At 69.4% G+C, this 57,671-nt stretch carries 46 protein-coding genes, 2 tRNA genes, 3 pseudogenes and 1 riboswitch (2 of these 52 running past the window's edge); of the genes and pseudogenes, 24 read left to right on the forward strand and 27 right to left on the reverse strand.

Annotation, left to right across the window (positions count from 1 at the left end; all coding sequences use genetic code 11):
- The 3 genes from ACIOMQ_RS08970 to ACIOMQ_RS08980 all read left to right on the forward strand — a co-directional run.
- Window positions 1-632, forward strand: partial view of a DEAD/DEAH box helicase gene (locus ACIOMQ_RS08970; protein WP_402188341.1) — the final stretch only. The gene continues 1,621 nt to the left of window position 1, outside the view; the window shows 632 of its 2,253 coding nt (coding positions 1,622-2,253); its start codon lies beyond the left edge, outside the window; it ends in the stop codon at window positions 630-632.
- A gap of 221 nt (window positions 633-853) precedes the next feature.
- Window positions 854-2,383, forward strand: coding sequence for an amino acid permease (locus ACIOMQ_RS08975; protein WP_401758612.1), 1,530 nt, complete (start codon window positions 854-856; stop codon window positions 2,381-2,383).
- Window positions 2,384-2,476: 93 nt separating this feature from the next.
- A tRNA-Lys gene (locus tag ACIOMQ_RS08980) sits at window positions 2,477-2,549 on the forward strand.
- Between the two features lie 34 nt (window positions 2,550-2,583).
- Here the strand turns inward: ACIOMQ_RS08980 and xerC are convergent.
- On the reverse strand, window positions 2,584-4,197 hold the full coding sequence (gene xerC, locus ACIOMQ_RS08985; protein WP_402188343.1) for a tyrosine recombinase XerC: 1,614 nt from the start codon (window positions 4,195-4,197) through the stop codon (window positions 2,584-2,586).
- The gene (locus ACIOMQ_RS08990) at window positions 4,194-4,859 is read right to left on the reverse strand and encodes a transcriptional regulator (RefSeq protein WP_362201132.1); all 666 of its coding nucleotides are present in this window, start codon (window positions 4,857-4,859) and stop codon (window positions 4,194-4,196) included. Before ACIOMQ_RS08990 ends, xerC begins: the two co-directional genes overlap by 4 nt.
- Before the next feature lie 109 nt (window positions 4,860-4,968).
- Between ACIOMQ_RS08990 and ACIOMQ_RS08995 the strand changes: the two genes are divergently transcribed.
- The 5 genes from ACIOMQ_RS08995 (at window position 4,969) to ACIOMQ_RS09015 (ending at window position 10,064) form a co-directional block, all read left to right on the forward strand.
- Complete coding sequence (locus tag ACIOMQ_RS08995) at window positions 4,969-5,208, forward strand: hypothetical protein (protein ID WP_402188345.1); 240 nt, start codon at window positions 4,969-4,971, stop codon at window positions 5,206-5,208.
- Between the two features lie 234 nt (window positions 5,209-5,442).
- Window positions 5,443-6,663, forward strand: a complete 1,221-nt coding sequence (locus ACIOMQ_RS09000) for a DUF3631 domain-containing protein (protein ID WP_402188347.1) — start codon at window positions 5,443-5,445, stop codon at window positions 6,661-6,663.
- A 194-nt stretch (window positions 6,664-6,857) separates the two neighbouring features.
- On the forward strand, window positions 6,858-7,679 hold the full coding sequence (locus ACIOMQ_RS09005) for a DUF2637 domain-containing protein (protein WP_402188349.1): 822 nt from the start codon (window positions 6,858-6,860) through the stop codon (window positions 7,677-7,679).
- A gap of 215 nt (window positions 7,680-7,894) precedes the next feature.
- Window positions 7,895-8,341, forward strand: a complete 447-nt coding sequence (locus ACIOMQ_RS09010) for a plasmid mobilization protein (RefSeq protein ID WP_362201123.1) — start codon at window positions 7,895-7,897, stop codon at window positions 8,339-8,341.
- A gap of 4 nt (window positions 8,342-8,345) precedes the next feature.
- Window positions 8,346-10,064 carry a relaxase/mobilization nuclease domain-containing protein gene (locus ACIOMQ_RS09015; protein WP_402188351.1) on the forward strand — a complete coding sequence of 573 codons (1,719 nt, stop codon included), beginning with the start codon at window positions 8,346-8,348 and terminating at the stop codon, window positions 10,062-10,064.
- A gap of 75 nt (window positions 10,065-10,139) precedes the next feature.
- On the opposite strand, the gene ACIOMQ_RS09020 is transcribed toward ACIOMQ_RS09015, so the two are convergent.
- The 5 genes from ACIOMQ_RS09020 to ACIOMQ_RS09040 all read right to left on the reverse strand — a co-directional run bounded on the left by ACIOMQ_RS09020 (window position 10,140) and on the right by ACIOMQ_RS09040 (window position 13,917).
- Window positions 10,140-10,925 (reverse strand): hypothetical protein, encoded by a 786-nt coding sequence (locus tag ACIOMQ_RS09020; RefSeq protein ID WP_402188353.1) that lies wholly within the window; start codon window positions 10,923-10,925, stop codon window positions 10,140-10,142.
- A 19-nt stretch (window positions 10,926-10,944) separates the two neighbouring features.
- Window positions 10,945-11,856, reverse strand: coding sequence for an aldo/keto reductase (locus ACIOMQ_RS09025; RefSeq protein WP_402188355.1), 912 nt, complete (start codon window positions 11,854-11,856; stop codon window positions 10,945-10,947).
- A complete protein-coding gene (locus ACIOMQ_RS09030; RefSeq protein WP_401261726.1) occupies window positions 11,853-13,037 on the reverse strand; it encodes a JmjC domain-containing protein in 1,185 nt (394 codons plus the stop codon). Before ACIOMQ_RS09030 ends, ACIOMQ_RS09025 begins: the two co-directional genes overlap by 4 nt.
- 13 nt (window positions 13,038-13,050) lie before the next feature.
- A complete protein-coding gene (locus ACIOMQ_RS09035; RefSeq protein ID WP_402188358.1) occupies window positions 13,051-13,218 on the reverse strand; it encodes a hypothetical protein in 168 nt (55 codons plus the stop codon).
- A gap of 306 nt (window positions 13,219-13,524) precedes the next feature.
- A complete protein-coding gene (locus ACIOMQ_RS09040; protein ID WP_362201105.1) occupies window positions 13,525-13,917 on the reverse strand; it encodes a hypothetical protein in 393 nt (130 codons plus the stop codon).
- 125 nt (window positions 13,918-14,042) lie between these two features.
- Here ACIOMQ_RS09040 and ACIOMQ_RS09045 point away from each other — a divergent pair, with 125 nt between their 5' ends.
- Window positions 14,043-15,392: a hypothetical protein gene (locus tag ACIOMQ_RS09045; protein ID WP_402188360.1), complete on the forward strand. Its 1,350-nt coding sequence runs from the start codon at window positions 14,043-14,045 to the stop codon at window positions 15,390-15,392.
- A 391-nt stretch (window positions 15,393-15,783) separates the two neighbouring features.
- Here ACIOMQ_RS09045 and ACIOMQ_RS09050 read toward each other — a convergent pair whose 3' ends face one another.
- The 10 genes and pseudogenes from ACIOMQ_RS09050 to ACIOMQ_RS09095 form a co-directional block, all read right to left on the reverse strand.
- Window positions 15,784-15,936: a hypothetical protein gene (locus ACIOMQ_RS09050; protein WP_327278472.1), complete on the reverse strand. Its 153-nt coding sequence runs from the start codon at window positions 15,934-15,936 to the stop codon at window positions 15,784-15,786.
- A gap of 92 nt (window positions 15,937-16,028) precedes the next feature.
- Window positions 16,029-16,334, reverse strand: coding sequence for an SCO5918 family protein (locus ACIOMQ_RS09055; protein WP_362201099.1), 306 nt, complete (start codon window positions 16,332-16,334; stop codon window positions 16,029-16,031).
- A gap of 54 nt (window positions 16,335-16,388) precedes the next feature.
- Window positions 16,389-16,793 (reverse strand): CBS domain-containing protein, encoded by a 405-nt coding sequence (locus ACIOMQ_RS09060; protein ID WP_367432121.1) that lies wholly within the window; start codon window positions 16,791-16,793, stop codon window positions 16,389-16,391.
- Window positions 16,794-16,837: 44 nt separating this feature from the next.
- A complete protein-coding gene (locus ACIOMQ_RS09065; protein WP_402188363.1) occupies window positions 16,838-18,352 on the reverse strand; it encodes a DEAD/DEAH box helicase in 1,515 nt (504 codons plus the stop codon).
- Window positions 18,353-18,672: 320 nt separating this feature from the next.
- Window positions 18,673-18,876, reverse strand: coding sequence for a cold-shock protein (locus ACIOMQ_RS09070; protein WP_030304224.1), 204 nt, complete (start codon window positions 18,874-18,876; stop codon window positions 18,673-18,675).
- A gap of 765 nt (window positions 18,877-19,641) precedes the next feature.
- The gene (locus ACIOMQ_RS09075) at window positions 19,642-19,980 is read right to left on the reverse strand and encodes a MerR family transcriptional regulator (RefSeq protein ID WP_266359503.1); all 339 of its coding nucleotides are present in this window, start codon (window positions 19,978-19,980) and stop codon (window positions 19,642-19,644) included.
- A 1,648-nt stretch (window positions 19,981-21,628) separates the two neighbouring features.
- On the reverse strand, window positions 21,629-22,129 hold the full coding sequence (locus ACIOMQ_RS09080) for a hypothetical protein (RefSeq protein WP_402188421.1): 501 nt from the start codon (window positions 22,127-22,129) through the stop codon (window positions 21,629-21,631).
- A 168-nt stretch (window positions 22,130-22,297) separates the two neighbouring features.
- A pseudogene (locus ACIOMQ_RS09085) lies at window positions 22,298-22,587 on the reverse strand (site-specific integrase); the annotation flags it as partial.
- Window positions 22,588-22,720: 133 nt separating this feature from the next.
- The gene (locus ACIOMQ_RS09090; RefSeq protein ID WP_402188365.1) at window positions 22,721-23,278 is read right to left on the reverse strand and encodes a flavoprotein; all 558 of its coding nucleotides are present in this window, start codon (window positions 23,276-23,278) and stop codon (window positions 22,721-22,723) included.
- Window positions 23,275-24,546 carry a helix-turn-helix domain-containing protein gene (locus tag ACIOMQ_RS09095; protein ID WP_402188416.1) on the reverse strand — a complete coding sequence of 424 codons (1,272 nt, stop codon included), beginning with the start codon at window positions 24,544-24,546 and terminating at the stop codon, window positions 23,275-23,277. Before ACIOMQ_RS09095 ends, ACIOMQ_RS09090 begins: the two co-directional genes overlap by 4 nt.
- A gap of 175 nt (window positions 24,547-24,721) precedes the next feature.
- Here ACIOMQ_RS09095 and ACIOMQ_RS09100 point away from each other — a divergent pair, with 175 nt between their 5' ends.
- From ACIOMQ_RS09100 to ACIOMQ_RS09125, 6 genes and pseudogenes are all read left to right on the forward strand, one after another.
- Window positions 24,722-25,156: an ATP-binding protein gene (locus ACIOMQ_RS09100; RefSeq protein ID WP_401987048.1), complete on the forward strand. Its 435-nt coding sequence runs from the start codon at window positions 24,722-24,724 to the stop codon at window positions 25,154-25,156.
- A gap of 39 nt (window positions 25,157-25,195) precedes the next feature.
- The gene (locus ACIOMQ_RS09105) at window positions 25,196-26,479 is read left to right on the forward strand and encodes a UDP-N-acetylglucosamine 1-carboxyvinyltransferase (RefSeq protein ID WP_402188418.1); all 1,284 of its coding nucleotides are present in this window, start codon (window positions 25,196-25,198) and stop codon (window positions 26,477-26,479) included.
- Window positions 26,476-27,708 carry a metallophosphoesterase gene (locus ACIOMQ_RS09110; protein ID WP_402188368.1) on the forward strand — a complete coding sequence of 411 codons (1,233 nt, stop codon included), beginning with the start codon at window positions 26,476-26,478 and terminating at the stop codon, window positions 27,706-27,708. Before ACIOMQ_RS09105 ends, ACIOMQ_RS09110 begins: the two co-directional genes overlap by 4 nt.
- The gene (gene dcd, locus ACIOMQ_RS09115) at window positions 27,708-28,247 is read left to right on the forward strand and encodes a dCTP deaminase (RefSeq protein WP_402188370.1); all 540 of its coding nucleotides are present in this window, start codon (window positions 27,708-27,710) and stop codon (window positions 28,245-28,247) included. The genes ACIOMQ_RS09110 and dcd overlap by 1 nt, the downstream gene beginning before the upstream one ends.
- The gene (locus ACIOMQ_RS09120) at window positions 28,244-28,780 is read left to right on the forward strand and encodes a dCTP deaminase domain-containing protein (protein ID WP_402188372.1); all 537 of its coding nucleotides are present in this window, start codon (window positions 28,244-28,246) and stop codon (window positions 28,778-28,780) included. Before dcd ends, ACIOMQ_RS09120 begins: the two co-directional genes overlap by 4 nt.
- Window positions 28,781-28,809: 29 nt before the next feature.
- Window positions 28,810-29,343: pseudogene (locus tag ACIOMQ_RS09125) on the forward strand (glycosyltransferase); the annotation flags it as partial.
- Between the two features lie 27 nt (window positions 29,344-29,370).
- Here the strand turns inward: ACIOMQ_RS09125 and ACIOMQ_RS09130 are convergent.
- On the reverse strand, window positions 29,371-29,868 hold the full coding sequence (locus ACIOMQ_RS09130; protein ID WP_401945037.1) for an HAD domain-containing protein: 498 nt from the start codon (window positions 29,866-29,868) through the stop codon (window positions 29,371-29,373).
- Complete coding sequence (locus ACIOMQ_RS09135; RefSeq protein ID WP_401945035.1) at window positions 29,865-31,118, reverse strand: IS256 family transposase; 1,254 nt, start codon at window positions 31,116-31,118, stop codon at window positions 29,865-29,867. The genes ACIOMQ_RS09130 and ACIOMQ_RS09135 overlap by 4 nt, the downstream gene beginning before the upstream one ends.
- Window positions 31,119-31,254: 136 nt before the next feature.
- On the opposite strand from ACIOMQ_RS09135, the pseudogene ACIOMQ_RS09140 reads away from it, so the two are divergent.
- Together ACIOMQ_RS09140 and ACIOMQ_RS09145 are read left to right on the forward strand one after the other, a co-directional pair.
- Window positions 31,255-31,827 (forward strand): annotated as a pseudogene (locus tag ACIOMQ_RS09140) (glycosyltransferase family 4 protein); the annotation flags it as partial.
- Between the two features lie 99 nt (window positions 31,828-31,926).
- Entirely contained in the window at window positions 31,927-32,988 is a 1,062-nt protein-coding gene (locus ACIOMQ_RS09145) for a serine hydrolase domain-containing protein (RefSeq protein ID WP_402188374.1), read from the forward strand.
- A gap of 608 nt (window positions 32,989-33,596) precedes the next feature.
- On the opposite strand, the gene ACIOMQ_RS09150 is transcribed toward ACIOMQ_RS09145, so the two are convergent.
- The 4 genes from ACIOMQ_RS09150 to ACIOMQ_RS09165 all read right to left on the reverse strand — a co-directional run bounded on the left by ACIOMQ_RS09150 (window position 33,597) and on the right by ACIOMQ_RS09165 (window position 39,100).
- Window positions 33,597-34,418 carry a hypothetical protein gene (locus ACIOMQ_RS09150; protein WP_402188376.1) on the reverse strand — a complete coding sequence of 274 codons (822 nt, stop codon included), beginning with the start codon at window positions 34,416-34,418 and terminating at the stop codon, window positions 33,597-33,599.
- Window positions 34,419-34,426: 8 nt separating this feature from the next.
- The gene (locus ACIOMQ_RS09155; RefSeq protein WP_402188378.1) at window positions 34,427-36,202 is read right to left on the reverse strand and encodes an Hsp70 family protein; all 1,776 of its coding nucleotides are present in this window, start codon (window positions 36,200-36,202) and stop codon (window positions 34,427-34,429) included.
- Window positions 36,203-36,911: 709 nt separating this feature from the next.
- Window positions 36,912-38,306 carry an FAD-binding oxidoreductase gene (locus ACIOMQ_RS09160; protein ID WP_401261716.1) on the reverse strand — a complete coding sequence of 465 codons (1,395 nt, stop codon included), beginning with the start codon at window positions 38,304-38,306 and terminating at the stop codon, window positions 36,912-36,914.
- Between the two features lie 383 nt (window positions 38,307-38,689).
- Window positions 38,690-39,100, reverse strand: coding sequence for an SHOCT domain-containing protein (locus ACIOMQ_RS09165; protein ID WP_362201059.1), 411 nt, complete (start codon window positions 39,098-39,100; stop codon window positions 38,690-38,692).
- A gap of 736 nt (window positions 39,101-39,836) precedes the next feature.
- Here ACIOMQ_RS09165 and ACIOMQ_RS09170 point away from each other — a divergent pair.
- The 5 genes from ACIOMQ_RS09170 to ACIOMQ_RS09190 all read left to right on the forward strand — a co-directional run bounded on the left by ACIOMQ_RS09170 (window position 39,837) and on the right by ACIOMQ_RS09190 (window position 45,700).
- The gene (locus ACIOMQ_RS09170; protein WP_362201056.1) at window positions 39,837-41,036 is read left to right on the forward strand and encodes an SPFH domain-containing protein; all 1,200 of its coding nucleotides are present in this window, start codon (window positions 39,837-39,839) and stop codon (window positions 41,034-41,036) included.
- A gap of 285 nt (window positions 41,037-41,321) precedes the next feature.
- Window positions 41,322-41,395: transfer RNA gene (locus tag ACIOMQ_RS09175), tRNA-Met, on the forward strand.
- A gap of 219 nt (window positions 41,396-41,614) precedes the next feature.
- A complete protein-coding gene (locus tag ACIOMQ_RS09180) occupies window positions 41,615-42,778 on the forward strand; it encodes a PP2C family protein-serine/threonine phosphatase (protein ID WP_362201052.1) in 1,164 nt (387 codons plus the stop codon).
- Window positions 42,779-43,059: 281 nt separating this feature from the next.
- A riboswitch (cyclic di-AMP (ydaO/yuaA leader) is annotated at window positions 43,060-43,212 on the forward strand.
- A gap of 11 nt (window positions 43,213-43,223) precedes the next feature.
- A complete protein-coding gene (locus tag ACIOMQ_RS09185; RefSeq protein WP_402188380.1) occupies window positions 43,224-44,501 on the forward strand; it encodes a M23 family metallopeptidase in 1,278 nt (425 codons plus the stop codon).
- A gap of 254 nt (window positions 44,502-44,755) precedes the next feature.
- Complete coding sequence (locus ACIOMQ_RS09190; protein WP_362201046.1) at window positions 44,756-45,700, forward strand: aldo/keto reductase; 945 nt, start codon at window positions 44,756-44,758, stop codon at window positions 45,698-45,700.
- A gap of 98 nt (window positions 45,701-45,798) precedes the next feature.
- Here the strand turns inward: ACIOMQ_RS09190 and ACIOMQ_RS09195 are convergent, their stop codons facing one another.
- The 4 genes from ACIOMQ_RS09195 to ACIOMQ_RS09210 all read right to left on the reverse strand — a co-directional run bounded on the left by ACIOMQ_RS09195 (window position 45,799) and on the right by ACIOMQ_RS09210 (window position 52,232).
- Window positions 45,799-47,514, reverse strand: coding sequence for a PrsW family intramembrane metalloprotease (locus ACIOMQ_RS09195; RefSeq protein WP_401944687.1), 1,716 nt, complete (start codon window positions 47,512-47,514; stop codon window positions 45,799-45,801).
- A 422-nt stretch (window positions 47,515-47,936) separates the two neighbouring features.
- Window positions 47,937-48,743 (reverse strand): tRNA (guanosine(46)-N7)-methyltransferase TrmB, encoded by an 807-nt coding sequence (gene trmB, locus ACIOMQ_RS09200; RefSeq protein WP_401944702.1) that lies wholly within the window; start codon window positions 48,741-48,743, stop codon window positions 47,937-47,939.
- Between the two features lie 133 nt (window positions 48,744-48,876).
- Window positions 48,877-50,133: an L-2-hydroxyglutarate oxidase gene (lhgO, locus tag ACIOMQ_RS09205; RefSeq protein ID WP_401262591.1), complete on the reverse strand. Its 1,257-nt coding sequence runs from the start codon at window positions 50,131-50,133 to the stop codon at window positions 48,877-48,879.
- Between the two features lie 218 nt (window positions 50,134-50,351).
- Entirely contained in the window at window positions 50,352-52,232 is a 1,881-nt protein-coding gene (locus ACIOMQ_RS09210; protein ID WP_362201043.1) for a sporulation protein, read from the reverse strand.
- 1,205 nt (window positions 52,233-53,437) lie between these two features.
- On the opposite strand from ACIOMQ_RS09210, the gene ACIOMQ_RS09215 reads away from it, so the two are divergent.
- Both ACIOMQ_RS09215 and ACIOMQ_RS09220 read left to right on the forward strand, forming a co-directional pair.
- A complete protein-coding gene (locus ACIOMQ_RS09215; protein ID WP_402188382.1) occupies window positions 53,438-55,585 on the forward strand; it encodes an asparagine synthase-related protein in 2,148 nt (715 codons plus the stop codon).
- A 214-nt stretch (window positions 55,586-55,799) separates the two neighbouring features.
- On the forward strand, window positions 55,800-57,671 hold the 5' portion of the coding sequence (locus ACIOMQ_RS09220) for an AfsR/SARP family transcriptional regulator (RefSeq protein ID WP_402188385.1). It continues 1,641 nt past the right edge of the window; 1,872 of the gene's 3,513 nt are visible here — the first part of the coding sequence; it begins with the start codon at window positions 55,800-55,802; its stop codon lies beyond the right edge, outside the window.

Below are 57,671 nucleotides of genomic sequence, written 5' to 3' on the forward strand. Positions count from 1 at the left end.
ACCGTCGCGACGACCGCGGCAACTTCGACCGCCGGGACAGCCGCGGTGGCGACCGCGGCGGCTACCGCGGTGGCAACGACCGTCGTGACGACCGCGGTGGTGACCGTGGTGGCGACCGTGGTTTCCAGCGGCGTGACGACCGCTCGTCGGGTGGCTTCCGCCGCGACAACGACCGTCCGTCGTTCAACCGCGACCGTCGTGACGACCGTGGTGGCGACCGTGGTTTCCAGCGGCGTGACGACCGTCCGTCGGGTGGCTTCCGCCGCGACAACGACCGTCCGTCGTTCAACCGCGACCGTCGTGACGACCGCCCCTCGGGCGGCTTCCGCTCCAACGACCGCCGTGACGACCGCGGGGGCGACCGTGGTGGCCGTTCCTTCGACCGCCGCGACAACGACCGTCCGTCGTTCAACCGCGACCGTCGGGACGACCGCCCCTCGGGCGGCTTCCGCTCCGGCGGCAGCGACCGTCCGTTCAACCGCGACCGTCGTGACGACCGTCCGTCCGGTGGCTTCCGCTCCGGCGGCAGCGACCGTCCGACCGGCCGCCGCGACGACCACCGCAGCACCGGCACCAACACCGGCTCCTTCGGCCGCCGCGACGACAAGCCGCGCTGGAAGCGCAACGGCTGAGTGCGGTGACCAGGGCCTGCTGAGGGTCTGTTGAGAGCGGGCCCGTCCTTCACGGACGGGCCCGCTCTTTTTTTGCGGACGGGTCCGCCCTTCGTTGCGGACGGTCCCGCTCTTCTTTGCGGCTGTGCGGGGCCCCCTGCGGGCCGTGTCAGGGCAAGGAGCCGTCATTTGGGACGGGATCCGGCACATGCCCGGCCCCCGGTGGGGGAATCGCTGGGGGCATGACAACCAACTCCCCCGCACCGCCTCCGAGTTCGCCCGGATCCGACGAGGCGAGGCTCGCCGAGCTCGGATACACCCAGGTACTCGCCCGCCGGATGTCGGCATTCTCCAACTACGCCGTCTCGTTCACGATCATCTCGGTGCTCTCGGGCTGCCTGACGCTGTACCTCTTCGGCATGAACACCGGCGGTCCCGCCGTCATGACGTGGGGCTGGGTCGGCGTCGGCCTGATGACGCTGTTCGTCGGCCTGGCGATGGCCGAGATCTGTTCGGCGTACCCGACCTCCGCCGGCCTCTACTTCTGGGCCCACCGGCTGGCCCCGCCGCGCTCGGCGGCGGCCTGGGCCTGGTTCACGGGCTGGTTCAACGTCCTCGGCCAGGTCGCCGTGACGGCCGGAATCGACTTCGGGGCGGCGTCGTTCCTCGGCGCGTACCTGAACCTCCAGTTCGACTTCGAGGTCACCCCCACCCGTACGATCCTGCTCTTCGCCGCGATCCTGCTGCTGCACGGCCTGCTCAACACCTTCGGTGTCCGGATCGTCGCGATCCTGAACAGCGTGAGCGTGTGGTGGCACGTGATCGGTGTCGCCGTCATCGTCGGCGCCCTGACCTTCGTACCGGACTCGCACCAGTCCGCGTCGTTCGTCTTCACCGAGTTCGTGAACAACACGGGCTGGGGAAGCGGCTTCTACGTCGTGATGATCGGCCTGCTGATGGCCCAGTACACCTTCACCGGCTACGACGCCTCCGCCCACATGACGGAGGAGACCCACGACGCGGCCACGGCGGGCCCGCGCGGCATCGTCCAGTCCATCTGGACCTCCTGGATCGCCGGCTTCGTCCTGCTCCTCGGCTTCACGTTCGCCATCCAGTCGTACGACGGCGCGCTGAACTCCCCGACCGACGCCCCGCCCGCCCAGATCCTTCTGGACGCCCTCGGCGCCACCACCGGCAAGCTCCTGCTGCTGGTCGTGATCGGCGCCCAGCTCTTCTGCGGCATGGCGTCCGTCACAGCCAACAGCCGCATGATCTACGCCTTCTCCCGCGACGGGGCCCTGCCCTGGTCCCGCGTCTGGCACACGGTCAGCCCCCGGACCCGCACCCCCGTCGCCGCGGTCTGGCTCGCCGCCATCGGCGCCCTGGCCCTGGGCCTGCCGTATCTGATCAACGTCACGGCCTACGCGGCGGTGACCTCGATCGCGGTGATCGGCCTGTACATCGCCTACGTCATCCCCACCCTGCTCCGGCTGCTCCGGGGCGACGACTTCGCCCCGGGCCCCTGGCACCTGGGCCGCTGGTCCCGCCCGATCGGCATCGTCGCGGTGACCTGGGTCCTGATCATCACGGTGCTCTTCATGCTGCCGCAGCTCTCGCCGGTCACCTGGGAGACGTTCAACTACGCCCCGGTCGCGGTCCTGGTGGTCCTGGGGTTCGCGACGACGTGGTGGCTGGTATCGGCGAGGCACTGGTTCCTCACACCGGATCACCAGCGCACGACCACCGCGGAGGACCCCGCCCGTACCCCGTGATTCCACCGCGGATCCCCCCACGACAGGGCCCGGTAACCGATACCCGATCGGCGGCCGGGCCCCGGCGGGCTATGCTCAGGGGTGATTCGCCGAGGGCCGTTAGCTCAATTGGCAGAGCAGCGGACTTTTAATCCGTTGGTTGTGGGTTCGAGTCCCACACGGCCTACGCGACGCAGGGAGGGGAAACCCCATCTGACCTGCTACTTAGCGCCTCGATCGGCTTCGTCCGGTCGGGGCGCTTCGTCGTTCCCGGCCTCTTGCGTGAGCGATGCGTGAGCGGACGGTCCGACAGCAGGGGCTACGGCGGGTGCCTTACGGGCACGTGGCACCAGCGCGGCGGCGGCTTCTGCCGCGGCTTTGTCGACCTCGGGCAGCAGGCTCGTGTACGTGTCCGACGTGAGCGTGATGGTGGAGTGGCGCAGCGTCTCCTTGATCGTGTGGAGATCGCCACCCCCGCCGTGGGTAAGAGTGGCCGCGACGTGACGCAGATCTCGCAGGGTGATCGGCGGCAGGTCGGTGGCGGCGAGGATGCGGCGGAACGTCTCGGAAACCGTCTCCGGGTGCAACCAGGAGCCGTCCTCACGGGTGAATACCTTGCCGGTCTCGTTCCAGGCGTCGCCCCACTTCTCCCGGGCGCTCAGCATCGCTTTGTGGTGCTCGCGCAGAAGAGCGACGTTGACGCTGTCCAACGCGATCGTGCTGGCGCTGCCGTCGGTCTTGGGGGCGGACTCGTAGGTGTCCCAGCCGTCGACGACGATCTCCTTGGCCGGGGTGATGAGGCCGGCGTTCAGGTCGACGTCGGTCCAGCTCTGGCCAACGGCCTCGCCCCTGCGAAGGCCACGGGTGCCGACGAGGTGGAAGAGAGCGTAGAGCCGATCGGATTCGGCCGCGTCCAGGAACGTGCCGAACTGCGCCGGCGTCCAGACCATCACCGGTGACGGCAGCTCACCGGTGGCACGCCAGCGTTCCACCCGCTGGGTCGTCCAGAGCAGGGGCTTAGGACGCTTGCCGGACTCCAGCTCGACGTGGGAGGCCGGGTTGAAGGTGATGTACTGCTGGGCGATCGCCGCGTTCAGAGCCGCTCGCAGCGTGCGCCGGATGCTCTGCTGCGTCGCTGGGCCGGTGATCTTCCGGAAAGGCTTCATTGCGGCGAGTTTTTCCCGCTCGACGGCGAGCCGCGCCCGCTCGGCTGCGATGGGGCGGCCGGGCTTGCTGGGCTTGCACCTGGCGATCTGCTCGCGGCGTTCGAGGTTCTCCGCCTGGATCACCTCGTTGGCGTCGGCTATGCCGTCGTACATCTCCACCAGGTGGCCGACATTGAGACGGTCGAGGCGGACATGGCCGATGCGCGGCTTCAGGTGCACGCGTATGTGCGAGGCGTACCCGTTGAGCGTCGTCTTGCGTGACTTCTTCGAAAGAAGCCACTGGTCGAGCCATTCGCCTACGGTACGTCGGCCGATCAGGTCCAGTCCCGCCCTGAAGCGCCTGCGGGTGTCCTCGATGTCGGGCAGCGGAGCCTTCTCGTCCGCGACCTGTTCGAGCAGGGCCGCGATGCGGGCCAGGTCGTGCTCGTCGTCGGAATCGGCGATGGAGATGAGAGCCCGTACGTGGTCCAGGTCGGACTGTGCCGCCTTCAGCGTCTCGTAGCCGGCGCGGTTGAAGGAGCGGCGGGTGCCGTCCTCACGGGGTGGGAGTTCCTGGCGTATGGCGTAGGAGCCGTGCTTGCGGCTGGTGAGCTTGGGGCACTTCTTGCCGAGCGGCTTGCCGGTCTTGGGGTCGCGGCAGTAGCAGCGGCGGTGTGTGGAGCCCTTCAAAGGCGTTCCTCCGTGGTGGTGTCAGGGGCCGAGTCGGGTGGGTCGACGTCGTGGAGTGCGGATGGGAGGTCGGGTGGGGTGGCTCCGTCCTCGCGGAGGTCCCGGCGGAGGTGGCGGAGTTTGTACTTGGCGGAGATGGCCCGGTCGGCGTACGTGGTGCGCTTGCGTTCGGCTTCTTCCTGCTGGGCGCGGCCGGTTGCTGTCTTGGCCGCGAACCGTGCCTGTTCTTCTTCTTCAAGTGCGGCCAGGGCGGTGCGTACGAGGCTGGCGTGGGCTTCGAAGTCGGGGACCAGGCCCGGGTCGTATCCGGGCACTTCCTGTTCGCCGGTGAAGCGCCGCAGGGCGTCCCAGGTGGGGACGAGGCTCTGGAAGGGGAGTTCCTGGGTCTGGTCGACGTAGCCGACCGGGAAGATCAGGCAGGCCGGGTACGTCTCCAGGGCGGCGGCCAGGACCATGACGTCCACCAGCGGAAGGCTGGCCCGGCGGCCGGACTCCATGTTGGCGATCACGTTGCGCGGGATGGGGTGCCCGAGCTGCTCGCACTGGTCGGCCAGGTCCTGTGCGCTCCACCCCATCTCCTTCCGTCTCCGGCGGACTTCGCCGGCCACGTTTGCCTTGACCCGGTCCACCCACTCGGGGAAGTCGTCCTCTTCATCATCCATACCGTGTTGTGTCATGCAGACACATTAGCTTGAGGATGCTGGTTGGTGGGTGCCTGGAGCCGGACGTGATGGCCACGTTCGCCGAGGGCTGTACCGAAAGGGATGCCGCATGCGTGAAAACGCCACATCAGGACGCTCGAAGGGGATGAGCCGGGAGGATCTGCTGGCCCTTCCGGTGGCTGTTGACCTGGAGACAAGCAACCGCGCCCTGGGGCTCGGCCGGAGCAAGGGTTATGAGCTGGCGAAGCGGGGTGCGTACCCGTGCAAGGTTCTGAGGCTCGGCAGCGCCTACCGCGTCGTGACTGCGGATCTGCTGGATCTGCTGGATCTGCTGGGGCTGGCGGCGTGAAAGGGCGGCAGCGTAGCAGGCCAGTCTGCGTTGAGATGACACAGAATCGCTGGACTGTTGGCGGGCGTCGACGTACCGTCCGTGTTCCCTCGCGATGGCCTTGCGCCCGCGAGACGGGAACGGGCCCCCGGCGGTGCAACGCCGGAGGCCCCAGCAACCCCCAACGGCCCGCGAAGAACCAACCCGGCGGCAAGGGCGCGCAAGCCCGCCACCGCCAGACGAGGAGCTGCCCCCGTGGAACACGAAGCAACCGAGCCCTATTCCACCTCCGACAAGCCATCCTGGCCGCCGGTCGCCATACCCGGACAGCCGTCTGAGCCTGGGCCGTCCGCGGACGGACCCGACAGTTCATCTGCCTCCGAAGGTGAGCGGGTGCTGACGGAGCTACGGGAGCAGCTCCGCCGGTACGTCGTGCTGCCCAGCGAGGAAGCCTTCACGGCGGTAACCCTGTGGGTGGCGGCCACCCACCTGCAGACCGCATGGCAGCACGCTCCGCGGCTGGCCGTCGTCGGACCGGCGAAGCGGTGCGGCAAGTCGCGGCTGCTGGATGTGATCACCGAGAGCGTCCACGATCCGCTGATCACGGTCAACGCGTCGGCGGCAGCGGTGTTTCGGTCGATCACCGACACCCCGCCGACCTTGCTGGTCGACGAGGCCGACACCCTCTTCGGGTCCGCGAAGGTCGCGGAGAAGAACGAAGAGATGCGCGGCCTGCTCAACGCGGGGCACCAGCGCAACCGCCCCACCCTGCGGGTGTCGGGCCCCAACTACGAGGTGGCGAAGTTCCCGACCTTCGCCATGGCGGCCCTCGCGGGCATCGGTGACCTGCCGGACACGATCATGGATCGGTCGATCGTTATCCGGATGCGCCGCCGCAGGCCGGGCGAGAAGGTGGCCGAGTTCCGCACCTTCCGCGACACCCCGCCTCTCCACGCCCTGCGCGACCGGTTCGCCGCCTGGCTGGCCCCGCTGCACGCCGATGCGATGGAGCTGACACCGGCCATGCCGGTCGAGGACCGCGCGGCCGACACCTGGCAGCCGCTGGTGTCCGTCGCCGACCTCGCCGGCGGGCCATGGCCCCACCTCGCGCGTGCCGCCTGTCGGGTCATGGCCAAGCACGAGGCCGAGCAGGATCAGGACCGCAGCAGTCTGGGCATCCGCCTCCTGGCTGACATCCGGGTCGCCTTCGCCACCGAAGGCGACCCGCCGATGCTCCGCACCAGTCGGCTCCTCGACATCCTCAACCAGGACGACGAGACCCCCTGGCCGGAGTACACCGCCAACGGCCTGACCGCCCGGGGCCTGCAGATCCTGCTCCAGGAATACGGCATCGGTTCGGCGAATCACCGCTTCCACGGCAACGTCCAGGCCAAGGGCTTCACCCGCCAGCAGTTCGCCGACTCCTGGGCACGCTACTGCCCCGAACCCGCGCCGGAAACCACGACCGGGGCCTGACCCGGCACGACCCGTCGCGACTCGTCCCCGCGCAGGTCAGCGCGGTGACGAGTCGCAGTGCGGTGACGAGTCCACTCGACATCACCGCCCCACCCGTACTTGCTCTGACCAGGCATGCAACGAGTCGCGACGGGTCTCTCTCCCCCTCACCGGGCCACGTCAGCCGCACCTCCGTACCCCTGGAGCACTCTCCATTGCCTTCCCCTGTCCTCCCCGCAGCGCCGTCCGCAGCCCCGGTGCCCCTGGCCGCCGCGATCCGCACGGGCGTGGCGCTGCTGGCCGTGGCGGCCTTCGCCCTCTCCTACGACGCCCTGCGCCAGATGGCCGCCGCCAGCCACATCCACCGGGCGCTCACCTACGCCTTCCCGCTCGTCATCGACGGGTTCATCGCCATCGGGATCGGCGCCCTGCTCGTCCTGCGAACCGCACCCCTCTCCGCCCGCCTCTACGTCTCGGCGCTGGTCGGCACCGCCACCGCCACAAGCATCTGGGCCAACGTCCTGCACGCCATCCGCCTCAACCAGCAAACCCGCCACAACGGACTCTCCCTCGACGACATCACCGTCGGAGCCATCTCCGCCATCGCCCCACTCGCCCTGGCCGGAGCCGTCCACTTCTACCTCCTCGTCGCCCGACGCCCCATCACCGCCGGCCGCCACAACCCAATCGGTCACAGCGCCAATGACGGCCACAAACCCGCCGTGGGAGACATGGGTCGCGAGACGTCACCGCCAACCGCCACGAGCGCCAACGACGTGGCGCAGCCCGTCGCGAAGCACCTGGCAAAGGCTCCGTACCAGGCAGGTATGCCGGGAGGTACTCCGCCAAGCATTTCGCTGGAGCAGGCCATCGACATCGGTCGTACATCTCCCCTCGGACGGGCCGACCGTGTCTCGCGCCGCAACGTCGAGAAGGCGATCCGGGACAAGGGGTTCGGCATCTCCCGAAGCCGCCTGGACAAGGTCAAGAACCTGCTGCAGGCCGAACTCGACGAGGCCACCGCAGGCACCGGCTGACCCCACGACCCGTCGCTCTCGCCCGCCCTTCCCCGAATCAGCACGGGAAGGGCGGGTCCTCACCACCACCCCTTGCAGGAGTCCACATGCACGACCTCAACCACGAACTCCCTCCATCTCAGAAGCAGATGACCTACACCCCAGCTCCAGGCGGAGCAAGCTGTAGCGCTGGACCGTCCAAGGGCCGGTCCAGCGCGCTTGCCTCCGCCCCGGGGGTGGCGGAGGAGGTCCGGCGCCAGGGGGCACCGAACCCGGAGCTGGTGGCCGAGGGCGGCCACCAGCAAGACAAGCCCGCTGCCAAGCGGGGCCGCCGACGCTCCCGCCAGCCGCGGCAGCGCGTGAAGCGCCTGACCTTCCGCGCCAGCGAGGCCGAAGACGCAGAGATCCAGGCCGCAGCCGACGCCAAGGGTGTCTCCAAAGCCCGGTTCATCGCTCAGGCGGTCCACGCACAACTCCACGGCCGGAACGGACTCGACCAGGACGAGGCTTTCGACAGGCTCGAAGCGGCCCGCGTCGACCTGGCCCGTGTCGGCACCAACATCAATCAGATGGCGCGGATCCTGAACTCCGGCGGCGACGTCGTCCACCTCGCTCGCGCCACTAACGAGGTCTGCGAGTCCGCAGCCATGGTGAAAGCTGCCGCCCGGAAGCTGGTGAGCTGAGTCCTTGGTCCCCGACATCAACCCGCCGGGCGGCCGGACGATCGGCCTGCTCAAGTACCTCTACCGAACCAGCGACATCGAAGCTCACGTCGACCCGCACATCGTCGCCGCCTACGACCCCTTCGTCGCCGATCCCGGCCGCGATCCGAGCGCTACGTTCTCCGAGCTCGCCGCCGATCTCGACCAGTGGGTCGACGCCCTGAAGGACAAGGCCCCGTCCAAGCACGTCTGGCACTGCTCGGTGCGCACCGCGGACACCGACCGCATCCTCAGCGACAAGGACTGGGCCACCGTCGCCCGCCGCATCGTCAACGCCACCGGCATTGCTCCCGAGGGCGATGAGCAAGCTTGCCGCTGGATCGCGGTCCGGCACGCCCCCGACCACATCCATCTCGTCGCCACCCTCGTACGCGCCGACCGCACCCAGCCACGCCGCCACAAGGACGCCACCCGAGCCCAGGCGGAATGCCGCAAGATCGAGAAGGAATTCGGCCTGCGCCAGTTGAAGAAGGGCGACGGCACCGCCGCCAAACGCCCCACCAGCGCCGAACGGCGCAAAGCCGAACGTCTCGGCCAGGAGGCCACGTCGCGTGAGCTGCTGCGAGAACACGTCCACCGCGCCCTCGCCGGCGCTCCCGACGAGACCGAGTTCTTTGACCGCCTTGCCGCCGAAGGCGTACGGATCAAGAAGCGCGTCGCCCCGTCCGGCGACCTTCTTGGCTACTCCGTAGCCCTCGTCGGTGACCGCAATGCCAAGCAGGAACCCATCTGGTATTCGGGCTCGAAACTTGCACCTGACCTGTCCCTGACCAAAATCCGTGAGCGCTTCGCTACCGAACGAAATGTCCCCGAGCCCCCGGCCCTCGTGGAACGGGCCGGCGAATCCGCACCGGGCCGCGCCCGCCGCTTCTCCACCGAAGCCCTCGATACGGCACTTACCATGATCGCCTCCACCGACGACGAGGTCGCGGCTGCCCACATCGTCGGGGTGGGCGAGGTCCTCGACGCCCTCGCTCAAACCACCCTGGGCCGTCCGCATGAGGAACTCCGAGATGCCGCAAGGACCTTCGAGCGCGCAGCCCGCTCCCATATTCGCGGCGAACAGGACCAGATGTACGCACTCCGGCGGGCCGCTCGCCAGGTCGTCCACTCCGGGCATGCCCTCGGACGTGGAGCAGACGGTGCCGCCACCGCTCTGGTCCTGGACGTGCTGATCCTCGCCGTCGTCGCCGTCGGCCACTGGCACGCCGCCCACCAGCACGCCCAGCAAGCCGAAGCCGCACGCCAAACCGCCATGCACCTGCGCACGGCGTACCGGGCTGCTGCTGCAGGTCCGTTGGCCGACATGCGCGCATACGGCGAAAGGCTTTCCACTCGGACGCAGCACGACCAGATCGCCGCAATCCGTTCCGCACTGCCCGAACTGGCCCTCCGCGTCCAGACCGAGGCCAGCTGGCCTGCCCTGGCGGCCATGCTGGATCAAGTCCAGCGGGCCGGACAGAACCCCTCGGCCCTCCTCCGCAAGGTCGCAGCGCAGCGGGAGCTCGACAGTGCGGACTCCGTCAGCGAGGTGCTCGTCTGGCGCCTGTACCGGCTCGACCTCGCACCCGCCGAGATGCCCACCACCGCGCGATCCGACAAGCGAACCGCGAAACAGGGGCGGTATATCGCTCCGCCCGCCGCCCGCTCAAGTTGGGAGGCTGCGCGCCCTCGTCGTCGTTGAGGACGGAACCGACGCCTGAGGCGTGACGCCCAGCAGTCCCTTGTCCGCCTGCCCTCGGCGGGCGCACAAGGTGGGTCAACCGAGCAGGTGCGCGAGGTGTTTTCGCAAGGGCGCCTCAAGTTCCAGGTTGTTTCCGCGTTCGATCCCCTGGAGGTACTCGCTGGCCACGACCAATTGGGAGAAGCAGCCGGAGGCAGACCGCAGGATGGGCTTGAACTCGCGGAGGACGCGGTCTGCAACCGAAGGGACAGCGAGGCTGGAGATGTAGAGGGTGGCCTCGTCGTAGCCGGCTGGAGCCAGTCCCCACCGCTCCCAGTCCAGGATGCAGAGCTCGGGACCGGTCAGATTCGACCACTGGATGTCGGCGTGTGCGGTACTCCATTCCAAGACTTCGGTGTCCACGTCCGTCCCGAGGAAGCGGGGCAAGGCCCAGCGGAGCCGTTCTTGGCAAACAGCTACACGGCTCGTGGACACGAGGGAGATCGTGTCCAGCGCATCGCGTAGCTGGGCCCACCACACGGCGGAGAGGTCCAGGCCCGGTGGCGCCAAGGGCGACCGACTGAGCGGCTGGCCATCGGCGCGGTTGTGGACCTCGGCACGGTAGGCGTACGCGTCGGTCGACCATTCGAAAGCCCCCCGGAAGCGAGGACGCGGAACGCGGTCCGGCATCGCTTCGTGTGCTTCTTCCGGTCCCTTCCAGGATGCGCTGGCTGCTTTCTCTGCCTTGGTCTCGGCCACCCGCAGCCAGAGGTGGCCGCTGGCCGGGCCGCTCAGAGTCTTACCGTCCCACCCCCAGGTCTCCTCACTGCCTGCAGCATTGAGAGAGAAGACTGTGGCGGCGTACTCGAATGCTCGTCGCATTCGTTCTGCTGTGGCGTGGTCAGGCGCGGAAGGCATCGACGATCTTTCTCAGTTCGGTGCTGTCGAAGGGACGCGGCAGGGATGGGCGGGTGGCCTGCTCGGCTGCCGTCCAGTGGCTTGTGGTGCTGGCTGACAACAGAATCCGCGTCACACCGGGTGTGGAGGCGACTGTCCCGAGCAGCAGTTGTATGGGCGTGGTTCCCGGAAGCACTTCCTGCGCGACGGTGGGAGTGACCATCTCTAGCAGCTCTCCGCCATGAAGCGGCGCCGAGGCGAAGACTTCCAGGCCGGCGGCGTGGGCGTCGAAAAGAACGCCCCGGCCGTCCAGCGCGTCGGCGATGGGCCCCAGCTGCACGAGGCTCAAAGGGAGCTGGATCGCTGCGAACTTGTGGGTTGGGCCTCCGGCCTTGTGGGCCAGTTCCATGAGGCGGTCGACCGTCAGCGACCCGTCGTGCAGCGCCAACCACGTGGCCACGCCGTACGCCTTGATCAGTCCTTGCCGGCAGCACTCCTCCAGCGTCCGGAACGCTTTGAGGAGGCGGGCGTCGAGCTCGTGTGGCTCTGGTCCACCGTGTTCGGGGTTGTGGACGAACGTGATGTCGGGGATCCGGCCGAGGGCGGCCTTGCTCTGTGCTGCCTGCCACCTCACATATGACGGTTCGAGGCAGTACCCCTTCCCGGTCCGCGAAGCGGTGAGCACGCCCTCCTTCGTCGCCCGCTCCTGGCGGGCAGCGTCCAGGAAACCCACCTTCGTCGACACACGTACGGACGGGAAGGCGCCTAGCACGGGGGCCAGCTGCTCCTCGGCTGTGCCGCGCTGGTAGTTCGGGGCCGTATCGATCCAGGAAACGTCTTGGTCGATCGCGGCCTGGGCGGCGGCCGCAACGCCGGCCGTGCGATAGGTGCCCAGGCCGAGTTCGGCGCCCCTCACTGCGTGCCTCTGACGGAGGCGACCTGGCCGTTCACGAGTTCACTGATCACGGCAGCCGCCTGCTCCAGAGTGAGTTCGGTGTCGCTGACGAGGTCGGCGAGCCGGTGTTCCGATCGGTCGGCGAGGCGCTTCAGTAAGGGCAGTGCGGGCGCTGCGAAGGTCCAGGACTCGCCGCCTGCCGTCAGAACGGCGTTGCCGTCGTCCGTCGTACTGAGCGTGTGGCGTGCGGTGAGCATCCGCGCCCTGACGCCGGGGTCCGCCGGCACTGCGTCCACGAAGGGCAGGCTGGGCCGGAACCGTACGGGCTCGTCCGCGTCCCGGTGCTGGAAGTAGCGATCGATCAGGCTTCCGTCAGCCATTTCTTTGACGAGCAGGTCGCGCAGCTGGTCAACGACATGCTGCTTCTGATCGGAGGACCCGAAATGAGGGAGGTCTGCCCTGACTGTCTGTTCTGCTCGCAGGGTGTCCAGAACCCAGGACACGAGGTCGACGCCGGTCGTGGAGCCGAGCCCGCACGTCAGGTGGAGCGACCGCTGTCCCTCGGACGCAGAGACGGCGTGCCACCAGCCACGGGGCAGGTAGAGGATGTCCCCCGGTGTGAGGACGAACTCTGCGACGGGCTCGTCGGGCGGCGGGGCGGTCTCGGTCACGTCGCGGTACATGGGGGCGACGCGGGTCGGTCCGTAGATCTTCCAGCGTTTCCGGCCGTCTACTTGGACGACTACCACGTCGTGGTCGTCCCAGTGCACCCCGAAGCCCTCGCGCGGCTTCCAGGAGGCGTACAGGTTCACCTGGACCTTTGAGCGGAGCCTGGCCTCAAGAGCATGGGCAAGGCCGTGTACGCCTGGGTGCAGTTCATCGAATGCGTCGATCACCATGGTGGCGCCCTGGGCGAGCTTTTCGTGCAGGGAGGCGGGGTGGATTCGGTGCCACACGGTTCGGCGCCTGGCTACTTCACGCACGGTGTAGGCGTCGAGAGGAACGACCACGCCGTCGGCGGAGAGACGGAGCCGCGGTGGTTCCAGGCGGTGCCGGGCGATGATCTCGTTGAGGTCGTCCCAGTCGAGGAGTCCGGCAATGCACTGGGCATCGCCAGGGATGACGCGGAAGGTGCGGCCGAACGCCTCGGCGAGGAAGTCCTCGCCGAGGCGTGCGACGACCGCATGGGGCTGAGCGGTCATGTGTCCGGTCCCGTCAGGAATCGTTGCTGTCGGAACGGCCGCCGGTGTTGTCCGACGGGATGAACGCACGCTCCCGCGCCGTCTTCACCCGTGCACGGGCGACGAGCAGGCTGCCACCCGTGGTGGGCACCGTCAGAGCTGCGGGCGCCGAGTCCGCCTGCGTTTCGTGCTGGATCTCCATCGCTGACTCCTCTTCTTCTCTTGCACTTGCCGGTCGGGTACGGAGCGGTCCTCCGCACTCGTCGTACGCCCGCCCGACTGCCGACCTCACGAGAACAGCCGGGCAGGGTTCTTCCCGCCTCCGAGGCGTCAGGCCGTTGGAGGAGCCATGAGTTGTCGCTCGGAGACGGAGTCTGTGGGGCTAGTGGTCGCCGAAATACCAGATCAGAAGGCCGAGGGGGGCGGTGACAAGCAAGGGGAGGAGAGCGCCCGCCCACTCACGCCAGTCGTGCAGCCGCCGCTTGTCGGTCACCGGCGTCTCCGGTGGCTACCCATCGTTGGTGCCCTCCGGATGGCGCTCGCGGTAGAGACTGACGAAACGTCTCGTCAGTCGGCCGAGTTCACGCGTGTACTCGAAGGCAACGAACTGCGGAGTCTCAGCCGTCGGCCGGGCGTTCAGCTCCGTCAGGCGGTAAGCGTCCCTGTACATCTGCCGAACGACCGGGTCCTCGTCGCAGCCCAGCTCTTCCGTCACGAACAGGTTCAGCGCTCCACGCAACTGGGTGGCTGTCAGGTCGATTTCCTGCCGATCAGGCATGGACAGCGTGATGGCCAAAGCCTTCGTCACGACATCGCTGATGGCTTCGACGTCGATCGGCAGTGCCTCCGGATCGGCAGCGTCGACGCTCGGGGATCGGTCCTTGTCTGTCACGGCGGTCATCACGCGCTCCTCTCGTGTCCGCTTTTGGTTGCGGCGTGTGAAGAGCTAACTGCGAGATGTGCCCATCCGGGTACCGTAAGAGGGAGGCGTGACCGTGAAAGCCGTGAAACCTACGGGAGTTGGCAATGGCCAAAGCACCCCAGGACGACCGCAATACGGGACTCGAAACCCTGCTTGAGCAGGCGCAATGGTCGCGTACCCAGCTCGCCAATGCCGTGAACCGCACCGGTGTCCAGGTCGGTATGACCCTGAAGTACGACCACTCCGCCGTTTCGCACTGGCTGAGCGGGACGCAGCCAAGGGAGCAGGTCAGGCCGATCATCATCGAGGTACTCGAACGCAAGATCGGCCGCCCCGTGACCTATGCGGAAGCGGGTCTGCAGCCTCCGAAGGGCGGAGAGGACTCCGGCAGCGGAGACACTGTCGAGTCCCTCTTGGATCTGGGCAGGGCTGATATGGACCCCTCGCGACGCGGCGTGCTCGCCGCCGGCTTGTACTCGGCTGCTCTCGTCGTGCCCCTCTTCGCAGGCGAGGCGCACGCAGAGGAACGCGAACGCGCCACGAAACCCACAGGCCGTATCGGGCCGGGCGAAGTCGCGACCGTACGGACCATGACCGACCGCATCGCAGACATCCTCGACGAGCTGGGCGGCGGCCACGCCCGCCCAATGGCCGCGGCATTCCTCGTCAACACCGTCGCGCCCTACCTGCGAGCCCAAGCAACCGAGCCGGTCAGAAAGGACATGCTCTCCGCCGCCTCCGACCTGACCTACCTGACCGGGTGGATGGCGATGTACGAACGAGAGCACGGCCTCGGACAGCAGTACTACGTAAAGGCGTTGAACCTCGCCAAGGCTGCTGCTGACCACGTCACCTACTGCCGCACTCTGCGCGGCATGAGCCTTCAGGCATCACATCTGCGCCATGGGCAGATGGCCTTGAAGCTCGCGGACTCAGCTGCCGAAGCTGCACCCAAGGCCGGCCCGCGGCTGGTGGCGTTCCTTCGAGGTCAGCAGGCACACTCGGCAGCCATGGTCGGCGACCGGAAGCAGGCATTCACTCGCCTGCGTGAAGCCGAAGCAGCGCTCTCGAAGGCCGACTCACGCCGAGATGCTGTCGGCGGATACGACCAAGCGGCCTACCAGTTCCACGTCGCCCACGTCCTCTACGAGACGAAAGACCTGGCGGGCTCGATCGCGGCTCTGAAGAGCTCGGTCCGGGCACAACCCAAACAGGAACGGCAGGGCCGACTCCACGCCAACGGCGTGATGGCCCAACGCCAGTACGAACTGGGACACATTGAGGAGGCGTGCAGCACCTGGAATACGTTCCTCGACGACTACGTGGGCTTGTCAACCGCTCGCGGCGACGAGCACTTCGAGACGATGCGGAAGCGGCTCGCTCCCCACCGGAAGGTCCGGGCCATAAGAGAACTCGGCGAACGCGCTCGCCAGGTCGCGACGCTGAAGGGGTAGTGACCCTGGAGAGGGCGATGAGGCGGGCGCCGCACCGCCCTCCCCGTCTGGGCGGCGCGCGGGTCAGGCAAGCAGGATCTGGCGGGCAGGGCGGTCAGGCTTCCAGTTACGGACCCGTCTCGTTTCCGCCGGCGCCCTGCTCTTCCAGCACTTGATTGACCGCGACAGCGGCTTCGTGCGCGTCTGCTGATTCACCGGCGTTGAGTGCCGCGAGGTAGCGCTCGCCGTGCTTTTCAGAGCGGCCCCGAGGACGACGCGCCGCACGTGGTAACCCAAGCGGCCCAGTCGGCCAGGGGGCCGCTCTCCTGCGGCCTCGTCGGGGGCGAACGGTTGTCCGCCGAGAGGCGAGACGCTGACCAGACGACCCCAACCGACAGGCTGGATCTCCCCCTCACCGAAGGAGCGTCGAAGCCTCGACGGCTTCCTCGCCGCTCACCGCGTTCGCGGCCCGTCGCCGTTCGAGGCGGCTGACTCCCGAAGCAGTCTGGAGGCAGCGGGTGTCGGAGGTCTTGGTGGCGATCGATGACGTCAGCGCTTGGACCATGGGCGACTTCCGCTACTCCGACTACTGAATCCACTGCTGCGCGCTGAGGACCCTCACTGTTGTTTTGGTGGCGGCTTGCGCCTGCGCGTCGGTCAGACGGCGGCAGGGGCGCCGAGCATCGCGGAAGCCTGTTGGAACGGGTTGAGGACGCGCGTGGGCGTGTGGGGAAGGCCGGGGCAGGTGAAGCCGAGTTGGGTCATGGCCCGGAGGATTTCGCCGGCGCTGAAATCGCGGCGGTCCTGGCGTGTGATGACCTGCCCGACCTGCTTGACGGGGTAGGTGCGGCGGCCGATGATCACGGACTCGCCGATGACCTGTTCGGGCTTGATGCCCTTCATGGATTCCAGGACGCCGCTCTTGGTGAGGTCGAACGGGAAGCGGGCGATGACACAGCGCATGATGCCTCACAGGGAGAAGAATGAAGGGGAATGGTTTCGCCGCGGTGAGGCGGTTCAGTGGGCAAGGGCGAGGACGCCCGGAGCGCTGCCCTGCTCGTCGACGACCGGCAGGGCACCGGGCCGGCGGCCGCGCATCGCGTGCTGGGCTTCGGTGATCGTGGTAGCGGGTGAGGTGAACGGCCCGCGGTTGTCGAGAATGTCGCGTAGCTGGACCCGGTCCGTGTACGCGGGGCTGTCACGGACCGCGGCGAGCTGGGCCTGGGTGACCAGTTGGGTGCACAGGCCGTCGTTGTCGCAGACGAGCAGGTGCTCGGTGCGGGCACTGGTCATGACGGCCAGGGCGACTTCGATGGTCATGTCGTCGCAGACCTGCGGTCCGGCCGTGTCCATGGTGTCGGCCACTGTCCTGTGCGCGGGGGTGGCGCTCGCCGGGCGGGGTTGCATCTGAACCAGTGCCAAGATGTGCCTCCTGCAGAGATGGGCCAGTTTCCTGATCAAGGGTTCTAGGCCGCCGCGTCGAAGGAGGACTGCCGCACGATCGTGCGCCGGGCAGTCGAAGCGGGGCTGCGTCGACCGCGGGAGGCCGCGCTCCGGCTGCGCTGACGTCGCTCGGCCACCGGCGTGGTGATCGTCACGGGAATGCCGGAGGGGGTCTGGGCGCCGGTGATCCGGCTGAGTGCCTCCTCGCCCGAGCGGACCTGAGTGGTCTGCGGCACGATGCCGGCGGCTGCCATGAGGCGGCTCATGTCGCGGCGCTGGTTGGGGGTGACCAGAGTGACGACGCTGCCGGACTCGCCGGCCCGCGCGGTACGGCCGCCGCGGTGGAGGTAGTCCTTGTGGTCGGTCGGCGGGTCGACGTTGACAACGAGGTCGAGATTGTCGACGTGAATACCGCGCGCCGCGACGTTCGTCGCGACGAGCACAGTGACATGCCCGGTCTTGAACTGGGCCAGGGTCCGGGTGCGCTGCGGCTGCGACTTCCCGCCGTGCAGGGCGGCGGCCCGCACCCCGCTGCTCAGCAGATTCTGCGTCAGCCGGTCGACAGCGTGCTTGGTGTCCAGGAACATGATCACCCGGCCCTCGCGCGCCGCGATCTCCGTCGTCATCCGGTGCTTGTCGGCGCCGTGGACATGCAGTACGTGGTGCTCCATCGTGGTGACCGCCCCTGCGGTCGGGTCGACGGAGTGGACGACCGGGTCGGTGAGGTAGCGGCGGACCAGGAGGTCGACGTTGCGGTCGAGTGTGGCGGAGAACAGCATCCGCTGGCCCTCGGGGCGGACCTGGTCCAGGAGCGCGGTGACCTGTGGCATGAAGCCCATGTCGGCCATCTGGTCGGCCTCGTCCAGGACGGTGATCGCGACCTGGTTCAGCCGGCAGTCACCCCGGTCGATGAGGTCCTTGAGGCGGCCCGGCGTCGCGACGACGACTTCGGCACCACGGCGCAGCGCGCTGACCTGCCTGCCGATCGGCATTCCGCCGACGACAGTGGCCAGGCGCAGCCTCACCGAGCGTGCGTGGGGGGTAAGAGCGTCGGTCACCTGCTGTGCCAGTTCACGCGTCGGCACGAGGATCAGGGCCAGCGGCTGGCCGGGCTCGGCGCGCTGCCCGGCGGTGCGGGCCAGCAGGGCCAGGCCGAAGGCGAGGGTCTTGCCGGAGCCGGTGCGCCCGCGACCGAGGACGTCGCGGCCCGCGAGGGTATTGGGCAGGGTCGCGCCCTGGATCGGGAACGGGACGCTCATGCCCTGCGCGGTGAGCGAGGCCAGCAACTGCTCGGGCATGTCGAGGTCGGCGAACGCCTCGACGGCGGGCAGCGCGGGAGTGATCGTCTTGGGCGGGGCGAACTCGCCCGAGGCCGCCGCGGGCCGTCGGCCGCGGCCGCCTGGGCGGCTCGGCCCTCCGGAACGGCTCGGGGCGGGCGTGCCGAAGCGGTTGCCCCGGTGCGAACCGGCGCCGGAGCCGAAGGCGGGACCGCCGGTACGGCTGCGGGAGGAGCGGTTGTTCGTACGTGAGGGGTTCATTCAGAACCTTCCTTGATACGGCACGTATCAAGGAATTCTCGCAGCAGAAGAACAGCGCGGGGAATCACAAGAACGAGCCGAACGAAATGCGAAAGCAGATCTGGCCCGCGGTGAATCCGGTGCAAGTGCAGGCGATGAAATGGGTGACGTCATGCGGACGTGAGATCCCGGACGTCTACGGGTGCATCTTCAAAGAGGTCCGCATTCCTGGAGAGGGATCTGCGGGCGTCGTTGCCCCACAGGGAAGCCCCGGGGAATGCCCGTAGCTGGGGCCCGCACCCCGAGGGATGCGGGCCCCAGCTACGAAGTGCGCGTCAGCGTCAGGCAGGAACGATGTTCTCAGCCGTCGGGCCCTTCTGGCCCTGCGCGATGTCGAAGGTGACCTTCTGACCTTCGAGCAGCTCACGGAAGCCCTGAGCGGCGATGTTCGAGAAGTGGGCGAACACGTCAGCGCCGCCACCGTCCTGCTCGATGAAGCCGAAACCCTTGGCCGCGTTGAACCACTTCACAGTGCCAGACGCCATGTCATATCTCCTTGTGGGGCAGTACGCCGGAACCCGCAATCCACGGATACCGGGTCGCCGCGATGATGCCCCGCCCGGAGATGACCGGAAATACAAAACGCTCCCCGCGGCTAAAAATGCCGACGAAAGGCGTTGAGGTTTTTGGGAACCACGACTGCAACTGAGATCGACAGTAGCATGCGGTAGCGGCCTGCGTACGGTCAATAATTCCGCTCTGCCCGTTGCAGTAAACACACTGTCCGCGCGGCACATTAAACTCTCGTCTCGCGGTCATAGATATTGATCCACCCGGAACACAGCGTTCCAGGAAGAGCGGTCGTCGTTTACGGCGGCCCATCAGCCCGTATACGGGTCCCGACGCAGATCAGCGCAGCGCTGCTGCGCGGCGCTCTCACGAGTGCCCCAGATCCCACCACCATGGACTGAGACTGAAGGCGGCCGACGCCCACCGTTCGTGCGAACCAGTCGGACAGCAGGACCTGCCCGGGGCAGCAGTACGCTCCGCGCGCGGGCTGATCGCCGTACGGTGGGCGAACACGTCCGAGCCGCCACTGTCCGGGCGGTGAAGCCGCGGCCGTTCTGCGCGTCAAACCACTTCACAGTTCCCGCGGCCCTTGCCTCACACCTTCCTGCCGATGAAGCGTCCTACGACATGCGGCAGACGGAGGCGGTCACCCTGGCTCCTCCGCCGCAGCAGAACGCCCACGACGAAGATGTGGGCGAAGGGAACATCCTGGTCAAGGCAGTTGACCCAGAAGCCACGCGTCAGCCCGCGGTCGTCGGGTTCTCTGATTCGGCGGCGTGGCGGTATTCGGCGTTGATGCGCTGGGCTTCTTCGAGCTGGTCCTCGAGGATGATGATGCGGCAGGCGGCCTCGATGGGGGTGCCCTGGTCGACGAGTTCGCGGGCGCGTGCGGCGATGCGCAGCTGGTAGCGGGAGTAGCGCCGGTGGCCGCCCTCGGAACGCAGCGGGGTGATCAGGCGGGCTTCTCCGATGGCGCGGAGGAAACCTTGTGTGGTACCGAGCATCTCGGCGGCCCGGCCCATCGTGTAGGCGGGGTAGTCGTCGTCGTTGAGACGGCCGAACGAGTCGTCTGCTGTCATTTGCACCTCTCTGTGGAACGCGTGGAGGGGCTCGGGTGCCGTACGGCACCCGAGCCCCGAAGGAACTGCTACACCATCTGCCGACCCTGATACTGCGCCGGCCTTCTATTTCCGCTGACCCGACCTGGAAGTTGTCGGGGGTGCGGGGATCGCGGTTGCTTGACCGGAGACCACCTCGCTATCGATGTCCTGCGGTACCCGGGCTCAAAACTTCCACCCGGGCGATCCTGATGGCGCCTGGCTCCTCCGTTCTTCCCTCTGGGATCATCACTTACCTACTGCTGGTACTGCTCTCCTGCGTACTGCTCTGTGGCCTGCGCCAGCGCCACTTTTCGACAGCCAGCCCCGTCGCCCGTCCTGCATCTGCTCTGGCTTAGAACCCCACTGCCGAACCTCCCGGTGCGCGCGTCCGCAGCCGACGCCTTCACCGAGGTGCTGCTCACTGACTTCACTGCTGCGTACTGCACTTGCGGGTACTGCTCACGGCGGCCCCTGATCACTGCGGGCCACCCGGTCCGGTCGCCAGTCCCGTCGCCGTCCTGCAACAACCCTGGCTTCGGAACTCCACCACCGCACCGTCCTGCGAACTGCAACTGCGGTTACTGCTGCCCGGCAGTTCGTCTCTGCCGGGCCCTGCTGTCTCTCTGGGCTACGAGAGAAACCATAACCACACCACCACCCAATGTCTACTCTGGCCGACATAGATTTCCGTTACCCGGGCGGAGAGATAGTCGGCCTCGGTCGCGGAACGGGTGTGCGGCGGCCCCGCTCCAGCCAGGCTCGCCCGCTCCGACCAGCGTCGTTACGCGCAGCCTCGACGCCGCGAACACCGCAGTCGCCACGTCTGGCCATGCGGATGATCGCTCAGGACACGCGGGGGCTCGTGCGGTTGACACACCGCAGGCCGGGCACAAGCGCCGCCAGATAGGACCTGCGTGACGATCCAGAGACCAGGGTGGCCTGATGAACACAATGAGCGTCAACGTGGCAACTGCCCTCTCCACGGCATGCATTGCCAGCGCGCGCCGGAGCGCCCGGGATTTCCTCGCAGGTCACGATCTTCGCCGAACCTCATTCGGGACAAAGAGGCCGCTGGTTCAAACTCGAACCCGCCACGGCTGACTGCTGTCTGCTCTTGACCGGCAAGGCTCCGGCCGCGCCGCGGTCTCAGTTCTGGTCCCATCCACCGGTGTCCGGGATCGTTGAGGAACCCACCTGCCGACCTCTCCGCTCCAGGCCGGCACGCCCACCGACCCACCTCGGATTCCTGATGAACATTTGGAAGGTGTGCTGGCTCGGTCGTCTTCAACGGGGCCTGGATGCGTGAGCGATGCGTGAGCGGACGTGCTGACATGGCGCACACAACCTTGGACCGGCCAGCATGCGACATGCCTCTGACTAGGCATTTCTGGACCAGCGTGGAAGCTGGCGGAAGTCCCGGCAGGACCCTGCCGGGACTTTTAATCCGTTGGTTGTGGGTTCGAGTCCCACACGGCCTACCGATTGCAGGGGCGGGCGCAAGCCCGTGACCTGCGAGGAAACGCCCCATCCGGCTTTGGCCGGGTGGGGCGTTTCGGTGTTGGCGGGTTCGTACGTGAGCGGGGGTGCCGGCGGGCTGCCCGTCTGCTCGCCGATGGGGGCGTGATGGCTAGTTGGCGAGGTCGAACTGCCGGAGCCGGTCCGGGTCTCCGTCGCCGACCGTGGCGACCAGCCCGCCGCACAGAAGCAGCATGTACAGGACGAAGGTGATCGGATCGTCCCCGTAGTGCTCCATCCCCTCGTTGAGGGTGATGGTCGGGGCATCCGGGTGGCCTATAAATCCCGCCGCCTGGACGAGGTCGTCATGCACGATCCCGAGGGTGCCGGAGACCCATTCGACGGCTTCGCGCGCCTGGTCCTCGGTGATCTGCTCCCGGGCCGCGACAAGCCAGAACATGAGGGTCGTGAAGACCATGGCCGGGTCTGACGCGTGCTCACCCTCGATGAAGGAGCCGCTCGGCCCCTTGGACGGGTTCTCCATCCAGGAAGCGATGTCGGCTCGCAGGCGCTTCGCCGTACGAACTCGGGAGATCTCGGACAGGTCGGGCGCGGTGGCGCGGATCTTTCGCATCGCGCGGGTGCTGCGGCGGCGTTGGCTGTTTCGTCCCACGAGCAGAGCTTCGCACCCGTAGAGAACTCCGGGTCGGGAAACAGTCAGGCCGCTGGAATCCGCCCCTTGGGGAACAAACGAGTGATACGGCGCAGGCAGGCGCCCGGCTGGAGATTGGCCGGGCACCTGCTGCTGTGAGCGGACGGTCCGGCAGCAGGGGCTACGGGGGGCCTTATGGGCACGTGGCACCAGCGCGGCGGCGGCTTCTGCTGCGGCATTGTCGACCTCGGGCAGCAGGCTCGTGTATGTGTCCGGCGTGAGCGTGGCCGTGGAGTGGCGCAGCGTCTCCTTGATTGTGTGGAGATCACCACCCCAGCCGTGGATGAGAGTGCCGCGACGTGACGCAGGTCGCGCAGAGTGATCGGCGGTAGGTCGGTGGTGGCGAGGATGCGGCGGAACGTCTCGGAAACCGTCTCCGGGCGCAGCCAGGAGCCGTCCTCGCGGGTGAAGACCTTGCCGAAGCAGAGACTGCCGGGCACAGCGCGGCAACTGTCCTCGACCAGGCGCTCGACCAGCGCACCCTGGACGATGCCCACAGCCCCGGCAGCAGCCACTCCGCCGCCGCAGGCACCACCAGCACGGTGGCGCTGATCAGGCCGGTGCGGACAGCTTGGGAGTGAGCAGCTCCAGCGCTTCCTCCCAGCGGAAGCGGTCGGCACCGCCTCCGGCCTTCGGCTTGTGGGGCTCGTACGAGCCGATCAGGACGCCCATCTCGCGCAGTCGCGCCAGGCTCTGGCTGTATGCGGGATGGGCGGCCTGCGCCGAGTTCAGGTAGGGCATGACGGCAGTGGGGATACCGAATCCGTACGCCTCGCACAGGATGCCCAGCGCCAGGGTGTCCGAGATCCCGGCAGCCCATTTGTTGATCGTGTTGAAGGTGGCCGGGGCCACCGCGATGGCGTCGGCGGGCGGCAGCGGGCGAGGGTCGCCGGGCGAGCGCCAGGCCGAGCGGATTGGGTAGCCGGTCTGCGCCTCGACCGCCTCGGTGTCTATGAAGCCGAGGGCCTGCGGGGTGGCGACGACACCCACACCCCAGTTGGCCTTCTGGGCCGCGGTGATCAGGATGCCGACGTCGCCGGCGATGCCGGAGGCGCACACGATGACGTAGAGGAAGGGCTTCTTGGTCTGCCGGTCCGGCTGATCACTCACGCAGGGACTCCCAGTTGACGGCTGAAACGGTGCAGTTCCGGCAGCGTACGGCGGCGGTCGCGGGCGGCCATGTCGGCCACCAGCTCACGGACGGCCGGGCGACGGATGTCCTGGGCCGCGCAGCTCTCGGCGATGCGAAGGGCCTGGTACCCGTCCGCGAGGCGGCCCTGCTGGCTGTAGGCGCGGCCGGCCTCGATCCACAGGGCGGCACGACGCTCGGGTACGGGGATGTGGCGGCGCATGAGAGGCCGGGCGGTGTCCAGGGCGACGCCCGCGTCGCCGAAGGCCACCGCCGCGCTGAGTCCGTGCAGGGCGACGTTCGTCGGGCTGAAGTTGGCCCAGGCGTCGGGGCTGTCGAGTGCCACGTAGCGGGCGACTTCCTTCGCCTCGGTGAGGAAGTCCTGGGTGGCGGAGCGGTCGACGCCGCTGCTGGCGGCGGTGACCCCGCGCAGAAGCAGCAGTCCGAGTGCCGCGAGGTACTTCGGGGAGCGCTGGTCGTACGAGCCCGTGAGCTGGTCGGCGGTGTGCCGGACGAGGGCGACGGCTTGAGCGGTGTGGCTGTCACGTGCCAGGGCGTGGGCGTGAACGCGGACGCTGGAGGCGAAGACGACGGGATCGCCGGAGCGTTCGGCCTCGGACATGGCGCGTCCGACCGCGAGCCAGGCGTTGCCCTGGTCGCTCTGCTTGAGCAGCAGGCTCGCCGAGGTCTGGTACGCCGTGGCGAGGAGCCCGGACAGGTCGCTCGATCCGGGACTGTCGTTGATGGCCTGCCGTAACTGCCCGATCAGGATGGGCAGCGTGCCTTCCAGCTTTGTGTAGTCGCAGGTGCAGAAGAGGCGTCGTACACCCGCGACTTGGTCCCGCATGCTCTGGAGATCCGGCACCGGTTCGGCAGTCACACGGGCTGTTCCAGGCAGCAGGGACTGGACCAGGTCCTGATGGGCGGTGCTGGGAAGGGTCGGGGCCGCGAGCGCGGCGATGCCGGCGGCGAGAACGGTACGGCGGTGCATGTCCTCTGTCTCGGGTTCGGAGTGGTTGATGTCCGAGGTGGCGGCAAGACCGAGGCGGTGTGGCGGAATGGCCAGCACGCGCGAGACCTCGCGCAGCATGCGGACGTCGTCCGTGCCCCTGCCGCGCTCCAGGCGGCTCACCTTGGACTGGTGATAGCCCAGGGCGGAGGCGACTTCCTTCTGCGAACGCCGCTGTAATACGCGGGCCTGACGGATCACTTCACCGATCCGTCTCGCTTCGCTGTGCTCTTCGGCCATCTGTGCCACGGCTCCTCCTGCCGTCGCCGATCCTGCCTTCCCAACCGAGCGTAATGGACTGGCAGTGCACCGTGATGCAGCTCCTGCATAGACGATGCAGCACCGGCACACGTCCTGGTTCGAGGGGCCCGTCTGGCGGTTACGTGGAGTGGCCGAACCAATCAGGAGGCCGCTCATGGAAGCGCACCACATCCGGATTCCCGTCCCCGGCACACCTGCCGGCGCCGCGTCGGCGCGCCGGCAGATCGCCGAGGAGATACGGGATTGGGGTGCCGCTCTCGGACCTGCACTCCTGGATGAGGCTGTGTTGGTGGCCTCGGAGCTGATCACCAACGCGGTACGGCATGCACACAAAGGACCGATCACAGCCAGCGCCGACCTCAGCGACGAGGCGCTGCGGATCGCGGTGATCGACACCAGCTTCGACATCCCGGAAGTCGGCCTGCCGGATGCGGATGAGGAAGACGGGCGCGGCCTGTTCCTCGTCGCCGCACTCGCCGACCGCCACGGATTCGACCCGCTGCCTTCCGGTAAGCGCTGCTGGGCCGAATTCGAGTTCAGCACCCCGCTTCCAACCGTCGCAACACACGTGCCCCAGATGAGGAGCTGACTGTTGCCAGCCGTACGCATTCCCCCAGTCGCCGCAGAAGTGGTCGCCGTGCGCCCGAGCGTTCCGCTCGCCGGGGCCGTGACCGTAGACGGGTCGAAGAACGCGGCCCTGCCCCTGCTGGCCGCCGCCGCGGCCATGCACCGCCCGGTGAACCTGAGCAACGTCCCGGCCAACACGGATGTCGGAACGATGCTCACCCTCCTCCAGCAGTCCGGCTGGCACGCGGCCCGCCCGGTCAGCGATCCACACACCACGGTGATCCTGCCGAGCGACAAGCAGCGGCCCGATCCCGACCCCGAGACCGCCGCACGTATCAGGGCCTCGTACTACCTGGTCCCGGCACTTCTCGGCGCCTACGGACGGGCCCGGCTGCCGTGGCCGGGCGGCTGCGCCATCGGAGAACGCGGGATGGAGCAGCACTTCAAGGTGTACGAGCGGTTCGGTGACCGCTCGACCGTCGATGACCGCGGCTACCTCGTGGAAGCAGCCACTGGCGGACGCGGGACGGTGTCGATCATGCTCCCCTTCCGGTCCCGCGGAGCGAGCATCGCCGCTGTCCTGCGTACGGTCGTCGCCCGACGGCCGCTGCGACTGGGCCAACCGAACCTGTCACCCGAAGTACTCAGTGTCGTAGAGGCGTTAAGGCTCTCCGGGTGGGAGTGCCGGGTCAGCGAGGCCGTCCTCACCCTTCAGCCACCTCGATCCGTCTCCGGCGAGGAGATCGCGTGGAGGGTGCCTGGCGACAAGATCGAGGCAGGCACCCTGGCCTGCGCAGTCGCGGTGACGGGCGGCAACGCGCGCATCCTCGGCGTACGCCGCGACGACATCACGCCCCTGATCACCGCGCTGCGCTGGCTCGGCGTTCCCGCCGACGCCGAGGACGGCACCCTCACCGTGCAGGCCCAGGACGCTCAGCCCACCGGCCGACCGCTGCGAGCCATTGCCTCCCTGTCTCCCGGCGGCCTGGACGCGGACTTCGAGCCCCCGCTGCTGGCCCTGGCCCTCACCCTGCCCGGCACCCACCTGTTCGCCGACGACATCAACCCCGGCCGCCACCGCAACCTGCTGCCCCAGCTCGTCCGCCTCGGAGCCACGATCGACGAGCTGTCGCCCACGCAGTGCCGCTTCGCCGGGCCGCAGCAGCTGACAGGCGCCGGAGTGGAGGCCACCGACATCCGCACGGGCTCCGCCCTGCTCATCGCCGGCCTCACCGCTCACGGCGTGACCACCCTCGGCGGCCTCGAACAGCTCCGGCGCGGCCACGCCGACCTGCCCGTCAAGCTGCACGCCCTCGGCGCCGACATCTGCGAGGTGATCCCGTGAATCGGGAACTGCGGCAGATCATCGCGACGACCGACGTCCACTCCGCCTTCGACTCGGCCGCTCCGATGCTCGCCCACCTCCACGCTGCGAGGCCCGACAGCCTGATCGTGGACTGCGGAGACTTCTTCGAGGGGAGCGGCTACTACCACCTCGGCGAAGGACGCATCGAGCGCGAAGCCCTCACCACCCTGTACGACCTGCTCGCGCCCGGAAACCACGGGTGGCCGCACTACTTCGAGCCGCAACTACACCGGATGACGGTGTGCGCGAACACGACCGATGACAGTGGCACGCCGCTCTTCGACCGCGTACGCATCCAGCACGTCGGTGGACGACGAGTCGCTGTCACCGCGGTGATGGGCCCGCAGGCGTTCAACGCCATCCCTGCCGACCAGCGCGCTGGCCACCGCATCAGCAACCCGGCACAGGCTCTGCACGAAGTGATGCAGGACAACCACCACAGTGCTGACGCGTGGATGGTGCTGTCCCACTCCGGCTTCGAGGAGGATATGAAGCTGGCCGCAGCCTGCCCGCGCGCCGATGTCATCTTCGCCGGGCACTGCCACAGCGACAGCTTCGGCCCCGTGCACGTCGGCGACACCCTCGTGGTCAAGGGCCGCGAGCTCGGTGTCGGATACGCCGCCGCCGAGCCTGTCGGCAGTGGGTGGGGCGCCCGCATCGGGTCCTTCCCCGATGCTCATTCCGTTCCTCACGAACTCACCTCGCTGATGGAGAAGATCTCAGCCATCGGGCTGCGGCTGAGAAGCCCCATCAGCGCTGTGGACGAGCGCATCCGCGATGCGCCCTTGGATCGCCGCAGACTGCTCGAAGAGATCGCAGGTCGACTGCACTCCGGCCTCGGCGCTGACGCGGTCATCCTCAACGAGACCGCCCTGCGTCCCGTGCCACTCGGCGCCACGCTGACCCTCGGCGACCTGCTGGCCATCGAGCCCTTCGGCAACCAGCTCGTGCATGCCTTCCTCCCCGAGCAGCACGTCCAGGACCACGGCAAGCTGCTTGACCACCTCACCGAACTCGTCGGCCCCCTGATCGTCGCCCCTGCGCCTCTTCCCCCGGCGATCCGAACCGTGCTGACCACCGACTACCTCGCCGACAGCTACCTCGGCGGGCGAACTCATCAAGCAGGCATACGCCTTCGTCAAGCCGTAAGCCATGTCCTGACCACCTCGCTCCCCAGCTCCGCCGACTCCCAAGAAGGAGGCCAGTAATGATCCTCACCGGACCTGAGATCAAGGCTGCCGTGGCCAACGGGCGCTTACGGATCACTCCCTTCACCCCGGACCAGACGAACCCCAACAGCTACAACGTCCGCCTCGGTCCGACCTTGCTGACTTATGCGGCCAAGGTGATCGACGCCCACCAGACCAATCCCACGTGCTCGATCCTGATCGGTGACGACGGATACGTCCTGCAGCCCGGCGAGCTGTACCTCGGCCACACCGTCGAGGAGGTCGGCTCGGACATCTTCGTCCCCCTGCTCTTCGGCCGCTCCTCGATCGGACGCCTCGGCCTGTTCGTCGAGATCACCGCACCGATCGGCGACATCGGCTTCCACGGACAGTGGACCTTGATGCTCTCTCCCATCCGCCCGCTACGGGTGTACCCGGACATGAAGATCGGGCAGATCATGTTCTTCGTCTCCACCGGCGACGTCGACCTGTACCGCGGCAAGTACCAGGGCGCCGCCGGCCCTCAGTCCTCCCGCTACTGGCAGGACCCCGCGCCCATCCAGGCGGTCGCCTCGTGATCCTCACAGGCTCAGCCATTGCCGCTGCCGTCAGCACGGGAGAGATCACCATCTCGCCCTATGAGCCCGAGCGGATCTCACCCAATGCGTACGACTGGCGGCTGGGCGACACGATCCGCATCTGTGACGGCGACCTCGACGCCGCCTCCCGTACCACCTTCACCGAACACCCCATCCCCGCCTCCGGTGTGGTCCTGAAACCGGGAGTGCTTTACCTCGGCATCACTCTGGAGAAGACCGGCTCGGAAACGTACGCACAGCTCCTCAACGGGGACCGCACCATCGGCGCCCTCGGCATCTGGGTCCACGTATCCGCCCCTCTGGGCCACCAAGGCCACGCGATCCGCTGGACCTTGGAGATCCGCGTCGCCAAGCCCGCCCGCGTCTATCCGGGAATGACCTTCGGCAAGCTCGTCTTCCTCACCACTGCCGGTAGCTCGGCCAGTTACCAGCAACAACGAGCCAAGTACGCGGCGACGGACGGCATCGACATCTCCCGCCTGTACGAAGAGATCCCTCAAGGAGCTTTGTGAAGTCCGTCGTTCACACAACCGCGGGCCTGCTGGCTGCTACCTGCCTGGACCTTCCGGCCGGTAGCCCCGGCGGCAGCGTCGAACTCTTCCTCGATCTCTATACCGGCGACGAGCCCCTCATCCCCGCGCGGGCCTTCATGCTGGCGCCCCCGGGCCCCAGGCCCCGTCTCCCATCTGGCCTCGACCTGCTGTCCATGTCCGGGAAGTGTCTGGAAGGTGCCGGCTTCAGTCGCTACGTCGCAGCCCTGCGCCGGGCTCTGGTGGCCGCGATCGATCCGGCACAGATCGGCGTTCTGCACCTGCAACATCTCGCGTTCGGCGCCACTCCCGCCTTGCTCCGGGCCCTGCCGGCACACCCGAGGATCGCGATGGTTCACGGCACCGACCTGCTGTTCGCTGAAGCTCACCGCGACCAGCTCCAGGTACTGCGCGAGACAGCGAGGGCCGCCGACGCAATCGTGGTCTCCACCGTTGCCATGGCCGATCACCTGCTCAAACTCGCCCCGCAAACAGACCGCCGCAAGGTCGTCCACATCCCGTGGGGCATCCCCGGAGCAATTGTCAATTCCTGTGGATCACCGTGGGGAGCCTCAAGTGGCCCGTAGCCATTGATCGAGGACTGCGAAGTCTTCGGTGGTGAGGCCGCGGGACGACGCGACGCGGTGGAGGAAGGCCGGGGTGGGGTGGTGGGTGGACACCCAGTCCCGATCGGCGTCGGTGATCTCGTCGTCGACCCAGACGAACGGGCGTCCGGCCGCCCATGCCGCCAGGGTTCGGGTCTTCCAGTGGAGCCCGTACCACTGGTCCTCGCGTTCATGCGCGTCGGAGGGTTCCGGCCAGTGCACGACCGGCAGGGGCGGCAGGCCGAGCCGCGGTGCTATGTCGGTGTTCGCCTCCTCCTCCCAGGTGGTGGCCCAGACCAGCTCGCACGGCAGTGCCGCGAGGCGGGGCCCGACGCGCGGGTCGAGCCGCGTCAGGTGCGAATCTGTCGCAGTGCCTGACGGCTCGCGTTGCGGGCCGTCGCCGAACGGCAGGAGAGGTCCGTCGACGTCCAGGAACAGCAGCGGGCGTTCCTCGCGCTCACTCATGCCGCGGCTTCCTGCTCACGCTCGACCAGGACGCCGCGTTCGAAGCGGGCGCCGTTGCGGACGAGGGCGACGAGGTGGGGTGCGGTGATCGCGCGCCAGCGGGCCTGGGCGGACTCGGCGAGCTTGAACACCATCGCCAGGGCCGCGGCCGGGCTGCCGGCGCCGCGGGTGACCTTGGTCCGCAGCTTTACCGTGCTGAAGGTCGACTCGATCGGATTTGTCGTGCGCAGGTGGACCCAGTGCTCGGCCGGGAAGTCGTAGAACGCCAGGAGTTCATCGACGTCGTCGGTGATCTTCTTGACGGCCTTGGGCCACTTCGCGCCGTAGGCGCGCCCGAAGTCCTTCACCGCCTTCTCGGCGTGATCGCGGTCCTCGGCGTTGTAGATCTCCTGCAGCGCCTTCTTCGCGCCGGGCTGGGCCGATTTTGGCAGGGCGTTGACCACGTTCCGGGTTTTGTGAACCCAGCACCTTTGATGTCTGGCCTGCGGAAACACCTCGGCCAGGGCCCGCCACAGACCCATGGCTCCGTCGCCGACGACGAGCTCGGGATCGCGCATGCCGCGCCGGCGGCAGTCCCGCAGGAGGTCGGCCCAGGACTCAGTCGACTCGCGCAGGCCCTCGGCGAGCGCGATCAGCTCCTTACTGCCGTCGGTGCGCACGCCCATGAGGACCAGGACGCAGGAGCGGGCCTGGCCGAGGCGGACCTTGGGGTGGACGCCGTCGGCCCACACGTACACGTAGTCGGATCCGGACAGGTCCTGGTCCTGGAAGGCGGCGTGGTCGTCGCTCCACTGCTTGGTCAGCCGGGTCACCGTGGCCGACGAGAGCCCAGCGGCCGAGCCGAGGAACTGCTCCATCGCGGGCACGAAGTCGCCGGAGGACAGACCGTGCAGGTAGAGCAGGGGCAGGACCTCGCTGATCTTCGGGGACTTCCGGCACCAGGGGGCGAGGATCTTCGACGAGAACCGCTTGCGCTCGCCCGTCTCGCCATCGACCCGCTTGTCGTTCACCCGCGGCGCCTTCACCGCAATCGGCCCGGCGGCAGTAGTCACCGTCCGCTCACGGTGGTGGCCGTTACGGACCACCAGACGGCGACCGGCCTCGTCCCGCTCGCCCGCCAACTCGGCTATGTACTGGTTGACTTCGGCTTCCAGGGCCGCGGCGAGCATCCGACGGGCACCCTCACGGACGATGTCGTCCATCAGGGAGCCGCTCTGGGTGGTGCCGTCCTCGTTAACTACGCTCAGCACGGGCGTGCCTTCCCGACCCGCGCTGCAACGCGGGCCTACTCGATGACCAGAAATCGATCACTCGGGAAGGTACGCCCTCCGCGTTCCGCGAGGCACCTCTCCCGAGTCCGATCCACAGGTCTTGAGCATTGCTCGCATCCCCGACCATCTGCTCACTGATCCACCGGTCCGGCCCGCCCGCACGTCAACCAGCCATCTGCGAGTCCTGTACGCAGGACGGCTGACATCCGAGAAGGGCGTCGAGCGCCTCATCACCGGCCTGGCGCCCATTCCGGGCGTCGAGCTGAGCGTCGCCGCCCCCAGAGCCCAGTTCCAGACTCTGACCCCACTGCTTCAGCGGGCCGGCGTGCGGGCCCGCTATCTCGGCTGGCTCCGCCGTCCACAGCTGTGGAAAGCCTTCACCGAACACGACGTGCTGGTCCTGCCGTCCACCACCCTGGAAGCCATGGGCCTGGTCGCACTGGAGGCCCAAGCCTGCGGCCTGCCTGTCCTGTACCAGCCCGTGCCCGGGCTCACCGAGGTCCTCGCAGGGTCCGGAGTAGCCACCGACTTCACGCAGTCCACCGCACTCGCCCGCGACCTGAACCGGCTGCGGACCGCACCGGGACTGCTGCCCGCTCTCCGACAGGCGGGCTACGCGAACGCCGCCCGCTACCCGCTCTCAACGACCGCTCAAGCCCTGACGGACCTGGGCCGCCGGCTCACATGAACGTCGCACAGCAGACGATGCCACCACGCCGATCGCCCACCGGACCCGCCCACGTCACTACGCTGACCCGGCGGGATGCACACGGCGAACAGGGAGACCATGACGTACCGCACCGACAGCATCGAACAGCTCCTGAGCGAAGGCGTCCGCGACAAGGTCTACCCAGGCGCCGTATGGGCCGTCGGTGACGCGGCCGGCATCCACGCCTCCGGCTGCACCGGAGTGCTCGACCCCGACGACCCCGGTACGCCGATGCGGCCCGACACCATTTTCGATGCCGCCAGCCTGACGAAAATCCTCGCGGTGTGGGCCTCGATCGGCGCCCTCTGGGAGGAAGGCAAACTCGATCTCGACATCCCACTCGCCACCTTCTGGTCCGAAGTCGACGGCCACCCGCTCGGGGGTGTCACCGCCCGCCAGCTGCTGACCCATACGGCCGGCGTTCCGCTGCGAGCCCAGCTCAAGAACCTCTACGGCACGGACCCGCAAGACGTTCGGGACGGAGTCCTCCACGAAGCCCTGCACCGTCCCCCCGGCGAGGCCGTCGAGTACACGGATCGAGCCGCCCTCATCCTCGGATACCTTGCCGAGCATCTCGCCGGCCAGCGCCTCGACGAGCTCGCGACCCAGCGGACGTGGCAGCCGCTGGGCATGAATGCGACCCGCTTCGGGCCGCTGCCCGCCGAGACCGCGTCACGATGCGCCCCGACCGAACTTGACCAGGAGACCGACACCCACCTCAAGGGCATTGCCCACGACTTCTCCGCACGGCTCCTTGGCGGAGTGTGCGGGATCGCCGGCGCTTTCACCGTCATGGACGACCTCGGCGCCTTCCTGCGCTACATGCTCGACCCCACCAACGCGCCCAGCCGGGCAGGGTTCGGCCCCACCTGGACCGCGGAATCGCTGACCATCCAGACCGGCGAGCTGCAGCCGGTACGCGGTCTGTTCTGGCACCCCGCGCCCGGTAGTGCGCCCGCCGAGGACGTCTGGGTCCACTACGGGTTCACCGGCACCGGCATGTGGATCTCACCAGGCCAGCGGAGGTGGGCCGCACTCCTGACCAACAAGCTCTACTACACCCGTGACCGTCAGCCCCTGGCAGACATCCGCAACGCCTTTCGCGAACTTTCCTTCGACTGCCCGTCGCTGCGCAGCTAGCCTCCTCATCCCACGAGGTGAGCATGGTCGACGGCCTTCGCCAGATGGGCGTCGACCAGGCCAGCGACGCCTGAGACGATCGCCCCGAGCATCGTCCTCGGCCGCTCCGCCGGGACCTATCCACCGGCCTACCTGGCCTGGCGCGCCCGCCGGCTCGCCAACCCCTCCCTGAGCTGCGAGGACGGCGTGAGCCTTACCGACCTTCACACCCGCGCCGCCTTCCTCCACCGCGCCGCCCAGCGCCACGGCCCATTCCTAGCCGTCTCGCACACGCTTCTGCTGGGCATCCTCACCCACCTCGGGGAAGGGCCCGTTGCCTTCACCGCAGTCGCGAAGATGCCGTGCCAGTTCGCCGAGCCTTCGTTGACTTTCAGCCCACGGCGCCGGGCAGGCACGAACTCCGTGCCTGCCCAGCGGGGCCCCCGAGTCGCTCGCCGTAGTCACCAAGGTGAGCCTCTAGACCGTTAAAAGTCCTCCAACGACGGGTTTGTCATCCTCTCCGCTCCTCAAGAGTCGACCGCCCGTTGGCCAAGCGCGAGGCTAGAACGCTCCTGCATACCCACAACAAGCGTGCCTTCAGATGCCTCGGCCCGTGCCTTTCTGGTTAGTCACGGGCCAGCGAAGACCTGCTGCAGCAGGAAAGGTTGGCTATTGACGCTGTATCCCGGAGCGATGAGGAAATTTACTGTGCGGCGCTCGTGGCAGCCTGGCCAGACTTCCTGGCGCTCAAGGTCCACCAGCGAGCCAGTAGGGCATGCGGTGTCCCAGACGCAGTCCAGTGGCGAGGCTTCCGCTGCTTGCCGCAGCCTGAGGGCTTCCTTGTAGACAGCGGATGCCTCTTCGTACAAGGAGCCCTCCTCGGGGACGTTCAGCAGTGCTCGGAGCTGGTGGAGGTCCGGCTGTCCGGGCGGGAGGAGAATCGCGCAGATCGCCCCTAGCAGGCGCGGGGCCTGTTCCCGCTGGGGAAACTTTGCTGCGAACTCCGTCCGCTTGACGCATTTGCGGGCGAGTGACTGCAGGCGCTGTTGCACCAAGCGGGAGATCTCCGATGCGAGGGTCTCCTGCTCGATATGCGCGGTCGACGCGATGTCGGTACGTCCGCGGGAGTGGACTGCCATGTGTGAGGCAATCTGGTCGGAGACTCGTCGCAGGTCCTCGCGGAGTACTTTGTGCTCCTTGGAGCCGGAGCGCGAGGCGCGCTCCAGGTCGACAATACGTCGTTCGAGTTCCTGACTTCGCTGTTCGTATACCAGCTGCATCTCCGCCATCATGAGAACACAGGCATCATGCCCGGTGGGTTGGTGTCGGTCGGTGAGGACCTGAGGCAAGGCGTCAGTCCGACGATATTGAGCACCAACGGTCCCGTCGCTGAATTCTGGCTGTACCACCATGATCACCTGTTTCGCGAATTTGAGTGCGGCCTGAAGCATCTGCCCCCCTAGAGGTTGTTATGGAAGCGGAGTTCGGTCGACGCCTCTTCGCCACTGCGTTCGACTACGGCACGGACCTTGACCTCTGTCTCGCCGAATTTCATGAAGACTCGGACTCCCCGGTCTTCCAGTGCGAAGCGCATGACCTTCGTCAAGTCGACAGATACTTCACCGACCTTCACACAGCCCTCATCAGAGGTATAGCGCGGGTCGGGGCGATCTGAGGTATAGAGCGGGACAGTCAATACGTCCTGGTTGGCGAACACCGGCTGGTAGCTGCGATTGACTTCCTTCTCCGTCGGCACTGCGTCGTCCTGGCGCACGAAGACGGAGAAGCGGTCCTTACACAAATCGCGCTTGTCCTCGTCCTGGTACTTGCTCTCTTCGGGGTCAACGCCTTCCTCGAAGAGCATGGACGTTTGTACTCCGTAGGTCAGCTTCGCCCGCCGGGCCCGGGTGTGGGGTTCGTAGCAGAAGTGCACCGCACCAAAGAGGACCGCAACGTTCGGATCGGGGGCCACCAAAAACTGCGCGCGGCCGGCAACGTGCTGCTCCACCGATGCCTGTAGGTACGCGGAGGTTCCGAAACCGCCGACCAACAGCACAACCGGAGGCTGGGTTCCCTTCGCTGCGGCCTTCTGCATCGCTTCGAGCTGCTCATCAATGAGTTGGAGAATGCCGGGGACTACCGTTTCGAACAGTCTCCTGGCCTCTTCCGGACTGATAGCGATGGCGTCGGTGACGTCGTCCTGGAGCCGGGCCAGACGCGTACGCGTGGCGTCGTCGATGAATCGGTCGACCGCGGCCGGAAGGGTGATGTACTCGGTGTCGACGTGCTTGAACGTGATGTTGAGCTTGGTCCGCTCCCAGGCGTCGAGGAGTTCCAGATATGCCCCGGGGTGCTGCTGCCGGAGCTGAGCGACGACCTCGTGGCCACCCAGCCGCTTAGCCAGAAGGTCGAGGAACGCTTCATTGATGTAGTTCGACCCCAACTTGGCGCCCTCGGCGCGGGCTAGCTCGACCATCAACCCGTCGGGGTCGTTCTCGTATGCGGTTGTGTCGACGGTCCCGCCCCCGCAGTCGACTACGAGAAAGCGCACCCCTGGCGTCATCAGTGTCGCTGACTTGGATCCCCTCCCGCGGCGTTCAACCCGTGTACCGCTGACCCTTGCATGGTGGGCAGCGGCCTCAGGTTCGTACGCCAGCAACAGCCGTCCTTCCTCCGTCGGGAAGCCGGCGGTCTTTGCTGCGTCCCGCATCACCTGCTTCTGGAAGTCCGACCAGCTGCCGGGGATCGTCAAGCACCAGCGAATGACGTCCTCGCTGTATCCGCTGGCGGTGATCTGGTCGACTGCCTGCTCTCGAATGCACTGCAGGTATGCGGCGATAGCGCCGAAGGCGGGAAGCCACTTCCTATCAGTTCCGGCGGCCTCCGTATCGGCCGAAGCCAGCGGGGCCCCTTCATCGCCGGTGGCGAGCAAGGGATCGCCGTCGAGCGCCATCTTGAAAGCGGTCAGATATCGATGTTTGGCGAGCTGGTCAGGGCGCATCGTCAGACTTCGCTTACGGGCGTCGAAACCCCAAGCAGTAACATTACTGCTCTCGTCCAGCAGTAGAGCCGTAAGGTTCTTCGCCGTAGCGACAGGCATAGCGGGCCAGCGGTTACAGAAATTGACCACCCTGTCCTCGACGCGGGCATTCCGTGCGTCAACGGGCGCCCACGCAAACCCTGTGCCGTGGGTTCCGAAGTCCACGGCCGCCACCGCGAGTGGCTTGAAGGTCATATTTGCATCCTTGCGCGCGTAGAAATAGGTCCCGGCGATGGTCGCAATGCGTGCAGTAGGTAAGGAATTTCAGGATCGTTTCCTCAGTCAAAAACTCCCCGAATAGCCCATATTTGAATTACAAAGCCAATTGATGGGAGTTGTGTGTTTAGTCGTACTTGTCATGCGTCCACAGGGACGGAAGAAGTCGTGCTCGACCTCGCGGCCTCAGACGCTGCGTCACTGCTGCCCAGTCATGCGCACGCTCGCGGCACTTGGACGGCTAGGCGTCATTGAGCCAGGATGCGTGAGCGATGCGTGAGCGGACGTGCTGGCACGACGGGCTCAGATCTGGACCGAACGTCAAGGGCGGGTCTCTGACCAGGAATTTCTGGATCACCGGAGTGCCCAACGGAAGTCCCGGCAGGACTCTGCCGGGACTTTTAATCCGTTGGTTGTGGGTTCGAGTCCCACACGGCCTACGTGCGGTGGTAAGGGGAAAACTCCTCTGACCTGCTGGGGAGCGCCTCGATCGGTGTCGGCCGGTCGAGGCGCTCCGCGGTTGTGGACCTCGTGCGCGAGTGGATGCCTCCGTCCTGCCCACCGCGACCGTACTCGCGGGGACGTCCGGGACCGGGACGATGATCTCCCCGGCGGGAGCGATGAGCCATGACGGGTGAACTCGCGGCGGTCCGCGGAGACTTATGGACGCGCCGTAGGGGCGCAGCCCTCAGGCCGCCGGCTCGATGTTCTGGTTGGCGTGGAAGAAGTTGTACGGGTCGTAGGTGCGCTTGACGGCTGCCAGGCGGTCGTAGTGGTCGCGGTAGGTGGCGCGTACCCGGTCCGGGGTCTCGCCCGCGCCGATGAAGTTCACGTACGTACCGCCCATCGAGTGCGGGTGGAGCTCCTCCCAGTAGTCGACGCACCACTGCCTGAGCTTCCCGGCGTTGTCCGGGTCCGGGTCGATGCCCGCGATGACGCCGGACCAGACCGCGTCCCGGTAGGCCCAGGCGGTGTCGTCGGGGCCCGGCCGGTGGGCGGCGCCGTCGACCGGGTAGAGGTGAGTGGTCGACAGGTCGGTGGGGAGGTTCTCGGCGTACTTGGCGTGTACGGCGATGGCGTCGTCGGAGATCCGGTCGAAGAAGTTGCCGCGCCAGTACCACTGCAGGCCGGCCGGGAGCAGCTCGTCGAACATGGACTGCAGGGCGGGATAGGGCATCGGCGCCGTGAAGTGGAAGGCGGGCGGGCCGGGTTCGCCGACGGGTTTCAGGGTGGCTTCGAGGAGGTCGGGACCGCCCGTCCAGCACCACACGATCCCGCACATCCGCTGGCCGTGGACCTCCTCCGGGAACGGCGGACCGGGCGGCACGGTGAGCGCGGCGAAGAAGCCGTTCAGGTCCTCGGGGGCCGCCGGCAGGAAGTCGCGGTACCAGCGCAGCACGTCGGGGGTCCGGTCGACCGGCCAGAGGGTGATGGCGACGCCCACGGTGTCCACCGGGTGCATCCGGAAGGTGAAGGAGGTGACGATGCCGAAGTTCCCGCCTCCGCCGCGCAGCGCCCAGAACAGGTCGGGATGCGTGGTGCCGCTCGCGGTCACAGCGGTGCCGTCCGCCAGGACCACGCCCGCGGCCAGCAGGTTGTCGGCCGTCAGGCCGTATCTGCGGGTGAGGTGGCCGTGGCCGCCGCCGAGGGTGAGGCCGCCGACACCGGTGGTGGACTGGATTCCGGCGGGGGTGGCCAGTCCGAAGGCGTGGGCGGCGTGGTCGAGGTCGCCGAGCGTGGCGCCGCCGCCGACCGTGGCCGTTCGCGCGGCGGGGTCGATGTGCGCCCAGCGCATGGGCGACAGGTCGATGGTGACGCCGTCGTCCACCAGACACAGGCCGGCGCCGCTGTGTCCGCCGCCGCGGACAGCGAGCACGAGCCCCTCGTCGCGGACGGCATCGACCGCGGCCATGACGTCCGCCGCGTCGCTGCACCGCACCACCGCTGCCGGACGTCTGTCGATCATGGCGTTGTAGATCGTGCGGGCGTCCCGGTACTCCGGGTCCCGGGGACCGATCACGGGGCCGCGCAGCACCGCCCGCAACGCGTCCGGGGTTTCGAGCCTGGTGCCGCTGCCGTTCATGGTCCGGCCCTCCTCTCGCGCGCCGGGACGGTGACCGCACGCCGCCGGGCCCCGCTGCCGGGCCGTCGGAGTGTGCGCCCCGGTACGCCCGGGGCGCCGACGCCTCGGCGCCCCGGGAACCGGGGGCGGAAGCGGCCACCATGGCCTGATGTTTCAAGCGTCCCCGCGGTCCGGGAACCGTGCCAGTCGCCGGACCGCGGGGGAGAAGGGACATGCGCGTCACGGGCCTCACGGCCGGGGCACAGAGGCTTCACGGACCCCACGGACCGGGGCACAGAGGCTCCACGGCCCTCACGTCCGGGGCGCACAGGCTCCACGGACCTCACGGACCTCACGGGCCCGGGGGCATACGGGACCCACACGTCCGGCAGGGGTGTGCTCGCTCAGACGAGGAGCTTCGTCTTCGCCCGCTGGTACTCCTCGTCCGTGATGGCGCCCCGGTCCTTGAGCTCGGCGAGTCTCGCCAGGTCGTCGACGTGCTTGCCCTCCTTCGGGGCGTTCGCCTCGGAGGTGCCGGCGGCCTCCCGTACGTACGCCTTGAAGGCCGCCTCACGGTCCTGCGCCTCCTTGATCTCCCGCTTCCCCATGGATTTGCCGCGCACGATCACGTACAGCAGGACGCCGAGATACGGCAGCAGCAGGGCCACGATGAGCCAGCCCGCCTTGCCCCAGCCGCCGAGGTCGTCGCTGCGGAAGATGTCCGCGACGACCTTGAAGAGCAGGAACAGCCACATGATCCAGAGGAAGAACCAGAGCATGGTCCAGAAGAGGTTGAGCAGGGGGTAATTGTCCACGGTCGGCTCCCTGATCACAGCGAATTCATCGCGTCGACTGGCTGAATGGTAAATCAGTCATATCACCAGATATCTGGCCTTGCCTCCGGGTGATCTCCGGGCCGCCCTCTGCCGCGACTGCGGAGTACCGTGGGAATGTCGAGGGAGGCCCGGGAGGCTCCGGCCTCCAGGAGGCGGGGTCGCCCCGTGTTCATGAAGCGGCGTGAGAAGCGGCGTGAGAAGCGGCGTGAGCGGCAGCGCGAGCAGCCCCGCGCATGGACGCTCGCGAGGGCACATGCGCACGGCAGATGAGTCCGCCCGGAGCCCGGTCGGGGCGATCGGCCGTGTCACGGTTCCGATTCCGGTCGGGGGCCCGGGGGAAGTACTGGTGGCCGTACGGGGTGGGTCCGAGGCCTATACCGCATGGTCGGCGACGTCGATCGACAGGGACGCACGCGTCGTTGTCGTCGACTTGGTCTCGGCGCGCGGCGTGATCGTGGAGCGTCTGCCGCCCTGAGGCGATGCGAGGGCGCCGAGCGGTGACGAGGGCGCCGGGAAGCGATGTATCCGCGCGAGGCGGTGACGTATCGATGCCGAGCAGTGACGTACCCGCGTCGAGCAGTGACGTACCCGCGTCGAGCAGTGACGTACCCGCGTCGAGCAGTGACGTACCCGCGTCGAGCAGTGACGTACCCGCGTCGAGCGCTCACGCAGCCGTGTGAGCGGATGTGCAGACACGTACGGCAGGAGTCTTCCGATGTTCTTCTGGCACGTTCCCGCCCCCAACGAGGCGATGCTCATATCCGGTTCCAAGGGGCAGACGCTGGACACCCAGTTCCGGATCGTCACCGGCCACGGCAGTTTCGTGCTCCCGGTGAAGCAGAAGGCGCGCATGCTCTCCCTGGCACTGCGCGAGGCGGAGATCACCGAGGACTGCGTGACGCAGCAGGGCATCCGCCTGAACGTCCGGGCCGTCGCCGTCTTCAAGGTCGGCGACGACGCGGTGTCCATCGCCAACGCGGCGCGCCGCTTCCTGACCGAGCAGGAACAGATGGAGGAGCTCGTCGGCCAGATCTTCGCGGGCCATCTGCGTTCCATCGTCGGCGGGCTGACCGTGGAGCAGATCATCCGCGAGCGCAACCGGGTCTCCCAGGAGGTTGTCGTCGGCAGCCACGGCGAGATGGAGAAACTCGGCATCGTGGTGGACGCCCTCCAGATCCAGGAGATCGAAGACGCCACCGGCTACATCAAGAACCTCGCCGCCCCGCATGCCGCCGCCGTCGCCAGCCAGGCCCGGATCGCCGAGGCCAAGGCCGACCAGGAGGCCAGCCAGCGCGAGCAGCAGGCCGCCGCGCTCAAGGCGGAGTACGAACGCGACACCGCGATCAAGCGGGCCGGATTCCTCGCCGAGACCGAGCAGTACAACGCCCGCGCCGCGCAGGCCGGGCCCCTTGCCGGGGCCAGGGCCTCGCAGGAGGTCATCGAGGAGCAGACCGCGTTGGCCGAGCGGCAGGCCGCGCTCGCCGCGCAACGACTCGAAGGAGAGGTGCGGCGCCCGGCGGACGCCGAGGCGTACCGGCAGCGCACTCTCGCGGAGGCGGCCCGTGACCGGGTGAAGTTCGAGGCCGACGGCAACGCGTACACCGAACGGATCCTCGCCCAGGCGCAGGCCGACGCCAACAGCGCGCGCGCCGCCTCGCTGCGCGACGGCAACCAGGAGCTCATCGCGGCCAACCGCATCGTCGAGAACCTGCCCGTCCTGGCCGACGCGGCCGCCCGCGGCATGTCGGGGGCGGACCTCACCGTTCTGAACGGCACCAGTGGCGTCAACGAGATGGCGGCGGGCGTGGTCGGCCAGGGGCTGGCGATCCTCCAGGCCCTACAACGGGGCGCGAATCCGATGAAGTCCCCGGCGGTCGACGGGAAGACCGCTCCCCGTATCACCGAGACGAATTGAGGGCTCCCCGAGACGAATTGAGGACGGCAGGGCCACGAGGCCGCGGAGCCGCGGAGCCGCGGAGTTGCGGAGCTGCGGGGCCCCGGGGAGAAGGGGCGGCGGGGCGGGGTGCAACGACCGACTGCTGGGGCCGGGCGTCGGGCGTCGGGCGTCGGGTGTCGACGGCCGCGTGCCGGGTGGGCGCCGGGCGAGCGCCGGAGTGGGCGCCGGAGTGGGCGCCGGGCGGTCATGATTCGCTCCGTGGTCATGAGCCCGCCGCACATGCCGTACAGTTGTGTTTACCGACGCGGGGTGGAGCAGCTCGGTAGCTCGCTGGGCTCATAACCCAGAGGTCGCAGGTTCAAATCCTGTCCCCGCTACTGAAGAGTCAGGCCCGGCACGCATGCAGCGTGCCGGGCCTGACTCGTTCCGGCCGACCCGTCGACCCATGAAGGAGCAGGTCCGGGCGGTGTGTGAGCTGTGCCACGTACGTACCCCCATTGGCCGATGAGGAGTCGCCGGGCGACTCTGCTCCGGTGAGCCTGGGGTGGGGCGCGGTACCGTCCGCAGCCGCGCGCGTACCGGGCAGGAGACCACAGGTGTGGAAGCGGCTGAGGCGGCGCGGCAGGCATGCCGAGGGCGACGGCACCCGCACGCGGCGGTTCGTCCGCGCGCTGCCCGCCCTGATGATCGTCGGCGGGCTGGTGTTCGATCTCCTCACGCCGCCGACCTTCACCGCCGTTCCGCTGTTCGTGGCGGCGCCGCTGATCGCCGCGCCGTTCTTCTCGCTGTCCAGGACCATCTGCACCGGCATCGCCTCGATGCTGGCCGTCATCGTGCTGCGGCTGTACAGCGCCACGCTGCCGGAGGTCGTGCCGCTGATCGAGTTGCTCACCCTGGCCACCGTCTCCGTCCTCGCCGTTGTGATCAACGGGGTCGTACGGCGGGGCAATGAGCAACTGGCCTCCGCGCGGGTCATCGCGGAGACCGCCATGCGGGCGGTGCTGCCGAAGCCGTCCGACCGGATCGGCGGGCTGCATGTGGCGGCGCGGTACGAGGCGGCGCAGGCGGACGAGTTCGTCGGCGGCGACCTGTTCGCCGTGACGGACACCCCGCAGGGGGTGCGGCTGGTCGTCGGGGACGTACGGGGGAAGGGGCTCGACGCCGTCGAGTCGGTGGCGGTGATCATCGGGGCGTTCCGGGAGGCGGCCGAGCAGGAGCGTTCGCTGGAGGGTGTGGCGCAGCGGCTGGAGCGGGCGTTGGCGCGGGAGGGGACGCGGCGGGGCGGGCTCGACGCGGTCGAGGGCTTCATCACCGCCGTGCTGGCCGAGATCCCGCCCGGGGGGTCCCGGGTGCGGATCGTCAACCGCGGTCACCCCGAGCCGATCCTGCTGCACCCGGACGGGGAACTGGAGGTGCTGGGGCCCACGGTGCCCGCGCTGCCCCTCGGGATGGACCTGGGCGTGTGGCCCGACCGGGCGGACGAGTGGGATCTGCCGGCGGGGACGACCCTCCTCCTGTACACGGACGGTCTCTCCGAGGCGCGGAACGCCGACGGCGTCTTCTACGACCCGGCGGCCCGGCTGCGGGGGCGGATCTTCCCGGGGCCCGAGGAGCTGCTGTCCGCGCTGACCGATGACGTACGGCTGCACACGGGTGGCGAGACGACCGACGACATGGCGCTGCTCGCGGTCGTACGTCCCGCGGAGGGGCAGCCGGACCGGCGCAGGACCGTGAAGATCGTGGGTCTGGAAGAGGCGTGAGGGGCGGGGGCGTGAGCTCCGCGCGAGCCGGGCGCGGCCGTGGGCGCGGGATGCCACGGTACGTAATCGAAGCGCACCGCTCCGCATAACATTTGACGCAACGTCAGAATCCGGGTAATGACTGAGGGTCGATCAACTCATACCGTTCCGCCCGGTTGTGCCCCGTAAAGTCCAGGCCAAAGACATGAACGATCAGTGGGAACAGCTTGGAATCAGGCACGGGTGTCTATTAACGTTCGATAACGCAGCGCGGTCGTCCCAGCCGTCGTCAGTGGCGGCACCGTGCGCGAGCGCCGAATTCCGCAAGGGAACCGGGGAACCACCTACATGGGGTGAATCGGACACCTGCGTCTCGTGAGAGACGGAGGGGCCCGTAGGAGACCTTCCTGCTCCGAACCCGTCAGCTAACCCGGTAGGCGAGAAGGAAGGAAAGGAGTGCGCCCCCGTGGCGTCCAACAAGCCTGCCCCCGAGGCCCCCTCTCGGTTCAACCCCGACTTCGGTTCCGATGTCGTTGCTGACTTCGATTCCCCGGCCGGACCCGACTCCGGCTTCGGCGCCGGCTACGGGACCGCCCGGACCGGAACCGCCTACGGCGCCAACTACGGCACTGTTGCGACGGGAACGGCGTACGGCACCGACTACGCCACTGTTGCGACGGGAACGGCGTACGGCACCGAGCCGGGCGGCGACTTCGCCGGTGGGTTCGGCGGCGAATTCCGCGCCGACGGCAACGGCGAGCCCGAGCGGGGCTGGGACGAGTGGAACCCCACCGAGGAGTCCGTCCGCCCCGTACGCGGCAAGCACCGCGTCGCCAAGCAGCGCAACGGACTTGCCCGTAGCTCCACGGTGCTCGGGGTCGGCGTCATCGCGGCGGTCGGCGCGGGCGGCATGGCCACCGCGCAGAGCAAACCGCCGGTCTCCATCTCCCTTCCCGACTCCATCGCGGACAACCTCCCCGATGCCAAGTCCCTTCCGGGCGTGGGCTCTCTCTTCTCCGACGAGTCCGAAGCCGACAAGGCCGCGGCCGCCTCCGCTGCTGCCCCGCTCACCACCGCCGGTCTCACCACCGCCGAGGCCGAACAGGGCACGGTGGACGCGGGTGAGGCGCTCCGCGCACGCATCCTCCAGCAGGCCGAGCAGCAGCAGGACGCCGCCGACGCCGAGGCGAAGGCCGCCCAGGAGAAGGAGGCCGCGGAGAAGGCCGCCGCCGAGGCCAAGAAGCAGCAGGACGCCGCCGAGGCCAAGGCCGCCGCGGAGAAGAAGAAGGCGGAGGAAGAGGCCAAGAAGAAGGCCGAGGCCCTGCGGCTCGCCAAGCTTGCCGCCAGCTACGCCCTTCCGACCTCCTCCTACAGGATCACCTCGACCTTCGGCCAAGCCGGCTCGATGTGGTCCTCCGGCTACCACACCGGCCTCGACTTCGCAGCGCCGACGGGTACGCCGATCAAGGCCATACACGGCGGCACCGTCAAGTCGGCCGGCTGGTCCGGTTCGTACGGCTACCGCACGGTGCTGGAGCTCGACGACGGTACGGAGCTGTGGTTCTGCCACCAGTCCTCCATCGGCGTCAGCGTCGGCCAGAAGGTCTCCACCGGTGAGACCATCGGCCGAGTCGGCGCGACCGGCAACGTGACCGGCGCGCACCTCCACCTGGAGGTCCACACCCCCGCCGGTACCGGCATCGACCCGATGGCCTGGTTGCGCGGCAAGGGCCTCAACCCCTGATCCGCAGGTCACCCTCCCGACCCGCGTGATCCGAGCCGGTTCGCCGGCCGCTGAACCCCGGCAGCCCTGACGCTCACCCCCCGACGTCAGGGCTGCCGGTCTGCCGGAGCAGCACAGCCGCCGGAGCAGCGGGAACAGTCAGTACAGCCGGAAACAGCTGACTCACCGGAGCAGTCGGCCCGTCGGAGCAGTCGGCCCGACGGAACAGCCGGCCCGTCGGAATAGTGGCGCCGCCAGAATCCGTTGATCCATTTATGACTTCTCTTCGCAAGCTGGGCTCCTCCGGCCTTCAGGTCTTCCCGCTCGCCCTCGGCGGCAACGTCTTCGGCTGGACCGCCGACGAGGCGCAGTCGTTCGCGGTGCTGGACGCCTACGCCGCGGCGGGCGGCAACTTCATCGACACCGCCGACGCCTACTCCGCCTGGGTCCCGGGCAACGAGGGCGGCGAGTCGGAGACCGTCATCGGGAAGTGGCTCGCGGCCCGCTCCAACCGCTCCGACATCGTCGTCGCCACCAAGGTCGGCGCCCACCCCTCGTACAAGGGGCTCTCCGCCACGAACATCAAGGCCGCGGCCGAGGAGTCGCTGCGCCGGCTCGGCACCGACCACATCGATCTGTACTACACGCACTTCGACGACGAGACCGTCCCGGTCGAGGAGATCATCACCGCCCTCGACAAGCTCGTGAAGGAGGGCAAGGTCCGGGAGATCGCCGCCTCCAACATCAGCCCCGAGCGGCTCCAGGCGTCCCTGGACTTCTCGGAGCGCGAGGGGCTCGCCCGGTACGTCGCCCTTCAGCCGCACTACAACCTGGTCTCGCGCGACACGTACGAGGGCGAGCTCCAGGACACGGCCGCACGGGCCGGGCTCGCCGCCGTCCCGTACTTCGCCCTGGCCTCCGGCTTCCTCACCGGCAAGTACCGTCCGGGTGCTTCGGTGGAGAGCGCCCGCGCCGAGAAGGCCGGTGAGTACCTGGCGTCGGAGCGGGGACAGAAGGTCCTGGCCGCGCTCGACAAGGTCGCCCAGGGGCACGACGCCGAGGTCGCGACCGTCGCCCTGGCCTGGCTCGCGTCCCGGCCGACCGTCGTCGCGCCGATCGCCTCGGCCCGTACGGTCGAGCAGCTGCCCGCGCTGGTGGCCGTCGCCGACCTCCGGCTGACCGAGCAGGAACTGGCGGAACTCACCGAGGCATCCGCCTGACGAGCACGAGCACGAGCACGAGGGCTGGAGCGGGAACGGGGACGGGAACGGGCGGCCGTTCACGGATCGTGGTCGCGGTCGCCTGTTCGTGAACGGCCCTACTGCGGGGGCGGTGGCCGGTGCGGGTTCAGGTAGGGGTTGTACCCGTTCCCGCCGGGCTGCGTGTGCGCCGGCCGCGGGTAGGCGTGCGGGGCCGTCGGCGCGGGGTGGGGGCGCAGGCGGCCCGTCGCCTGTGCCGCGTACGTCAGGGCGGGGGCGGCCACGCCCCGGCGCTGCCAGAGGTGGTGCAGCAGCTCCAGCTCGCGCTCGGCGAAGTCCGGGCCCGCGGTCCCACGGCGGGCCTGCCGCCGCAGCGAGGCCAGTGAGGTCGCGAACGATTCGTACTCGGCGACCGCACGGGCGGCAGCTCTGCCGTGGGCCTTGGCCTGCGCTTCGGCATGAGCCCTGACCTGCGCCGACGGCTCGCGCCTCGGCGCATACCCCGTCCCGTATCCGGGCGCATACCCCGGCCCGAATCCCGGCCCGTAGCCGGGTGCGTACCCCGGCCCGGGGCCCGGACCGGCTCCTGGCCTTGGCCCGTATCCCGGCCCGTATCCCGGCCCGTATCCCGGCCCGTATCCCGGCCCGTATCCCGGCCCGTATCCAGGCCCATATGCCGATGCGTACGGCGGCGGCCAGTGTCCCGGTCCGTACGGGCCCACCCGGATTCCCCCGGCCGCCGCCGCGTGTCGTTGGCGTGCCGCGTCACGGGCCATGCCGCGGGCCCGCATCGAGGAGAGGGCGAGCGGCTCGGCGGGGGTCAGCCAGCCGGCCGCCGCATAGGCGGGCAGCTCGGCGGCGAGCGTACGCAGCTCCCGTCGGCGCGACCAGATCGCCAGCCAGGTCACCAGGCCGAAGACCGGAACCATGAAAAGCCCGTACACGGCGTAGAAACCGTACGGGCCGAACGCCGCCGACCCGTTCCACAGGGCGTGCATGCCCATGGCGAGGACGAGTCCGAGCAGCGGCAGCGCGATGCGCCGGATCCGGCGGCGCCGCGCACTGGCCGCGGCGAGCCCGAAGCCTATGCCGGTCAGCACGGTGAAGAGGGGATGCGCGAACGGCGACATCACCGCCCGTACGAAGAACGTCGCGGCCGTCACCGAGACGACGCCCGAGGTACCGATCTGCTGGTCCTCACCGAAGGCGTTGCCCAGGTAGAGGATGTTCTCGGTGAACGCGAAGCCGCTCGCGGTGAAGCCGGCGACGACGATGCCGTCGACGATCCCGTTGAACTCCCGTCTTCGGAACAGGAAGATCAGCAGGACGGCCGCGGCCTTGGCGCTCTCCTCGATCACCGGCGCTATGACCGTGGCACCGAGGGTGTCGGCGTGCGACGGGTCGGCGGTGGCCGTCGCTATCCAGCGGGTCGCGAACGAATTCGCCAGGATCGCGACCAGAGCGGCCGCGAACGCCCCCCAGGCGAAGGAGAACAGCAGATTCCGCCAGGGCGCCGGTTCGACCCGGTCCAGCCAGCGGAACGCGGCCATCAGGAGCGGGACGGGCAGCACGGCGAGACCCAGGCCGACGAGAAATCCCTCGGTGCCCGTCTGATCGCGGACCAGGGCCAGGATCGCCAGTCCGCACAGCGCGAGCACCGTGCACACGGCCGCGATGCGGAATGTCTTGCTGCGCCACACCATCCCGACGCGGCGCGGCCGGTAACGCCAGTGCCTGCGCTCCGGCACGGCAGCCAGGATCTCGCCGACCCGCTGCTCCTCAAGCACCGGGACGGCCGGCTGCGACTGCCGTTGCTGGACAGACCCGTCGGACACCACCCGATGACCCTAACGAGCAGCACTGACACCTGGCCATGGGGCACCGGGGACATCGGCTCCAGGAGGCCGTTCCCTCTGGTCCGGTCAGGCCCGTCTGGTCCGGCCGAACCGGTCCCTCCGCCCCGGTCAGGCCCGCCTGGTCCGGCCAGGCTCGTCTGGTCCGGCCGAACCGGTCCCTCCGCCCCGGTCAGGCCCGCCTGGTCCGGTCAGGCTCGTCTGGTCCGGCCGAACCGGTCCCTCCGCCCCGGTCAGGCCCGCCTGGTCCGGCCAGGCCCGTCAGGCCCGCCTGGTCAGGTCAGGTCAGGTCAGGTCCGGTCCGTCAGGCCCGTCCGGTCAAGGCTGTCCGGTCCGGTCCGTCAGGTGCCGCCTGGGTCCGTCCGTCGGCTCCGGGGTTCCGTCGCCGGCTCCGCGTGCGGGTCTCAGCGGCGGGCGAAGAGCAGGTCGTGGACGACGTGACCCTTGTCGAGGCCCTGCCCCTCGAACCGGGTCAGCGGCCGGAACGCCGGCCGCGGCGCATAGCTGCCGTCCGCCTGGGTGTTCTCGAACAGCGGGTGTGCGGACAGCACCTCCAGCATCTGCTCGGCGTACGGCTCCCAGTCGGTCGCGCAGTGGATCACGGCCCCCGGCTTGAGCCGCTGCGCCGCCAGATCGAGAAACTCCGGCTGGATCAGCCGCCGCTTGTGGTGGCGCTTCTTGGGCCAGGGATCGGGGAAGTACACCCGCAGCCCGTCCAACGAGTCCGGCTTCAGCATCTCGCGCAGCAGGATGATCGCGTCACCGTTGGCGACCCGGACGTTGGACAGTCCGTTCCGGTCCGCGAGGCCGAGCAGGTTGCCCTGGCCCGGGGTGTGCACATCGACGGCGAGAATGCCCGTGCCCGGGTCGGCGGCAGCCATCTGCGCGGTGGCCTCACCCATGCCGAAACCGATCTCCAGCACGACCGGGAGCCCGTCGAACAGCTCGGGCAGATCCAGGACGCGCTGCCCGTCGATGTCCAGGCCCCACTTCGGCCACAGCCGCAGCAGCGCGTCCTCCTGGCCGGGCGTGACACGGCTGCGGCGCGGCTGGAAGCTGCGGATCCGGCGCTCGTGGTGCGATCCGGCCGGATCGACGGCGGGCCCGCCGGGGAAGCGCGGTTCCTGGCGCAGCCTGCGCTGCCGCTCGAAGGAGGCGGCGCGCAGATCGTCCGGAATCCCGGCAGCGGGGGAGGAAGGACTGTGGGCCATGGAGGCGGCGTCGGCCGTGGAGGCGCTGCCCGTCCCGGTTGCCGTGCTGCTCGTCCCGGCCGCGGCCTCGCCCGGTGCCGGGGCGGAAGGGTTCGCGGAGGAAGCGGAGGAATCTGCGGAGGGGTTCAAGGGCTCAGACACAATGCCCCGATTCTACGGCGGGCGGCTTCCACCCCGTCCCCCCTGCCCGGAGCAGCGCCCTGCGTGCCACCTCCCGCCCGATGGGCAGGGACGCCGTCGCGGCGGGCGACGGAGCGTTCAGTACGTGGACCGTGTGCGGTGCCTCACGGATCAGGAAGTCGTCCACCAGGGTGCCGTCCCGGAGCACTGCCTGGGCCCTGACCCCGGCCGGGGCGGGCCGCAGATCGGCCTCCGTGACCTCGGGCAGCAGCCGCCGCACGGCTGCCGTGAACGCGCGCTTCGACAGCGAACGGTGCACCTCACCCGCCCCGTACCGCCAGTGTCTGCGCGCGATCTGCCAGGTGCCCGGCCAGGTCAGGGTGTCCGCCAGCTCACCGGGGCGCACGACGGACCAGTCGTACCCCTCCCGGGCCAGCGCCGGCACCGCGTTCGGTCCGACGTGGACGCTGCCGTCGTGGCCGCGGGTCAGATGCACACCGAGGAAGGGGAACGCCGGATCGGGCACCGGATAGACCAGGCCGCGCACCAGCTCCGGTCGCGCCAGCTCGTAGTACTCCCCCCGGAAGGGCACGATCCGCACCCCCGGGTCGTCGCCCGCGAGCCGCGCCACCCGGTCGCAGTGCAGCCCCGCGCAGTTGACCAGGACCCGGGCCCGCACCACCGCACCGTCCGCCGTGCGCACCGCCACGCCCCAGGGGCGCCGGTCGATCGCGGTGGCCTCCGCCCCGTAACGGATCACCCCGCCCGCCCCGCTCAGCTCGGCGGCGAACCGCGCCGCGACCGCGCCGAAGTCGCACACCCCGGTTGTCCCGACGCGGATCGCGGCGAGCCCGCGCACCCGCGGCTCGTACTCCGCGATCTGGGCGGGACCCAGCTCGCGCACCGGCAGCCCGTGCTGCCGGCCGCGCTGGACCAGGGAGTGCAGCCGGGGCAGCTCGGACCGCTCGGTCGCGACGATCAGCTTGCCGGTCACCGCGTGCGCGATGCCGTGCTCGGCGCAGAAGTCGACCATCTCGGCGGCACCGCGTACGGCGTAGCGGGCCTTGAGCGAGCCGGGGCGGTAGTAGATGCCGCTGTGGATCACTCCGCTGTTGCGCCCGGTCTGGTGACGGGCGGGGCCCCACTCCTTCTCCAGCACCGTCACCCGGGTGCCCGGAGCGGTGCGCGTGATCGCATACGCCGTCGACAGGCCGACGATTCCGCCGCCGATCACCAGCACATCGCAGTCGTACGCCGCGTGCGTCATCACCACGCCACCTCCCACCCCGATAGTGCACTGACCCACTGACAACGCACTCAAACCAGTGAAGCCCAGCGTGGCGCCGATCTTTACGCCCGGAGGCGACCGGACGGCACACCGGATGCCGTCCGGACACCGTGCGTACACCGTGAGGACGCGGAGGCGACGCCGCGGAGGTGCGGGGCATGCGGGCCGGTCGTCGGCCGGGTCGTCCGGCCCGGGTGCGGCTACGCGGGCGCCACCAGCAGGGGCCGGGCCCGCTCGCGCAGCTCGGCGACGCGCGGTTCGTGCCCGTACGGTTCGAGCCGGTGCAGCAGATCCCGTACGTACTCCGTGGTCCGCGCCGAAGAGATGCGGCCCGCCACCTCCACCGCCCGGGTGCCCGCCGCGCAGGCCGCGTCCAGGTTCCCCGACTCCAGCTCGGCCACCGCCGACACCACGAGCCGCAGCCCGTGCGAGCGGACGAATTCCTCGGTCGGCCGGGACAGGGCCTGCTCGGTGAAGCGCCGCACCTGCCGGGGTGCCTTCAGGTCGAGGTGGCACTCCGCGGCGTCCGCCGCGAATCTGTCGTACGAGTAGAAGCCCAGCCACGACGGGTCCGCGTCACCGTCCCGGGAACGCTCCAGCCAGCCCTCGGCGGCCTTCAGCGCGGCCCCCGCGGCCTGGGCGTCGCTCGCCTTCGCGTGGGCGCGCGCCTCCACCAGGCGGAAGAAGCTCATGGTGCGGGCCGTGGCGAGCCCCCGGTTGCGTTCGACGGCGGCCTGCGCGAGGTCGACCCCCTCGTCGGCGAAACCGCGGTAGGTCGCCTGCAGCGACATCGAGGCGAGGACATAGCCGCCGAGCGGTACGTCGGCCGCGGCCCGCGCGAGCCTCAGCGCCTGGATGTAGTAGCGCTGCGCGGCCTCCTGCTGGCCGGTGTCGAAGGCCATCCACCCGGCGAGTCTGGTCAGCTCGGCCGCCGCGCCGAAGAGCGCCCGGCCCACCTCGTCGCTGTACGAACCGAGCAGCAGCGGTGCGGCGTCGACCCGTAAGCACTCCGGGACCATGGAGGAACGCCAGTCCCCGCCGCCGTACTTGGAGTCCCAGCGGCGGGCGTCCTGGGCCGCCTCGCGCAGCTTGGAGACATCGCTGTGGCCGACCCGCAGCGGGGAGATGTCGCTCGTGACCGGGCCGACCGGCGCGGAGTGGGCGAGTGCGGACGGGGACGTGGCGGGGGACGCGGGCGTGGTCTCCGGGCCCGGCTGGGCCGGGATGGACGGTGCCCGCTGCGTACCCAGAGCTCCCAGGGTTCCCAGCGCCGCCTGAGCCGCCTGTGCGTTCAGGGCTGTCTGCGCCGCCTGCGGTGCCTGCGGTGCCTGTGCTCCGGATGCCGCGTGAGTGCCGAGCGCCGGTCGCGCCCGCAGCGCTCCTCGCGCTTCCTGCGTGGCCGGAGCCCCCGCCGTGCCGGGAATGGCCCCAGCGCTGGCCGTGCCGGGTGTGGCAGGAGTCCCCGCCGCGCCCGGGGTGACCGGTGCGCCGGACTCCGCCGCCGTGTTCTTCCCCGCCGCGCCCGGCATCCCCTGCGCCCCTGCGCCGGTGCGTGCGCCCCTTGGGTTCTGGGCGCCGAGGATGACTGCCACGGCGGCTGTCGCGTCGCGTTCCACCGACGGATCGGCGGGGGATATCAGCCAGCGGGACGCGGGCGTCGCGTACGCGCTCACCGAGAACGAGCCGGCCAGCGACTGCCAGATTCCGCCGCTGCCCGCCCGCCGCCCGGCCAGATCCAGCCGGTACAGCTCGGTCGCCGAGCGGACCGCCTCGGCCACATCGCGCGGAAAGGCCAGCCCGACCTCCGGCGCCGGGTCGGCGTCCGCGAGCCCGATCTCGTGCAGGGGGACCGGCCGGCCGAGTTTGGCGCCGATCGCCGCCGCGATGAGATGGGGCGCGGCGCCCTGCGGCACCATGCCCTTGGAGACCCATCGGGCCACCGAGGTCTTGTCGTACCGAAGTGTCAGTCCGCGCTGCGCCCCGAGGTCGTTGACCCGCCGGGCGAGCCCGGCGTTGCTGATTCCCGCGAGGGCGAGAACGGTTCCGAGCTTCTCGTTCGGTCCGCGTTGCTCCCTGGACATGCGCCACCCCTCGACACACAGACGGCCGCCGCGTCACCGTTGCGGCGCGCGGCATTCGTACCGTGTCCTCCCCAGGGACGAGCCCCGGCACTCCGGCCGCACACGCATATGGCCGAGCCCCGAGGAATATGCCTCCTGCCGAGAACCTCAGTAAACCCAGCGTAGTTCGCCGCATCCCTACCGTTAAGGGGCAGACGTCCGTATGGCGGGAATGTTGTCCGTGCGGATCCGCGCGGACGCGGCCGGCCGCGCCGGCGTCGCTCCGGTCGTCGCGCGGAGCGTCCCGGGCGCGGCTCGGACCCTCTCCCGGGCCCGGCTCGGACCTTCGCCCGGAACCGGTGCGGAACCCTGCGCGACGCCCGGTTCGGACCCCCCGCGCGATGCCCTGTTCGGACGTGGTGGGGCGCCGCCCGCCGGGCCTCGTACGTGCTCCTGGTGTGTGGCCGTGCGCCCGGCCGTGCGCTCTCGTCCGGTTGTTTCGGAAGCGCTTCCATGGGTGCTGCGTGGGTCGGCCCACTGCATTGGACTCAGTGGGCTGGGGGACACTGCCGCCTCATTCCCCGCAGGCGGCGGACCGGTCCGGGAGGCGGGCGACGCCTCCCGGACTGTGCGTCGCACTGTGCGTGGAACCGGCGGGGAGGCCGGTGTGAAGTCGGCGAAGCGGGGCAGGGGACGGGGGATGAAGGTGGGCGAAAAGGGTCTTCCGGTGCGGTGAGTTCCCTGTCGTCCGGTTGCCGCGTGCGCTGAAAATGGCCGAATATCGCCGGTCGGTCGAGGTTGGGTCGATCGATTCGCGGACATCCCGTCGACCGTCCGGTGATCACCGGTGACCGACCGGTCACCGGTCGTGGGCGGTCCGGGGGGTGGCTGGATCCAGCCCGGTGGACCGTGCCGGAACGAGGTACGCAACACGCCCGACCCGTAAGCCTGTTGGTGTGTGGACCACCTCGTGCGGGCCCCGCGTCGGTCGTCGCCGGGGGAAACCCCCTGCGGGTTGCCGTTCGGCGTGCGCCCATACGCGCGCCACCACCCCCTCTCGCGGCCCGGCCTTTGCCAGGGGCGCATGCCCTTCCGACGTGCGCCGTCCGTAGCCCCTCCTGTGCGCCTTTGTCGTGGCAGCATGTTCGCAACGGCGCCGCGCGCTACCGGAGTTCTCCCGATAATGTCCTGCTGCGCCGATTTGTCCACAGCCTGTGGAGGCGGCGATGCGTTGGTTGGTGGGGTGGAGCAGTATCGCCGCGAGCTTCGGCACGGCGGGTGCCATCGGCGACGCCGACGAGGGGCGCGCGATGCACCCCGTCGGATCCCAACTCCTGTGGGGAGACCCGGATCCGCTCTGGGCCGTCGGCGACTGGCGCCCCGACGAGATCCGCACCAGCTCGGTCGAGACCGCCGAAGGCGCGCCCACCGCCCGGCTCGCCGTCCTCGGCTGCTGCAGCGCCACCGACGAACAGCTGCGCGTCGGCCTCCTCGCCGCCCGCGGCGGAGCGCTGCGCCATCTCACGTCCTGGCCCGGCAGCTACACGGCCGTCGTCCAGGTCGGCCGCCGGATCACCGTCATCGGGGACCTCGCCGGAGCCCGCCCGGTCTTCTACACCCCCTGGGCCGGCGGCACGGCGTACGCCACCGCCGCACTGCCGCTCGCCGACCTCATCGAAGCCCAGCTGGACATCGGCCACCTGGCCGCCCTGCTCGCCTGCCCCGAAACACCGGAGGCGCTGCGCGACGGCACCCCGTACGCGGGAGTGAAGCGCATCCCGCCGGGGCACGCGCTGATCCTCCGCGAGGGCTCGCGCGAGATCACCGGGTACGAGGCGGTGGCCTCCCTCGCCGTCGCCGCGCCCCAACTCGACCCGGTCAGTGCCGTCGACGGGGTGCGCGACGCCCTGGTCGAAGCCGTACGCGCCAGACTCACCGCCCCGCGCCACGCCCCCGAGACCCTGCCGCCCGACCCGGGCCCGGTCCCCGGCATGGGGCCCGCCGAACGACGCGCCGCCCGCGGCGCCCCCGTGCCGGGCATCGGCGCCGACCTCTCCGGAGGCAGCGCCTCCGCCACCCTCGCCCTCCTGGCCGCCGGACTGCCGGGCCTGCCCGGCACCCTCCTTGGCCACGGCGCGGGAGCGGGGGAGCGGCTGCTCGCCGTCACCTTCAACGACCTCACGGCGCGCGGACACGAGGACGAACTCGAACGCGCCCGCGTCATCGCCGCAAACCCGCGCCTGCACCATGTCGTCGTCGCCGCCGGGGAGGAGGCCCTGCCCTACGCCGACCTGGGCGGCGGCCCGCTCACCGATGAACCCGCCCCGTCCCTCGTCGTCGCCGAGCGGCACCGCCGCCGCCTCGCCTCGGGCAGCGCCGACCACTTCGTCGGCGGTGGCGCACGGCAGGTACTCGACGCCCACCCGGCCCGTCTCGCGGACCTGCTGATGGACCGTCGACGACGCCATCTGCTGCGCCCGGTCGCCGCCCTGGCCAAGGCCGAGGGCCCGACCGCGCACTCCCTCTTCGTCCCGCTGACCGTCTACCGGGCGGCCCGCCGCCTGTCCCGTACGTCGTACCGCACCGGTCTGGAAACGGCGGCCGACCGGCTGTCCGACGCCAACCGCCACGCCCCCGACCTCGACACGCCCGCCGACGCGTCGCTCGCCGCCCTCGCCTGGTCGCGGCCGGGACCCGCCGCGCGCTGGCTGACGGGGGAGGCGCTCGCCGAGGTGTCGGTGCGTCTGCAGGAGGCGGCGACCCGCCCCACCTCCGTCCAGCGGCCGGGCGAGGCCCGCGCCCGGGCGGCCCTCGCCCGGTTCGCCGCCGACCACCGGATCCTGGAGCAGGCCGCGGAGAACCGCAGCCAGCGGCTGCATGCCCCGTTTCTCGACAATCAGGTCGTACGCGCCGCCCGAGCGCTTCCCGAATCGCTCCGCGTCCAGCCGGGCGCCCGCGCCGCGATCCTGCGGCGGGTGCTCGCGGGCGCGGGCATCCACGAGCTGCCGCCCGGCTGGGGCACCCCCTCCCTCGCCCTCGCGAACGCCACCGCCCGCACCGGCCTGCGCGCCGCGCTCCCCGACCTGATCGCCCTCTTTGACGCACCGCTGCTCGCCGACGCGGGCCTGGTCGAGGCCCGCGTCGTACGGAAGGCCCTGCGCGCGGCCTCGGAGGGCGAACCGCTCCCGCTGGACGGCCTGGCGCATCTGGCGTCCATGGAACTCTGGCTCCGCCGACTCGTGTCACGGCGCGGCACCTGCTGGACGGGCACGGCGGCGCCACGCCAGCGCGCGGTCGCGGGTGGGGTCACGGGCGGGGTCACGGGTGGGGTCGCGGGCGGGGTCGTTCCGGCGAGGCGGACACTGCTGCCGTAGCTGTGGTCTGTTGTCTGTTGTCTGTTGTCTGTTGTCTGTTGTCTGTGGTCCGTAGCCGTGGACGGTGGCCCGTAGCCGTGAGCGGGGTGGGGCGGGGCGGGGCCGGCGTGGTGGGCTCGCGCTCACCACCGGCCGCGTGCGGTCGGGGGCTGTTGCCCGGTGCGGTGGCCGGTGGACACCTGCTTCCGTGCGTTCCGCAGGACAGAATGGCCGGATGCGTTACCTGATCCTGGGCGTCACCGAGGCACGAGACGAGAACGGCAGGGCGCTGCCCGTGGGCGGTGCACGGCTGCGCGCCCTCCTCGCCTCCCTCGCCCTGCGTACGGGCCGGCCCGTGCATGTCGCCGATCTCGTCGACGACGTATGGGCCGCCGATCCCCCGCACGACGCTCCCGCCGCCCTCCAGGCCCTCGTGGGCCGGTTGCGCCGGGTGCTCGGCAGGGACGCGATCACGAGTGACCACGGCGGATACCGCTTGGAGGCCGCGCCCGAGGAGGTCGACCTGCACGTGTTCGAGCGGCTGTCCCGGCAGGGCTCCGACGAGCTCGACGCGGGCGACCCCGTGGCGGCCGCCCGCACACTCCGTACCGCGCTCGCCCTGTGGCGCGGCCCGGCCCTGGCCGACCTGCCGGACCGGGAGCACGGCCACGGTCTGCGCCCGGAGGCCCACCGTCTGACCACGCTGGAACGCCGCATCGAGGCCGACCTGCGGTGTGCTGCGACCGCTGCCGGCCCGCGCACCCTCGTACCGGAGCTCAGGGAGCTGACCGCCGCCCACCCGTACGACGAACGTTTCCGGGCCCAGCTGATCCGCGCCCTGCGCGCCGAAGGCCGCCAGGCCGAGGCGCTGGCCGCTTACGAGGAGGCGCGCCGCTCCCTTGCCGACGCCCTGGGTGCCGACCCGGGGCCGGAACTGACCGCGCTCCACCGGGAACTGCTCACTCCGCCACCGACGGTGCCATCCGAAGCAGCCGTACCGGCCTTCCTGTCCGCCTCAACCACTTCCTTCCCCTCCTCTTCCCCCTCTTCCCTCTCGGCCTCATCCGCCGCATCCGCCGTATCCGCCGCATCGGGCCCGCCTCGCACCCCCGGCCCCGCCCCCGTCCGGGGCAACATCCGGCCCCGGCTCAACTCCTTCGTCGGCCGCGAGCCCGAACTGCGCTCCATCCATGCCGATCTGGCCCGGTCCCGCCTGGTCACCCTCACCGGGCCCGGCGGCTCCGGCAAGACCCGTCTCGCCGAGGAGGCCGCCGCCCGGAGCGGTCCGGCGGCCCCGGCTCCCGTGGACTCCTGGATCGCCGAACTCGCTCCGGTGGATGACCCCGTGGATGTCCCCGGAGCCGTACTCACCGCTCTCGGGCTGCGGGAGACCACGCTCCTGCGGGACAACAGCCGTGACGGGCAGCCGTTGCGCAGCGACCCGACCGGCCTCCTCGTCGAGCACCTGGCGCACTGCTCCCGGGTCCGCCCCTTCCTGCTCATCCTGGACAACTGCGAACACGTCATCGGCGCGGCCGCCGCCCTCGCCGAAACCCTGCTCACCCACTGCCCGGAGCTGCGCATCCTCGCCACCAGCCGAGAACCCCTCGGCGTCCCCGGCGAATCGATACGCCCGGTCGGACCGCTCCCGGCCGACCCAGCCCACCGCCTGTTCGCCGAGCGCGCCCGCGCCGTACGTCCCGACTTCGATCCCGAGCAGGAGGCCGCACACGATTCGGATGCCGTCGCCGAGATCTGCCGACGGCTCGACGGGCAGCCGCTCGCCATCGAACTCGCCGCTGCGCGGCTGCGGCTGCTCACCCCACGTCAGATCGCGGACCGGCTCGACGACCGGTTCCGGCTGCTCACCGGTGGAGCCCGGACCGTACTGCCGCGCCAGCAGACGCTGCGCGCCGTCGTCGACTGGTCCTGGGACCTGCTCGACGAGGGCGAACGCACGGTCCTGCGACAGGTCTCCGTCTTCGCGGGTGGCTGGGACCTGCCCGCCGCGGAGGCCGTGACCGCGGCGGGAGCACCCCTCGCCACCGGGACCTCCGTCACCGGGACCTCCGTCACCGGGGACTTTGCCACCAGGGCCTCCGTCACC

The organism is Streptomyces sp. NPDC087845 (assembly GCF_044742755.1).
In the GTDB taxonomy this organism is placed as follows: Bacteria; Actinomycetota; Actinomycetes; order Streptomycetales; family Streptomycetaceae; genus Streptomyces.

Bases quoted from the DNA above. Each gene is read 5' to 3' on its own strand.
- ACIOMQ_RS08975 (WP_401758612.1), top strand. From the start codon at position 854: ATGACAACCAACTCCCCCGCACCGCCTCCGAGTTCGCCCGGATCCGAC.
- ACIOMQ_RS08990 (WP_362201132.1), bottom strand. From the start codon at position 4,859: ATGGATGATGAAGAGGACGACTTCCCCGAGTGGGTGGACCGGGTCAAG.
- ACIOMQ_RS08995 (WP_402188345.1), top strand. From the start codon at position 4,969: ATGCGTGAAAACGCCACATCAGGACGCTCGAAGGGGATGAGCCGGGAG.
- ACIOMQ_RS09020 (WP_402188353.1), bottom strand. From the start codon at position 10,925: ATGCGACGAGCATTCGAGTACGCCGCCACAGTCTTCTCTCTCAATGCT.
- ACIOMQ_RS09030 (WP_401261726.1), bottom strand. From the start codon at position 13,037: ATGACCGCTCAGCCCCATGCGGTCGTCGCACGCCTCGGCGAGGACTTC.
- ACIOMQ_RS09035 (WP_402188358.1), bottom strand. From the start codon at position 13,218: ATGGAGATCCAGCACGAAACGCAGGCGGACTCGGCGCCCGCAGCTCTG.
- ACIOMQ_RS09040 (WP_362201105.1), bottom strand. From the start codon at position 13,917: ATGACCGCCGTGACAGACAAGGACCGATCCCCGAGCGTCGACGCTGCC.
- ACIOMQ_RS09045 (WP_402188360.1), top strand. From the start codon at position 14,043: ATGGCCAAAGCACCCCAGGACGACCGCAATACGGGACTCGAAACCCTG.
- ACIOMQ_RS09050 (WP_327278472.1), bottom strand. From the start codon at position 15,936: ATGGTCCAAGCGCTGACGTCATCGATCGCCACCAAGACCTCCGACACC.
- ACIOMQ_RS09055 (WP_362201099.1), bottom strand. From the start codon at position 16,334: ATGCGCTGTGTCATCGCCCGCTTCCCGTTCGACCTCACCAAGAGCGGC.
- ACIOMQ_RS09065 (WP_402188363.1), bottom strand. From the start codon at position 18,352: ATGAACCCCTCACGTACGAACAACCGCTCCTCCCGCAGCCGTACCGGC.
- ACIOMQ_RS09070 (WP_030304224.1), bottom strand. From the start codon at position 18,876: ATGGCGTCTGGCACTGTGAAGTGGTTCAACGCGGCCAAGGGTTTCGGC.
- ACIOMQ_RS09075 (WP_266359503.1), bottom strand. From the start codon at position 19,980: ATGACAGCAGACGACTCGTTCGGCCGTCTCAACGACGACGACTACCCC.
- ACIOMQ_RS09095 (WP_402188416.1), bottom strand. From the start codon at position 24,546: ATGGCCGAAGAGCACAGCGAAGCGAGACGGATCGGTGAAGTGATCCGT.
- ACIOMQ_RS09100 (WP_401987048.1), top strand. From the start codon at position 24,722: ATGGAAGCGCACCACATCCGGATTCCCGTCCCCGGCACACCTGCCGGC.
- dcd (WP_402188370.1), top strand. From the start codon at position 27,708: ATGATCCTCACCGGACCTGAGATCAAGGCTGCCGTGGCCAACGGGCGC.
- ACIOMQ_RS09130 (WP_401945037.1), bottom strand. From the start codon at position 29,868: ATGAGTGAGCGCGAGGAACGCCCGCTGCTGTTCCTGGACGTCGACGGA.
- ACIOMQ_RS09145 (WP_402188374.1), top strand. From the start codon at position 31,927: ATGACGTACCGCACCGACAGCATCGAACAGCTCCTGAGCGAAGGCGTC.
- ACIOMQ_RS09150 (WP_402188376.1), bottom strand. From the start codon at position 34,418: ATGCTTCAGGCCGCACTCAAATTCGCGAAACAGGTGATCATGGTGGTA.
- ACIOMQ_RS09155 (WP_402188378.1), bottom strand. From the start codon at position 36,202: ATGACCTTCAAGCCACTCGCGGTGGCGGCCGTGGACTTCGGAACCCAC.
- ACIOMQ_RS09160 (WP_401261716.1), bottom strand. From the start codon at position 38,306: ATGAACGGCAGCGGCACCAGGCTCGAAACCCCGGACGCGTTGCGGGCG.
- ACIOMQ_RS09170 (WP_362201056.1), top strand. From the start codon at position 39,837: ATGTTCTTCTGGCACGTTCCCGCCCCCAACGAGGCGATGCTCATATCC.
- ACIOMQ_RS09190 (WP_362201046.1), top strand. From the start codon at position 44,756: ATGACTTCTCTTCGCAAGCTGGGCTCCTCCGGCCTTCAGGTCTTCCCG.
- trmB (WP_401944702.1), bottom strand. From the start codon at position 48,743: ATGGCCCACAGTCCTTCCTCCCCCGCTGCCGGGATTCCGGACGATCTG.
- ACIOMQ_RS09210 (WP_362201043.1), bottom strand. From the start codon at position 52,232: ATGTCCAGGGAGCAACGCGGACCGAACGAGAAGCTCGGAACCGTTCTC.
- ACIOMQ_RS09215 (WP_402188382.1), top strand. From the start codon at position 53,438: ATGCGTTGGTTGGTGGGGTGGAGCAGTATCGCCGCGAGCTTCGGCACG.